This is a genomic window from Micromonospora lutea, assembly GCF_016863535.1.
GTDB lineage: Bacteria > Actinomycetota > Actinomycetes > Mycobacteriales > Micromonosporaceae > Micromonospora > Micromonospora lutea.
Map to the genome: position 1 here is coordinate 172,042 of NZ_BOPB01000009.1, position 56,289 is coordinate 228,330.

The 56,289-nt window shown below is 71.0% G+C and carries 51 protein-coding genes, 2 tRNA genes and 2 pseudogenes (2 of these 55 cut by a window edge); 34 read left to right on the forward strand and 21 right to left on the reverse strand.

Annotated features, from left to right (window positions below; all coding sequences use genetic code 11):
- The 17 genes from Vlu01_RS08555 to Vlu01_RS08635 all read left to right on the forward strand — a co-directional run.
- A protein-coding gene (locus Vlu01_RS08555) for a YihY/virulence factor BrkB family protein (RefSeq protein WP_203996350.1) crosses the window boundary here: on the forward strand, positions 1 to 914 show its 3' portion. 166 nt of this gene lie to the left of the window's left edge; the window shows 914 of its 1,080 coding nt (coding positions 167-1,080); its start codon lies off the left edge, out of view; the stop codon is at positions 912 to 914.
- A 181-nt stretch (positions 915 to 1,095) separates the two neighbouring features.
- Positions 1,096 to 2,274: an ROK family protein gene (locus tag Vlu01_RS08560; RefSeq protein WP_203996352.1), complete on the forward strand. Its 1,179-nt coding sequence runs from the start codon at positions 1,096 to 1,098 to the stop codon at positions 2,272 to 2,274.
- Positions 2,271 to 3,845, forward strand: a complete 1,575-nt coding sequence (locus Vlu01_RS08565) for a sugar ABC transporter ATP-binding protein (RefSeq protein ID WP_239095787.1) — start codon at positions 2,271 to 2,273, stop codon at positions 3,843 to 3,845. The genes Vlu01_RS08560 and Vlu01_RS08565 overlap by 4 nt, the downstream gene beginning before the upstream one ends.
- 76 nt (positions 3,846 to 3,921) lie before the next feature.
- Complete coding sequence (locus Vlu01_RS08570) at positions 3,922 to 5,046, forward strand: ABC transporter permease (protein WP_203996354.1); 1,125 nt, start codon at positions 3,922 to 3,924, stop codon at positions 5,044 to 5,046.
- A gap of 88 nt (positions 5,047 to 5,134) precedes the next feature.
- Positions 5,135 to 6,187 (forward strand): substrate-binding domain-containing protein, encoded by a 1,053-nt coding sequence (locus Vlu01_RS08575; protein ID WP_203996356.1) that lies wholly within the window; start codon positions 5,135 to 5,137, stop codon positions 6,185 to 6,187.
- A gap of 54 nt (positions 6,188 to 6,241) precedes the next feature.
- On the forward strand, positions 6,242 to 7,417 hold the full coding sequence (locus tag Vlu01_RS08580) for a Gfo/Idh/MocA family protein (protein ID WP_373307336.1): 1,176 nt from the start codon (positions 6,242 to 6,244) through the stop codon (positions 7,415 to 7,417).
- Between the two features lie 498 nt (positions 7,418 to 7,915).
- Positions 7,916 to 9,076, forward strand: coding sequence for an inositol-3-phosphate synthase (locus Vlu01_RS08585; protein ID WP_203996359.1), 1,161 nt, complete (start codon positions 7,916 to 7,918; stop codon positions 9,074 to 9,076).
- On the forward strand, positions 9,060 to 9,929 hold the full coding sequence (locus tag Vlu01_RS08590; protein WP_203996360.1) for an SCO3242 family prenyltransferase: 870 nt from the start codon (positions 9,060 to 9,062) through the stop codon (positions 9,927 to 9,929). The genes Vlu01_RS08585 and Vlu01_RS08590 overlap by 17 nt, the downstream gene beginning before the upstream one ends.
- On the forward strand, positions 9,926 to 11,005 hold the full coding sequence (locus tag Vlu01_RS08595) for a sugar phosphate isomerase/epimerase family protein (RefSeq protein WP_239095788.1): 1,080 nt from the start codon (positions 9,926 to 9,928) through the stop codon (positions 11,003 to 11,005). Before Vlu01_RS08590 ends, Vlu01_RS08595 begins: the two co-directional genes overlap by 4 nt.
- A gap of 70 nt (positions 11,006 to 11,075) precedes the next feature.
- Complete coding sequence (locus Vlu01_RS08600) at positions 11,076 to 11,693, forward strand: EboA domain-containing protein (RefSeq protein ID WP_203996364.1); 618 nt, start codon at positions 11,076 to 11,078, stop codon at positions 11,691 to 11,693.
- Complete coding sequence (locus Vlu01_RS08605) at positions 11,693 to 12,544, forward strand: TatD family hydrolase (RefSeq protein ID WP_203996366.1); 852 nt, start codon at positions 11,693 to 11,695, stop codon at positions 12,542 to 12,544. The genes Vlu01_RS08600 and Vlu01_RS08605 overlap by 1 nt, the downstream gene beginning before the upstream one ends.
- The gene (eboE, locus tag Vlu01_RS08610; protein WP_203996367.1) at positions 12,544 to 13,770 is read left to right on the forward strand and encodes a metabolite traffic protein EboE; all 1,227 of its coding nucleotides are present in this window, start codon (positions 12,544 to 12,546) and stop codon (positions 13,768 to 13,770) included. Before Vlu01_RS08605 ends, eboE begins: the two co-directional genes overlap by 1 nt.
- Positions 13,767 to 15,155 (forward strand): alkaline phosphatase family protein, encoded by a 1,389-nt coding sequence (locus Vlu01_RS08615; RefSeq protein ID WP_203996369.1) that lies wholly within the window; start codon positions 13,767 to 13,769, stop codon positions 15,153 to 15,155. Before eboE ends, Vlu01_RS08615 begins: the two co-directional genes overlap by 4 nt.
- A complete protein-coding gene (locus tag Vlu01_RS08620) occupies positions 15,152 to 16,219 on the forward strand; it encodes a polyprenyl synthetase family protein (protein WP_203996371.1) in 1,068 nt (355 codons plus the stop codon). Before Vlu01_RS08615 ends, Vlu01_RS08620 begins: the two co-directional genes overlap by 4 nt.
- Positions 16,220 to 16,459: 240 nt before the next feature.
- A complete protein-coding gene (locus tag Vlu01_RS08625) occupies positions 16,460 to 19,300 on the forward strand; it encodes a carbohydrate-binding protein (protein ID WP_203997060.1) in 2,841 nt (946 codons plus the stop codon).
- Positions 19,301 to 19,380: 80 nt separating this feature from the next.
- On the forward strand, positions 19,381 to 21,102 hold the full coding sequence (locus Vlu01_RS08630; RefSeq protein WP_203996373.1) for a ThuA domain-containing protein: 1,722 nt from the start codon (positions 19,381 to 19,383) through the stop codon (positions 21,100 to 21,102).
- Positions 21,103 to 21,350: 248 nt separating this feature from the next.
- Positions 21,351 to 22,358 (forward strand): sugar phosphate isomerase/epimerase family protein, encoded by a 1,008-nt coding sequence (locus Vlu01_RS08635; RefSeq protein WP_203996374.1) that lies wholly within the window; start codon positions 21,351 to 21,353, stop codon positions 22,356 to 22,358.
- A 120-nt stretch (positions 22,359 to 22,478) separates the two neighbouring features.
- Here Vlu01_RS08635 and Vlu01_RS08640 read toward each other — a convergent pair whose 3' ends face one another.
- Positions 22,479 to 23,657, reverse strand: a complete 1,179-nt coding sequence (locus Vlu01_RS08640) for an ROK family transcriptional regulator (protein WP_203996376.1) — start codon at positions 23,655 to 23,657, stop codon at positions 22,479 to 22,481.
- 160 nt (positions 23,658 to 23,817) lie between these two features.
- Positions 23,818 to 24,201 (reverse strand): hypothetical protein, encoded by a 384-nt coding sequence (locus Vlu01_RS08645; protein ID WP_203996377.1) that lies wholly within the window; start codon positions 24,199 to 24,201, stop codon positions 23,818 to 23,820.
- Positions 24,202 to 24,481: 280 nt separating this feature from the next.
- Here Vlu01_RS08645 and Vlu01_RS08650 point away from each other — a divergent pair.
- The 4 genes from Vlu01_RS08650 (at position 24,482) to Vlu01_RS08665 (ending at position 27,435) form a co-directional block, all read left to right on the forward strand.
- Positions 24,482 to 24,554, forward strand: a tRNA-Asn gene (locus Vlu01_RS08650).
- 118 nt (positions 24,555 to 24,672) lie between these two features.
- Positions 24,673 to 25,623: a hypothetical protein gene (locus Vlu01_RS08655; protein WP_203996378.1), complete on the forward strand. Its 951-nt coding sequence runs from the start codon at positions 24,673 to 24,675 to the stop codon at positions 25,621 to 25,623.
- Positions 25,620 to 27,326 (forward strand): M16 family metallopeptidase, encoded by a 1,707-nt coding sequence (locus Vlu01_RS08660; protein ID WP_203996380.1) that lies wholly within the window; start codon positions 25,620 to 25,622, stop codon positions 27,324 to 27,326. Before Vlu01_RS08655 ends, Vlu01_RS08660 begins: the two co-directional genes overlap by 4 nt.
- Before the next feature lie 35 nt (positions 27,327 to 27,361).
- A tRNA-Ile gene (locus Vlu01_RS08665) sits at positions 27,362 to 27,435 on the forward strand.
- Positions 27,436 to 27,596: 161 nt separating this feature from the next.
- On the opposite strand, the pseudogene Vlu01_RS08670 reads toward Vlu01_RS08665, so the two are convergent.
- Both Vlu01_RS08670 and Vlu01_RS08675 read right to left on the reverse strand, forming a co-directional pair.
- A pseudogene (locus tag Vlu01_RS08670) lies at positions 27,597 to 27,970 on the reverse strand (type II toxin-antitoxin system VapC family toxin).
- Positions 27,967 to 28,221 carry a type II toxin-antitoxin system Phd/YefM family antitoxin gene (locus tag Vlu01_RS08675; RefSeq protein ID WP_102659982.1) on the reverse strand — a complete coding sequence of 85 codons (255 nt, stop codon included), beginning with the start codon at positions 28,219 to 28,221 and terminating at the stop codon, positions 27,967 to 27,969. Before Vlu01_RS08675 ends, Vlu01_RS08670 begins: the two are co-directional and overlap by 4 nt.
- A gap of 296 nt (positions 28,222 to 28,517) precedes the next feature.
- On the opposite strand from Vlu01_RS08675, the gene Vlu01_RS08680 reads away from it, so the two are divergent.
- Positions 28,518 to 28,871 (forward strand): DUF1801 domain-containing protein, encoded by a 354-nt coding sequence (locus Vlu01_RS08680; RefSeq protein WP_203996381.1) that lies wholly within the window; start codon positions 28,518 to 28,520, stop codon positions 28,869 to 28,871.
- A 223-nt stretch (positions 28,872 to 29,094) separates the two neighbouring features.
- On the opposite strand, the gene Vlu01_RS08685 is transcribed toward Vlu01_RS08680, so the two are convergent.
- The 6 genes from Vlu01_RS08685 to Vlu01_RS08710 all read right to left on the reverse strand — a co-directional run bounded on the left by Vlu01_RS08685 (position 29,095) and on the right by Vlu01_RS08710 (position 33,570).
- The gene (locus Vlu01_RS08685; protein WP_203996382.1) at positions 29,095 to 29,448 is read right to left on the reverse strand and encodes a hypothetical protein; all 354 of its coding nucleotides are present in this window, start codon (positions 29,446 to 29,448) and stop codon (positions 29,095 to 29,097) included.
- Complete coding sequence (locus Vlu01_RS08690; RefSeq protein ID WP_239095789.1) at positions 29,445 to 29,912, reverse strand: hypothetical protein; 468 nt, start codon at positions 29,910 to 29,912, stop codon at positions 29,445 to 29,447. The genes Vlu01_RS08685 and Vlu01_RS08690 overlap by 4 nt, the downstream gene beginning before the upstream one ends.
- Positions 29,913 to 30,134: 222 nt before the next feature.
- Positions 30,135 to 30,917, reverse strand: coding sequence for an aminoglycoside phosphotransferase family protein (locus Vlu01_RS08695; RefSeq protein WP_203996383.1), 783 nt, complete (start codon positions 30,915 to 30,917; stop codon positions 30,135 to 30,137).
- A gap of 90 nt (positions 30,918 to 31,007) precedes the next feature.
- Positions 31,008 to 32,153 (reverse strand): RNA polymerase sigma factor, encoded by a 1,146-nt coding sequence (locus Vlu01_RS08700; RefSeq protein ID WP_203996386.1) that lies wholly within the window; start codon positions 32,151 to 32,153, stop codon positions 31,008 to 31,010.
- Positions 32,154 to 32,159: 6 nt separating this feature from the next.
- Positions 32,160 to 32,567 (reverse strand): YciI family protein, encoded by a 408-nt coding sequence (locus Vlu01_RS08705; protein WP_203996388.1) that lies wholly within the window; start codon positions 32,565 to 32,567, stop codon positions 32,160 to 32,162.
- Between the two features lie 124 nt (positions 32,568 to 32,691).
- On the reverse strand, positions 32,692 to 33,570 hold the full coding sequence (locus Vlu01_RS08710) for a dihydrodipicolinate synthase family protein (RefSeq protein WP_203996393.1): 879 nt from the start codon (positions 33,568 to 33,570) through the stop codon (positions 32,692 to 32,694).
- 70 nt (positions 33,571 to 33,640) lie between these two features.
- On the opposite strand from Vlu01_RS08710, the gene Vlu01_RS08715 reads away from it, so the two are divergent.
- Positions 33,641 to 34,549, forward strand: a complete 909-nt coding sequence (locus tag Vlu01_RS08715) for a LysR family transcriptional regulator (protein WP_203996394.1) — start codon at positions 33,641 to 33,643, stop codon at positions 34,547 to 34,549.
- 86 nt (positions 34,550 to 34,635) lie between these two features.
- Here the strand turns inward: Vlu01_RS08715 and Vlu01_RS08720 are convergent, their stop codons facing one another.
- The gene (locus Vlu01_RS08720) at positions 34,636 to 35,724 is read right to left on the reverse strand and encodes a hypothetical protein (RefSeq protein ID WP_203996395.1); all 1,089 of its coding nucleotides are present in this window, start codon (positions 35,722 to 35,724) and stop codon (positions 34,636 to 34,638) included.
- Between the two features lie 158 nt (positions 35,725 to 35,882).
- On the opposite strand from Vlu01_RS08720, the gene Vlu01_RS08725 reads away from it, so the two are divergent.
- Positions 35,883 to 36,791, forward strand: a complete 909-nt coding sequence (locus tag Vlu01_RS08725) for an aminoglycoside phosphotransferase family protein (protein WP_239095790.1) — start codon at positions 35,883 to 35,885, stop codon at positions 36,789 to 36,791.
- An 80-nt stretch (positions 36,792 to 36,871) separates the two neighbouring features.
- Positions 36,872 to 38,113 carry an acyl-CoA thioesterase/bile acid-CoA:amino acid N-acyltransferase family protein gene (locus Vlu01_RS08730; protein ID WP_203996403.1) on the forward strand — a complete coding sequence of 414 codons (1,242 nt, stop codon included), beginning with the start codon at positions 36,872 to 36,874 and terminating at the stop codon, positions 38,111 to 38,113.
- A 39-nt stretch (positions 38,114 to 38,152) separates the two neighbouring features.
- Here Vlu01_RS08730 and Vlu01_RS08735 read toward each other — a convergent pair whose 3' ends face one another.
- The 4 genes from Vlu01_RS08735 to Vlu01_RS27510 form a co-directional block, all read right to left on the reverse strand.
- Entirely contained in the window at positions 38,153 to 40,237 is a 2,085-nt protein-coding gene (locus Vlu01_RS08735) for a DUF4153 domain-containing protein (RefSeq protein ID WP_239095791.1), read from the reverse strand.
- Positions 40,238 to 40,312: 75 nt separating this feature from the next.
- Positions 40,313 to 41,002, reverse strand: coding sequence for a dihydrofolate reductase family protein (locus Vlu01_RS08740; protein WP_203996405.1), 690 nt, complete (start codon positions 41,000 to 41,002; stop codon positions 40,313 to 40,315).
- A 76-nt stretch (positions 41,003 to 41,078) separates the two neighbouring features.
- Positions 41,079 to 42,353, reverse strand: a complete 1,275-nt coding sequence (locus Vlu01_RS08745) for an RNA polymerase sigma factor (protein WP_203997064.1) — start codon at positions 42,351 to 42,353, stop codon at positions 41,079 to 41,081.
- On the reverse strand, positions 42,350 to 42,718 hold the full coding sequence (locus Vlu01_RS27510) for a YciI family protein (protein WP_239095793.1): 369 nt from the start codon (positions 42,716 to 42,718) through the stop codon (positions 42,350 to 42,352). The genes Vlu01_RS08745 and Vlu01_RS27510 overlap by 4 nt, the downstream gene beginning before the upstream one ends.
- A 277-nt stretch (positions 42,719 to 42,995) precedes the next feature.
- Here Vlu01_RS27510 and Vlu01_RS08755 point away from each other — a divergent pair, with 277 nt between their 5' ends.
- Both Vlu01_RS08755 and Vlu01_RS08760 read left to right on the forward strand, forming a co-directional pair.
- A complete protein-coding gene (locus Vlu01_RS08755; RefSeq protein ID WP_203996407.1) occupies positions 42,996 to 43,265 on the forward strand; it encodes a hypothetical protein in 270 nt (89 codons plus the stop codon).
- A complete protein-coding gene (locus Vlu01_RS08760) occupies positions 43,265 to 44,302 on the forward strand; it encodes a hypothetical protein (protein ID WP_203996408.1) in 1,038 nt (345 codons plus the stop codon). The genes Vlu01_RS08755 and Vlu01_RS08760 overlap by 1 nt, the downstream gene beginning before the upstream one ends.
- 95 nt (positions 44,303 to 44,397) lie before the next feature.
- On the opposite strand, the gene Vlu01_RS08765 is transcribed toward Vlu01_RS08760, so the two are convergent.
- Positions 44,398 to 45,552: a hypothetical protein gene (locus Vlu01_RS08765; protein WP_203996409.1), complete on the reverse strand. Its 1,155-nt coding sequence runs from the start codon at positions 45,550 to 45,552 to the stop codon at positions 44,398 to 44,400.
- Positions 45,549 to 46,076: a SigE family RNA polymerase sigma factor gene (locus Vlu01_RS08770; protein WP_203996410.1), complete on the reverse strand. Its 528-nt coding sequence runs from the start codon at positions 46,074 to 46,076 to the stop codon at positions 45,549 to 45,551. The genes Vlu01_RS08765 and Vlu01_RS08770 overlap by 4 nt, the downstream gene beginning before the upstream one ends.
- A 143-nt stretch (positions 46,077 to 46,219) precedes the next feature.
- Here Vlu01_RS08770 and Vlu01_RS08775 point away from each other — a divergent pair, with 143 nt between their 5' ends.
- Genes Vlu01_RS08775 through Vlu01_RS08785 form a run of 3 tightly spaced genes read left to right on the forward strand, consistent with a single transcriptional unit; the run spans position 46,220 to position 48,191 of the window.
- Entirely contained in the window at positions 46,220 to 46,579 is a 360-nt protein-coding gene (locus Vlu01_RS08775) for a GntR family transcriptional regulator (RefSeq protein WP_203996412.1), read from the forward strand.
- Positions 46,576 to 47,499 (forward strand): ABC transporter ATP-binding protein, encoded by a 924-nt coding sequence (locus Vlu01_RS08780; RefSeq protein WP_203996415.1) that lies wholly within the window; start codon positions 46,576 to 46,578, stop codon positions 47,497 to 47,499. The genes Vlu01_RS08775 and Vlu01_RS08780 overlap by 4 nt, the downstream gene beginning before the upstream one ends.
- Positions 47,496 to 48,191, forward strand: coding sequence for an ABC transporter permease (locus Vlu01_RS08785; RefSeq protein ID WP_203996417.1), 696 nt, complete (start codon positions 47,496 to 47,498; stop codon positions 48,189 to 48,191). Before Vlu01_RS08780 ends, Vlu01_RS08785 begins: the two co-directional genes overlap by 4 nt.
- A gap of 51 nt (positions 48,192 to 48,242) precedes the next feature.
- On the opposite strand, the gene Vlu01_RS08790 is transcribed toward Vlu01_RS08785, so the two are convergent.
- Complete coding sequence (locus Vlu01_RS08790) at positions 48,243 to 49,766, reverse strand: DUF6297 family protein (RefSeq protein ID WP_203996419.1); 1,524 nt, start codon at positions 49,764 to 49,766, stop codon at positions 48,243 to 48,245.
- Positions 49,763 to 50,440, reverse strand: coding sequence for an ABC transporter ATP-binding protein (locus tag Vlu01_RS08795; RefSeq protein WP_203996421.1), 678 nt, complete (start codon positions 50,438 to 50,440; stop codon positions 49,763 to 49,765). Before Vlu01_RS08795 ends, Vlu01_RS08790 begins: the two co-directional genes overlap by 4 nt.
- 61 nt (positions 50,441 to 50,501) lie before the next feature.
- On the opposite strand from Vlu01_RS08795, the gene Vlu01_RS08800 reads away from it, so the two are divergent.
- Positions 50,502 to 51,431, forward strand: a complete 930-nt coding sequence (locus tag Vlu01_RS08800) for an LLM class F420-dependent oxidoreductase (protein ID WP_203996423.1) — start codon at positions 50,502 to 50,504, stop codon at positions 51,429 to 51,431.
- Between the two features lie 14 nt (positions 51,432 to 51,445).
- Here the strand turns inward: Vlu01_RS08800 and Vlu01_RS08805 are convergent, their stop codons facing one another.
- Entirely contained in the window at positions 51,446 to 51,859 is a 414-nt protein-coding gene (locus tag Vlu01_RS08805; protein ID WP_203996425.1) for a hypothetical protein, read from the reverse strand.
- Positions 51,860 to 51,918: 59 nt separating this feature from the next.
- On the opposite strand from Vlu01_RS08805, the gene Vlu01_RS08810 reads away from it, so the two are divergent.
- Both Vlu01_RS08810 and Vlu01_RS08815 read left to right on the forward strand, forming a co-directional pair.
- Complete coding sequence (locus Vlu01_RS08810; RefSeq protein ID WP_203996435.1) at positions 51,919 to 53,154, forward strand: D-arabinono-1,4-lactone oxidase; 1,236 nt, start codon at positions 51,919 to 51,921, stop codon at positions 53,152 to 53,154.
- A 68-nt stretch (positions 53,155 to 53,222) separates the two neighbouring features.
- The gene (locus Vlu01_RS08815) at positions 53,223 to 53,777 is read left to right on the forward strand and encodes a Uma2 family endonuclease (RefSeq protein ID WP_203996437.1); all 555 of its coding nucleotides are present in this window, start codon (positions 53,223 to 53,225) and stop codon (positions 53,775 to 53,777) included.
- 18 nt (positions 53,778 to 53,795) lie between these two features.
- Here Vlu01_RS08815 and Vlu01_RS08820 read toward each other — a convergent pair whose 3' ends face one another.
- A complete protein-coding gene (locus Vlu01_RS08820; RefSeq protein WP_203996440.1) occupies positions 53,796 to 54,935 on the reverse strand; it encodes a site-2 protease family protein in 1,140 nt (379 codons plus the stop codon).
- A gap of 116 nt (positions 54,936 to 55,051) precedes the next feature.
- Between Vlu01_RS08820 and Vlu01_RS08825 the strand changes: the two are divergent.
- Positions 55,052 to 56,289, forward strand: a pseudogene (locus Vlu01_RS08825) (prolyl oligopeptidase family serine peptidase) (its annotated part continues 829 nt past the right edge of the window); the annotation flags it as partial.

The following is a 56,289-nucleotide window of genomic DNA, read 5'->3' on the forward strand; positions in this document are numbered from 1 at the left end:
TTGCGGCGATGCGCCGGACGACGCGCGAGTTCAGCGACGACAGCCTGACCGACTGGGCCGCGGCGCTCACCTACTACGGCGTGCTCTCCATCTTTCCGGGCCTGCTGGTGCTGGTCTCCCTGCTCGGTCTGCTCGGCCCGACGGCCACCCGGACGGTACGGGACACCGTGGCGGAATCGGTCCCCGAGCAGAACATCCGCCAGATCCTCGACGCCGCCATCGGGCAGGCCCAGCAGAACGGCGGGTTGGCCGGCATCGCCGCGATCGTCGGTCTGCTCGCCGCCTTCTGGTCGGCCTCCGGTTACGTCGCCGCCTTCATGCGCGCTTCCAACGCGATCTACGACGTGCCGGAGGGGCGGCCGATCTGGAAGACGTTGCCGATCCGGGTCGGAGTCACCGCGGTGATCGGGGTGATGCTGCTGGCCAGCGCGGTGATCGTGGTCTTCACCGGGCGCCTCGCCGAGGAGGTCGGCGACGCGTTGGGGGTGGGGCGTACGGCCGTGACGGTGTGGGACATCGCCAAGTGGCCGGTGCTGCTGGTCCTGGTCAGCCTGATGTTCGCCCTCCTCTACTGGGCGTCGCCGAACGCCCGGCAGGGCGGTTTCCGCTGGGTCAGCCCCGGTGGGGTCCTGGCGGTGCTGATCTGGTTGCTGGTCTCCGGCCTGTTCGCGTTCTACGTCGGGAACTTCGGCTCGTACAACAAGACCTACGGGGCGCTGGCCGGGGTGATCATCTTCCTGGTCTGGCTCTGGTTGAGCAACATCGCGATCCTGTTCGGCGCGGAACTCGATGCCGAGTTGGCGCGGGCGCGGGCGATCAGCGGTGGACTCCGGCCGGTGGACCGGGAGCCTTACGTCGAGTTGCGCGACGACCGCAAGCTGCGTTCGAAGGAAGGGGAATCCCCTTCTCAATGACCTTCCGGGTGCATCTACATCCAACTAGTGGCCGATTAGTGGCGAAACTTTTGCTGGACCTGGCGAAAGTTGTTGCTGAGACGCTCTAAGGTCTGGACAGCGCAGGTCGAAGACTCCTACTGTGTCGGGCACCACGCGTCGGCAGTTCGTCGATGTGAACCCCCAGTGGGAGAGGTGAGCCGTGCACAACGCCGACCCCCTGCACGTCCGGCTGTTGCGGTTGTTACGCGACGAGGGAGCGCTGTCGCGGGCCGAACTCGCTGACCGACTGGAGATGCCCCGGCCCCGACTGCTCGCCGAGTTGGAACGGCTGGTCGCCCTGGGCTACGTGGCAGAGGCGGGCAAGGCCGCCTCGCGGGGTGGACGCCGATCGACGTTGGTCGAGTTGCAGCCACAGTTGCGGTTCGCGGCCGTCGATCTCGGTGCCAGTTCGATCGACGTCGAGGTGGTCAACGGCAGGCTGGAGCCGGTAGCGGCGTACGCGGAGGCGGCCGACATCCGGTCCGGCCCGAAGGCGATCCTGCAGCGGGTCAACGAGTTGCTGCACAAGGCCCGGGTCGACGGCGTCTACGAGCGACTCGACGCGGTCGGCATCGGTGTGCCCGGCCCGGTCAGCTTCCGTGACGGAGTGCCGGTCTCGCCACCGATCATGCCGGGATGGGATCGCTTCCCCGTCCGTGAACTGCTCACCCGCGAGCACGGCTGCCCGGCGGTGGTCGACAACGACGTGAACATCATGGCCATCGGCGAGCGGCACGGCGGGGTGGCCCACTCGGTCGACGACTTCCTCTTCGTCAAGATCGGCACCGGTGTCGGGTGCGGGATCTACCTCAGCGGCGACGTCTACCGGGGCACCGACGGGTGTGCCGGCGACATCGGCCACATCCAGGTCGATCCACATGGGCCGGTCTGCTCCTGCGGCAACGCCGGATGTCTGGAGGCGCTCTTCAGCGGGGCGGCACTGGCCAAGGACGCCGCCTCCGCCGCGCGGGCCGGCACCTCGCCCGCCCTGGCCGAACGTCTGGAGATACACGGCGAGGTCAGCGCCATCGACGTCGCCGCCGGTGCCCTCGAAGGGGACCTGACCTGCATCCAGCTCATCCGGCAGGGGGGCCGACGGGTCGGCGGCGTGCTCGCCGGGCTGGTCAGCTTCACCAACCCCTCGATGATCGTGATCGGTGGTGGGCTCGCTCAACTGGGGCACGTGTTGCTCGCCGAGATCCGCAGCGTCGTGTACCGCCGCTCACTGCCGCTGGCCACCGGCAACCTGCCGGTGGTGCTCTCCGAACTCGGTCCGCGTGCCGGCGTCGCCGGCGCGGCCGTGCTCGCCAGCGACCTGGCCTTCGGGGAGGCGGCATGACCGGGCACGACGCGGTGAGCGGGACCGACGTGCCACCGGCCGAGGCGACCGCCGGGGACGTGGTTCTGCGCCTGACCGACGTGGTCAAGACCTTCCCGGGCGTACGCGCCCTGGACGGCGTGCAACTGGAGGTCCGCGCGGGCGAGGTGCACTGCCTGCTCGGGCAGAACGGTGCCGGCAAGTCCACTCTGATCAAGGTGCTCGCCGGAGTGCACCGGCCGGACTCAGGACACGTCGAGTGGTGCGGCGAGCCGGTCGGTTTCGCCAACCCGCAGGCCGCGATGCGCAGCGGGATCGCCACCATCTACCAGGAACTCGACCTCGTCGAGGACCTGTCCGTGGCGGAGAACGTCTTCCTCGGGCACGAGCCGCGCCGGCTCGGGTTCATTCGCCGGGGCCACATGGCCGGCCGGACCCGCCAGATCCTTGGCCGACTCGGCCACGCCGAGATCCCGCCCGGCCGGATGGTGCGGGCGTTGCCGGCGGCCGGCAAGCAGGTGGTCAGCATGGCGCGGGCGTTGTCCCACGAGGCCCGTCTGATCATCATGGACGAGCCGAGTGCGGTGCTCGCCCACGACGAGGTGGGCAACCTCTTCCGGATCATCCGCGAACTGACCGCTCAGGGCATCGCGGTCATCTACATCTCGCACCGGTTGGAGGAGATCCGCGAGATCGGCGACCGGGTGACCGTACTCAAGGACGGCCGGACCACCGCGGCGAACCTGCCGGCCCGCGAGACCCCGACCAGCGACCTGGTCTCCCGAATGACCGGCCGGACCATCGAGTACGTCTTCCCCGACCGCCCCGCCGAGACCGTGGTCGGCGACGAACTGCTCCAGGTCGACGGGTTGACCCGCGCCGGTGAGTTCGCCGACGTCTCGCTGAGCGTCCGGGCCGGAGAGATCGTCGGCATCGCGGGCCTGGTGGGCTCCGGCCGCTCCGAAGTGCTGGAAACGATCTACGGTGCGCGAACGGCCGGGGCCGGTTCGGTGCGGATGGCCGGTCGGACACTGCGGCCGGGCAGCGTCGGCGCGGCCGTGAAGGCCGGTATGGGCATGGCCCCCGAGGAGCGCAAGAGCCAGGCGTTGCTGCTCGGTGAGCCGATCTACCGCAACGTCACCCTCGCCACCTTCGGCCGCTACGCCCGCTTCGGCTTCACCGACGCGTCGCGGGAACGGGCGGAGGCCGACCGGATCGCCGAGGATCTGGAGATGCGCCCGCGTGACGTCCGACGGGCGGTACGCACACTCTCCGGCGGCAACCAGCAGAAGGTGGTGGTCGGCCGCTGGCTGCTCGGCGACACGAAGCTGCTGCTGCTCGACGAACCCACCCGAGGGGTGGACGTCGGCGCCCGGGCCGAGCTGTACCAGGTGATCCGGCAGCTCGCGGCCCAGGGGGTCGGTGTGCTCCTGGTCTCCAGCGAGGTGCCCGAGGTGCTCGGCCTGGCCGACCGGGTGCTGGTGATGCGGGAGGGGCGGGTCGTCCGTACGGCCCCGGCCGGCGAACTCGACGAGAACACCGTGCTCGACCTCGTCATGGCGGGGTCCCTGATGGAAGGCGCACCGGCATGAGCGAGCGTCAGCGAGCGAATCATCGACTCAGTGCGGTGGAGCCTCATGTCGGTGCCGAGCGAAGCGAGGTACCGGCATGAGCGAGCGGCCCCCCGCCACCACCACGCAGTTGCCGGCGCAGTCGCCGCCGGTGGACCCGGCCGAGACCGAGGAGGCCGGCCGCCGGACGCCGACCGCCACGGCGGGCGCCAGCGGCCGACTCTCCTGGTGGCACGGTGACGGTGGTGAGGGTGCCAAGCGGAACCTCGCCCTGATCGGAGTGCTGCTTGCTCTCTTCGTGATCGGCGCGGCGACCCGCTCGGACCTGTACTCCAATCCGGACTGGGTCTGGGCGAACATGCTCAGCATCCTCAAGCTCGCCTCGGTGGTCGGCGTGGTCACCGTCGGGATGACCTTCGTGATCATCGGGGGTGGTATCGACCTCTCGGTCGGCGCGATCGTGGCGCTGGCCGGGGTCTGGTGCACCACGGTGGCGACCCAGAGCTTCGGCGCCGGTGGGATGATCTTCACCGCGATCATCGTCGGGATGGCGGTCGGCCTGGTCAACGGAACGCTCATCGCGTACGGGCGGTTGGTGCCGTTCATCGCGACCCTGGCCATGCTGGTCGCCGCGCGGGGCCTGGCCGCCGAGATCTCCCAGAAGCAGACCCAGATCTCGCAGAACAGCACCATCAACGGCATCGCCAGCACCGATCTGCTCGGCATCCCCCTGCTGGTCTACATCCTGGCCGCGGTGGTCGCCGCGGGCTGGGTGCTGCTCAACCGCACGACGTTCGGACGGCGCACCGTCGCCGTCGGCGGCAACCCGGAGGCCGCCCGGCTGGCCGGGATCAACGTCAAGCTGCACACCCTGCTGCTGTACGTGCTCTCCGGCCTGTGCTGCGGCATCGCCGCCATCATGCTCACCGCGCAGGCCACCTCGGCCCAGGCGGCGATGGCGAACCTCTACGAGCTGGACGCGATCGCCGCCGTGATCATCGGAGGCACGCTGCTCAGCGGCGGGCGGGGCACCATCATCGGTTCCCTGCTCGGTGTGATCATCTTCGCCACCATCACCAACCTCTTCGCCATCAACGGCCTCTCCACGGAGGCGCAGAACATGGTCAAGGGCGGCATCATCGTCGCCGCCGTCCTGATCCAGCAGGTCCAGTTCGGCAGTCTCTCCCAGTTCTTCCGTCGCAACCGGCTCACCACGAGCTGAACACCACTGCACGTCACCCGAGCAATCGAGGGTGGCAGGGCTTCGCATACCCAAAAATCCCCACCACGTGAATAACCAGGAGGTCGTCATGACCCAGCACAGTCGCGACATGTCGCGGCGCCGGCTGCTCTTCGGCGGGGCGGCCGTCGGAGCCGGCGTACTGCTCGCCGGTTGCACCAGCAACGAGCAGACGCCGACCGAGGCGCAGACCAAGGCGGCCGACGGCAACGCCAACGCGGAGCCCGGCAAGCAGGTGACCATCGGGTTCTCCGCACCGGCCGCCGACCACGGCTGGATCGCCGCGATCACCAACAACGCCAAGGCGCAGGCCGCCGCGTACTCCGACGTGGAGTTCAAGACGGTCGAGGCGGGCGCGGACGCGGCGGCCCAGCGGGCCGCCCTGTCCACCCTGATCTCGCAGAAGCCCGACGTGATCGTGCTGCTGCCGCACGACGGCAAGGAGCTCAACTCGTTCGGGCTGGAGGCGATGGCGGCCGGCATCCCGGTGGTCAACCTGGACCGGGCCTTCCCGGACGCCAAGGCGTACCGGCTGCAGATCAAGGGCGACAACTACGGCATGGGTGTTTCCGCCGCCACCTTCATCGCCGAGCAGCTTAAGGCCAAGGGGATCAGCAATCCGGTGATCGCCGAGATCGCCGGGATGGACGAGTTGGAGCTGACCCAGGAGCGTACGAAGGGCTTCAACGACACTCTGGCCCAGCACGGTCTGAAGGTGCAGAACCGGCGGGCGGCGCGGTTCACCGCCGACTCCGGCCAGCAGGAGGCGAGCCAGCTGTTGCAGGCCCTGCCGAAGATCGACGCGATCTGGAACCACGATGACGACCAGGGCATCGGTGTGCTGGCCGCGATCAGCCAGGCCAACCGCAGCGAGTTCTTCATGGTCGGCGGCGCGGGCTCGAAGAAGGCGATGGAGGACATCCAGGCGGACAACACGGTGCTGAAGGCGACGGTCACCTACAGCCCGTCGATGGCGTCCTCGGCGATCTCCCTGGCCCGCCTGATCGGTCAGGACCGGGGCATGTCCGACCTGGTGGAACTCCAGGTACCGAAGGAGATCGTCCTCGCCTCCGAAACGATCACCAAGGAGAACGCGAGCAACTACCTCAAGCTCGGGTTCTGACACAACGGGGGGAGACCCACCTTGTCCACGACAAACAACGAACTGCGGGTCGGCATGGTCGGCTACGCGTTCATGGGCGCCGCGCACTCGCAGGCGTGGCGGACCGTGAACCGGGTGTACGACCTGCCGGCGCGGGCCCGGATGGTGCTCGTCTGCGGCCGGGACTCCGCAAAGGTGGCCGACGCCGCCGACCGGCTCGGCTGGGAGGAGCACACCACGGACTGGCGGGAACTGGTGAACCGCCCGGACATCGACGTGGTCGACATCTGCACACCGGGTGACAGCCACGCCGAGATCGCGCTGGCCGCGCTCGCCGCGGGCAAGCACGTGCTGTGTGAAAAGCCGTTGGCCAACACGGTCGCCGAGGCCCGGGAGATGGCTGCCGCGGCGGTCACCGCCCAGGCGGGCGGGGCACGCTCGATGTGTGGTTTCAACTACCGGCGGGTGCCCGCAGTGGCGCTGATGCGTCAGCTGATCGCCGACGGGCGGCTCGGCGAGATCCGGCACGTCCGGGCCACCTACCTGCAGGACTGGATCGTGGACCCGCAGTTCCCCCTGGTCTGGCGGCTCCGTAAGGAGGTGTCGGGCTCCGGCGCCCTGGGTGACATCGGTGCGCACATCATCGACCTCACCCAGTACGTCACCGGACAGCGGATCAGCGGTGTCAGCGCGGTGACCGAGACCTTCGTCAAGGAGCGGCCGTTGCCGGCCGAGTCGAGCGGGTTGGCGGCGCAGGCCGACGGGGCCGGTGCCGCCACCGGCCAGGTCACCGTCGACGATGCGGCGATCTTCGTGGCTCGTCTCGACGGCGGGGCGCTGGCCACGTACGAGGCGACCCGGTTCGCCACCGGCCGCAAGAACGCCCTCCGTGTGGAGATCAACGGCTCGTTGGGCAGCGTCGCCTTCGACCTGGAACGCCTCAACGAGCTGGAGTTCCTCGACGCGACCCGGCCCGCCGCCGAGCAGGGCTTCAACCGGATCCTGGTGACCGAGGCCGAGCACCCGTACCTGTCGGCCTGGTGGCCGCCGGGACACATCATCGGGTACGAGCACTCCTTCACCCACCAGATGCGCGACTTCATCGAGGCGGTGGCGACCGGTGGCGACCCGTCGCCGTCCTTCGCCGAGGCGTTGCAGGTGCAGTTGGTGCTGGAAGCGGTGCTCCGCTCGGCAGAACTGGGCTCCTCCTGGACCGAGGTGGAGCCGTCGCTGGCGACGGTTCCCGCCTGAATCACCTCCGGAGCCGACCGGCGAGGGCCGGCCACGGTTGCGCCCCGTGGCCGGTACGGGTCGGATTCGACAGGTCGTGTCCCCGGGCCACCCGGTCTGGCGGCACGAGCAATGCGGTTCCTCCGGTGCGGCCGGACCGGGATTCCCCGGCAGCACCGGAGGGCCGCCGCCCACCGACCATCCACCTGAGACTCCCGCCGCCAGGCGGACCGCGTCCGACGAGTCGTCCGATCGGGACACCGTCGTCCCGACCGGGCCGGATGCGGGGGAGGCAGGGACGTGACGCCGACTGTTCCCTGCCTGCCAGCCCCGTCCGTCCGACCCATCCGGTACGCCGAGCCGACGTCGTCGCCGCCGACCTCGGCGTCGGCCGGCGAAATTTGCACCGGAGCGGCCGGCGGACGGGGCGCATCGGCCCAACCCGTATCTTTTTCAGGTTTTTCCTGATATCAAGATTCAATCGATGCATGTCGGTTTCTGGGCACCGGAAGGAGCGCTATGCGTACAGGTGTCTGGCTGGTGGGGGTGCGTGGCTCGGTCGCGACCACCAGCATCGTCGGGGCGCTCGCGCTACGTGCCGGGCTGACCAGGCCGACCGGCTGCGTCACCGAACTGCCCGAGGTCAACAGCCCCGCCCTACCGAGCGTCGCCGACCTGGTCTTCGGCGGCCACGACGTGGTCGCCACGCCGATCGCCAAGCGCGCCGAGGCGCTCGCTGACGCCGGTGTGGTGCCGGCCCGCCTGGTGGCCGCGCTGACCGAGGAACTGGCCGCCGTGGAGCGGGAACTGCGCCCCGCGCCCACCGCCGGCACCCAGGCCGACCGCGCCGCCGAGATCGTCCGCGACCTCACCACCTTCCGGCAGCGACACGGACTGTCCCGGGTGGTGGTGGTCAATGTCGCGGCGACCGAACCGGCACCTCGCCCACACCCCGGGCACGCCGACCCGGACGCGCTGCGGACCGCCCTCGCCGGTCCCGATGAGGTGCTGCCGCCCAGCTCGCTGTACGCGTACGCGGCCGTCGTGGCGGACTGCCCGTACGTCGACTTCACCCCGTCGACCGGCCTGCGGCTGCCGGCGCTGACCGCGTTGGCCGACAGCCACGCCGTGCCGTACGCCGGCCACGACGGCAAGACCGGAGAGACCCTGCTCAAGTCGGTGCTCGCCCCGATGTTCGCGATGCGTCATCTCGCCGTGCGGTCCTGGTCCGGGCTCAACCTCCTCGGCGGCGGCGACGGAGCCACCCTGGCCGACCCCGACGCCAACGCCGCCAAGGTGCGCAGCAAGCAGCGGGTGCTCGGCGAAACGCTCGGCTACCTGCCGCAGGGCGACACCCGCATCGGGTACGTCGAGGACCTCGGTGACTTCAAGACCGCCTGGGATCTGATCACCTTCGCCGGGTTCCTGGGTACCGGGATGCGGCTGGAGTTCACCTGGCACGGCTGCGACTCGGCGCTGGCCGCCCCACTCGTGCTCGACCTGGCCCGGCTCACCGCCGCCGCGCACGCCGCCGGCCGCACCGGCCCGCTGACCGAGTTGGCTTTCTTCTTCAAGGATCCGCTCGGCACCGCGACGCACTCGCTGGCCGACCAGTGGACCCGGCTGTGCGGGTTCGCCCGCAGCCTGGATCCCGGAGGCACCGATGCCGCGAGTGGCTGATCTGGCCGAGCTGGTCCGCGCCCCGGCCGCGCTCTCCGTACCCGGGGACGTGATCGCCGGTGCCGCCGCCGCGGGCACGCTCGGCCCGCGTACTCCCGCCCTCGCGGCGGCGTCGGTGCTGCTGTACTGGGCCGGCATGGCCGCCAACGACTGGGCCGACCGCGAGTTGGACGCCGTGGAACGCCCGGAGCGGCCGATACCGAGTGGCCGGGTCAGCCCTGGTCTCGCGGTCGGCGTTGCCGCCGGTCTGACCGCCGCCGGTGTCGGGCTCGCCGCCGCCGCCGGAGGTCGGCGGGCCACCGCCGTGGCGTTGCCGCTGGCCGCCGCCGTGTGGGGGTACGACCTCGCGGCCAAGAACACCGCCGCCGGCCCTGCTGTGATGGCCGCCTGCCGGGGGCTGGACGTGCTGCTCGGTGCCGCCGGGGGCCGGCCGATCCGCGCGTTGCCGGCGGCGGTCACCGTCGCGGCGCACACCTGGACCGTCACCGCGCTGTCCCGGCGGGAGGTCAGCGGCGCCGATCGTGCCCTCCCGGTGAGCACCCTCGCCGGCACCGCCCTGGTCGCGGCGAGTGCCACGCTCCCGCCCACTCGACGTCCGGCACCCGCAGCAGATGCCACCCTGCCCACCATCCTCACGGCCTGGTACGCCACCCGTTACGGCACCGCGCAGGCGCGAGCGGTGGCCGAGCCGACCGCCGCGCGGGTCCGCTCGGCGGTCGGCGCCGGCATCACCGGCCTGCCCGCGTTGCAGGGAGCGCTGATCGCCCGGGCGGGATCCGGCCTGCTCGGACTGGCGGTGGCAGCGGCTGCGCCGCTGGGCCGGCGCCTGGCCCGGAAGGTCTCGCCGACATGACGGCCGCCGGCACCGGCACGCCCCCCGACGCACTCCGGTTCGGGTACGGGACCAACGGCTTCGCCAACCACCGCCTCGACGACGCGCTCGCGGTCATCGCCGATCTCGGCTATGCCGGGGTCGCGCTCACCCTGGACCACGACCATCTCGATCCGTTCGCACCCGGGTTGGCCCAGCGTGTCGACGCCGTCGGTCGCCGACTGGCCGAACTCGGCCTCGGCCTGGTGATCGAGACCGGCGCGAGGTTCCTGCTGGACCCCTGGCACAAGCACGCCCCGACGCTGCTGCACGACGATCCCGCGCTCCGGATCGATTTCCTGCGTCGCGCGGTGGCGATCGGCGCGGATCTCGGCGCCGAGGCGGTGTCGTTCTGGTCCGGTGTCCGACCGGACTCGGTGACCTCGGCAGTGGCCTGGGACCGGCTGGTCGCCGGTTGCGCCACGGTCGTCGAGGCGGCCGAGGCCGTCGGCGTGACGCTCGGGTTCGAACCGGAGCCGGGGATGCTGGTCGAGAACATCGCCGACTGGCGTCGGCTGCACGCCGCCCTCGGCTCGCCGGCCCGCCTGGGCATCACCCTCGACATCGGACACTGTCGTTGCCTGGAGCCGTGGCCGGTGCCGGACTGTGTCCGTGACGTCGCCGCGCACCTGGTCAACGTGCAGATCGACGACATGCGGCGGGGCGTGCACGAACATCTGGAATTCGGCACGGGCGAGATCGACTTTCCGCCGGTGCTGGCCGCGTTGCGCGAGATCGGCTACCGGGGTCTGGTCGCGGTCGAACTGCCCCGGCACTCGCACGCCGCTCCCACCATCGCCGCCCGCTCGCTGAGCTTCCTGCGCGCCGCGGAATCCGCCGCGCAGACCCGCGCGGACGTCTCGGCCAGTCGTGCGGACGCCTCAGCCAGTCGTGCGGACGCCTCGGCCGGTCGCGCGGACGCCTCGGCCGGTCGCGCGGACGCCTCGGCCGGTCGCGCGGACGCCCCGGCCGGCACCGCGTGGCACGCCCTTTGCTCTGCTTCACCGGACGCACAACCCGGCGTCCGACATCCGGACGGCGACCGACGCGTGGAGTGAAGCAGAGCAAAGGACGCAGGTGGCACCAACGCCAGGTCGTCAACGATCGGCGGACCAGGGAGAAGGCGCGATGACAGTGGAGAAGCTGCGGGCCGCCCTGCGGGGCGTACCCGATCCGGACTGGTTGGCGACGGCCCTGGACCGCATCGCGGCCGAACCCACCGCCATCGCGCGGTTCTTCCCGGCGGCCGGCCGTCGCTGCGGCCGCGAGAACCTGCCCGACCTGCCCGGTTGGAGTGTCGACGAGGCGGCCCGGGTACTGATGCTGGCCAGCCTCCGCACTGACCACGCCGGACAGGCCGAGGCGCTCTACCGCACCGGGGACGCCGCCGAGAAGCGGGCTGTGCTCAAGGCGCTGCCGTTGCTGCCGATCGGCGCGGCCGGGGTGCCGCTGCTGCACGACGCGATCCGCACCAACGACACCCGGCTGGTCGCCGCGGCCCTCGGCCCGTACGCCCGTCAGCTCGACCCGCCGGCCTGGCGGCAGGCGGTGCTCAAGTGTGTCTTCATCGGTGTGCCGCTGGCGGCGGTGGCCGACCTTGACGCCCGTGCGGACGAGGAACTGGGCGCGATGCTCGCCGCGCTGGCGGCTGAACGCCGGGCCGCCGGTCGGAGCATGCCCGCCGACGCCACCGAACTGCTGGACCGGCTCACCGCCGCCAGCCAGCCGCAGCCCAGGGAGGTGTGATGCGGATCTTCGACCCGCACATCCACATGACGTCACGCACCACCGACGACTACGAGCGGATGGCCGCCGCCGGCGTCCGGGCGGTGGTGGAACCGGCGTTCTGGCTGGGTCAGCCGCGCACCAACGTCGGCTCGTTCACCGACTACTTCGACTCGCTGGTCGGGTGGGAGCCCTTCCGGGCCGGGCAGTTCGGGATCCGACACCACGCCACGATCGCGCTCAACCCGAAGGAGGCCAACGACCCGCGCTGCCGGCCGGTGCTCGACGAACTGCCCCGCTACCTGGAGAAGGACGGCGTGGTGGCGGTCGGCGAGATCGGGTACGACTCGATGACGCCGGAGGAGGACGACGCCTTCGCCGCCCAACTCGCCCTGGCGGTGGCGCACGACCTGCCGGCAATGGTGCACACCCCGCACCGGGACAAGGCCCGGGGTGTCCAGCGCAGCCTGGCCGTGGTCGCCGAGTCGGGCATCGCGCCGGAGCGGGTGGTGCTCGACCACCTCAACGAGGTGACCGTGAAACTGGTCCGGGACAGCGGTTGCTGGCTCGGCTTCTCCATCTATCCGGACACGAAGATGTCGCCACCGCGGATGGTCGAGCTACTCAAGGCGTACGGGACCGAACGGGTGCTGGTCAACTCGGCCGCCGACTGGGGACGTTCCGACCCGCTGCTCACCCGGGCGACCGGCGAGGCGATGCTGCGCGCCGGGTTCAGCGACGACGATGTCGACCGGGTGCTCTGGCGCAACCCGGTCGAGTTCTACGGGCAGTCCGGCCGGCTCGACCTGACCGACGAGGACCTCGCGGAGCCGACCTTCGCCGGCAACTCGATCCTGCGCGGCGGCAGCTGATGCGGCTGCGGCACGCCGGTGGGCGCGCCGTCCATCTGGGCTACTGCACGAACGTGCATCCCGCCGAGGACCTCGCCGGCATCGTCGCCCAACTGGACACCTTCGCGGTGCCGGTCCGGGAGACGCTCGACGTCGAGCCGCTCGGGCTGGGCCTGTGGCTGGCCGCCCCGGTCGCCGCCGCACTGGCCGCCGACCCGGCCGCTCGCCGCCAGTTACGCACCGAACTGACCGTACGCGGGCTGGAAGTGGTCACCCTCAACGGTTTCCCGTACGCGGCCTTCCAGGCGCCCGTGGTCAAGGGGGCGGTGTACCGGCCGGACTGGACCACCGACGACCGGCTCCGCTACACCCTCGATCTGGCTCGGGTCCTGGCTGACCTGCTACCCGACGACGCCGCCCGTGGCTCGGTCTCCACCCTGCCACTGGCCTGGCGCACGCCCTGGGACAGCGCCCGAGCGGACGCCGCCCGCCGCCGCCTCGACCAGCTCGCCACCGGACTCGCCACCGTCGAGCGGGACACCGGCCGGCCGGTGCGGGTCGGTTTCGAACCAGAGCCCGGTTGTGTGGTGGAGAGCACCCCGCAGGCCGTCGCCGCGCTGTCCGGAATGGATACCGATCGCCTCGGGATCTGTCTGGACCTGGCCCACCTCGCCTGCGCCTGGGAGGAGCCCGCCGCCGCCCTGGAGCGGCTGGCCGCCGCCGACCTGCCGGTGGTGAAGGTGCAGGTGTCCGCCGCGCTGGAGGCAGCCGACCCGGCCGGGGACGCCGCCGCGCTGCGCCGCTGGGTCGAGCCGCGCTTCCTGCACCAGACCCGTACCGCCGGCTGCGCCGCCGCGACCGACGCGGTACCGGCCGGCGCGGCGCAGGACACCGACCCGGCGGATCCGAGCTGGGCGGCCGACGACCTCGACGCCGCCCTCGACGCCGCGCTGCCCGGGCCGTGGCGGGTGCACTACCACGTACCACTGCACGCCCCGCCCGAACCACCGTTGGGCTCGACCCTGCCGGTGCTGCGCGCCGCGTTGGCCGCGCTCTTCGCCGGTGCCGACGCCGGCTGCGACCACCTCGACGTCGAGACGTACACCTGGGGGGTGCTGCCGGTGGCACGACGTCCGCGCACGGACGCTGAGCTGGCCGCCGGGATCGCCGCCGAACTGGCCTTCACCCGGGATGAACTGGTCGCCCTCGGGCTGACGCAGTCGCTGACAAAGGCGGTGAGAGCATGAGCAGACAGCTGGTGGTGCTCGACGTGGTGGGGCTGACCCCCCGGTTGCTGGCGCACATGCCACGGCTGCGGGCGGTCGCCGACGCGGGGTTCCGCGCCGAACTGGGCACCGTGCTGCCGGCGGTGACCTGCTCGGTGCAGTCCACCTTTCTCACCGGTGCCCTCCCGGCCGAGCACGGGATCGTCGGCAACGGATGGTACTTCCGGGACCTCGGCGAGGTGCTGCTCTGGCGGCAGCACAACGCGCTGGTCGGCGGGGAGAAACTGTGGCACGCGGCGCGCCGCGTCCGGCCCGACTACACGGTGGCGAACGTCTGCTGGTGGTACGCGATGGGCGCGGACGTGAACTGGACGGTCACCCCGCGACCGATCTATCACGCCGACGGTCGCAAGGAGCCGGACTGCTACACCGACCCGCCGCAGCTGCACGACGCGCTCACCGACCGACTCGGCACCTTCCCCCTCTTCACCTACTGGGGACCGGGTGCGGGGCTGCCGTCCTCGCGATGGATCTGCCAGGCGGCGGAGCAGATCCTCGCCGAACAGTCGCCCGACCTGACCCTGGTCTACGTTCCGCACCTGGACTACGACCTGCAACGCTTCGGCCCGTCCTCCCCCCGAGCCGCCGCTGCGGCGGCCGAGCTGGATGGCGTGCTCGCTCCGCTGCTGCACGCCGCGCAGGCCCGCGACGCGACGGTCGTGGTGCTGTCGGAGTACGGCATCACCGAGGTGTCCCGGCCGGTGGACGTCAACCGGCTGCTGCGCGCCGAAGGGCTGCTGCGGGTGCACACCCAGGCGGGCATGGAGTACCTCGACCCGTGGACCTCCCGGGCCTTCGCGGTCGCCGACCACCAGGTCGCCCACGTGTACGTGCGTGACCCGGCCGACGTGCCGGCGGTGGCGAAGCTCTGCGCCAGCCTGCCCGGGGTGGCGGAGGTGCTCGACGCCGACGGCCGGGCGGCGCACGGGCTGGACCATCCGCGCGCCGGTGAGCTGGTGCTGGTGGCCGAGCCGGACTCCTGGTTCACGTACTACTACTGGCTCGACGACGCGCGCGCACCGGACTTCGCCCGGCTGGTGGAGATCCATCGCAAGCCCGGGTACGACCCGGCGGAGCTCTTCTTCGACCCGGCCGCGCCGGGGGCGGCGAAGCGTCGCGCCGCGGTCGCGTTGGCCCGCAAGAAGCTCGGGATGCGGTACCTGATGAACGTCGTCGGGTTGGATGCCGGCGCGCGGGCGGTCCGGGGTTCACACGGGCGGCTGCCCACCGATCCGGCCGACGGGCCGGTGCTGCTCTGCTCCGACGCGTCGGTGGCTCGGGACCGGATCACGGCCACGGAGGTGAAGGGGCTGCTGCTGGAATTGGCTGGGATGGAGGGGCGGTGACGATCGCCGAGGCACCTGTCGATTCCGCCGGACTGCGGGCCCGCTTCGACGCCGAGCTGACCGCGTTCCTCGACCGGCAGGATCCGGACTGGCCGGACGGCGCGCCGCGAGGCGTCTTCACCACGCTGCACCGGTTCGTGCTGGCCGGCGGCAAGCGCCTGCGACCGCTCTTCTGCTACTGGGGCTGGCGGGGCGCCGGCGGCCAGGACTGCACCCCGATCGTGGTCGCCGCTGCCGCGTTGGAGCTGTTCCACGCCTTCGCGCTGATCCACGACGACATCCTGGACGGCAGCGACCGCCGCCGGGGGGAGCCCTCGGTGCACCGGATCTTCGCCGACCTGCACGCCCGATCGTCCTGGCGGGGCGACCCGGAGGCGTACGGGCGCAACACCGCCCTGCTCTGTGGTGACCTCTGCGCCGCCTGGTCGGACCAGATGTTCCACGAGTGCGGACTGAGCCCGGAACAGGTGCACCAGGGGTACGCCGTGTTCGCGCTGATGCGTACCGAGGTGATCGCGGGGGAGTATCTCGACCTGGTGTCCGGGGTGGGCGACGGCTCGGTGGCCAGCGCGCTCACGGTGATCCGGATGAAGGCGGCCCGCTACACGGTCACCCGACCGTTGCAGATCGGTGCGGCGCTGGCGGGCGCACCCGCCGAGCTGCGGGACGCGCTGGCCGAGTTCGGTGACCCGCTCGGCGACGCCTTCCAGCTCCGCGACGACGTGTTGGGGGTCTTCGGTGACCCGGCGGTCACCGGCAAGTCCGTTCTGGACGATCTGCGCGAGGGCAAGCCGACGGTGATGATGGCGCTGGCCCGCGACGCCGCCGACCGGGCGCAGGGTGCCCGGCTGCGTGAGCTGTTCGGCAATCCCGATCTGGATGCCGAGGGCGCCGCCGAGTTGCGCGAGATCATCGAGGGCACCGGCGCGCGCCGGAAGATCGAGCAGATGATCCAGGTCCGTGCCGAGGCCGGGCTGGCGGCGCTGGAGCACACCGAGGTGACCGCGGCGAGCCGGAGCGCCCTGACGGAGCTGGCCGCCCTGGCCATCGACCGGCAGAGCTGAGCGGAGCCCCTCCGGGCGGCTTTTGATCGAATTGACGAAAGTCCACATCCGACGGGCAAAAGATATAGACACATCGACGTATGACGTTTAGTGTCATCGCCAGGACCAACATGTTTCGTCGAGGTGAACCGGCGGCGCGGCACCCCCCTCGGCACCCCTCCGCTACGGCATCCGGCGCGACGGCGCGCGCCCCGCCCTGGCAGTACCCCGTCAGGAAGGGACAGCACAGCGATGTCCACCATGCGCACCACCCACCACCCCGCACGGTGGTCCACCAGCGCCTCGGCGCTGCTCCTGGTCGTCACAGCCGGCACCATGGCCACCGTCAACCCGACTCCGGTCAGCGCCCACCCCATCGTCGCCAGCGACTTCCAGCAGGTCACCCTCGCCAAGGGGGTGGCCGAGGTCGGTGAGCCGATGAGCATCGCGGTGCTGCCGGACCGTTCGGTCCTGCACACCGCTCGCAACGGCACACTGCGCCGCACCGACGCGGCCGGCAACACCTCGGTGATCGCCAACATCCCGGTCTACACCCACGACGAGGACGGGTTGCAGGGCGTCGGGGTCGACCCGAACTTCGCCACCAACCGGCACATCTTCCTCTACTACGCCCCGCCGCTCTCCACCCCCGGCGGCGACGCCCCGGCCACCGGCACCAACTGGTCCGCCTGGCAGGGTGTCAACCGGCTGTCCCGGTTCACCCTCAACGCCGATTTCACCCTCAACCAGTCCAGCAAGGTCGACATCCTCGACGTCGCCGCCGACCGGGGCATGTGCTGCCATGCCGGTGGGGACATCGACTTCGACGCCGCAGGCAACCTGTACCTGTCCACCGGCGACGACACGAACCCCTTCGACTCCGGCGGATACTCCCCGATCGACGAGCGGACCAACCGCAACCCGGCGTACGACGCACAGCGCAGCGCAGCCAACACCAACGACCTGCGCGGCAAGATCCTGCGGATCAAGGTCAACGCCAACGGTTCGTACTCGATCCCGGCCGGCAACATGTTCGCCCCGGGCACGGCCCGCACCCGACCCGAGATCTACGCGATGGGGCTGCGCAACCCGTTCCGGATGAGCGTCGACAAGGCCACGGGTGTGGTCTACGTCGGCGACTACGGGCCGGACTCGGGCGCCAGCTCCGCGCGCGGTCCCAGCGGGCAGGTGGAGTTCAACCGGATCACCGGCCCCGGCTTCTACGGCTGGCCGTACTGCACCGGCACCAACACCAGCAACGAGACGTACGCCGAATGGAACTTCGCCAACAACACCGCCGGAGCGAAGTACAACTGCACCGGCGGCGCGACCAACAACTCGTTCCGCAACACCGGTCTGACCACCCTGCCGGCCGCCAAGCCCGCCTGGATCCGCTACGCCGGAGACGCCGGCAGCCCGCCGGAGTTCGGCGGTGGCTCCGAGTCGCCGATGGCCGGCCCGGTCTACCGGTACGACGCCGCGCTGAACTCGGCCACCAAGTGGCCGCAGAGCTACGACGGGCTGTTCTTCGCCGGTGAGTTCGGGCGAGGCTGGATCAAGCCGATCCACGTCAACTCGAACGGCTCGATAGCCAGCATCGACGCCTCCTTCCCGTGGAACGGCAAGCAGGTCATGGACATGGCGTTTGGCCCGGACGGCGCGCTCTACGTGCTGGACTACGGCACCGGTTTCTACAACGGTGACGCCAACTCCGCCCTGTACCGCTACGACTACGTCGGCGGCGGCAACCGGGCACCGACGGCGGTGGCCTCGGCGAACCGGACCTCGGGCGTCGCCCCGTTGACGGTGAGCTTCTCCTCGGCGGGGTCGTCGGACCCGGAGGGTGGGGCGTTGAGCTACTCGTGGGCGTTCGGCGACGGCACCACCTCGACGGCGGCGAACCCGACCAAGACCTACAACACCAACGGCACCTACACCGCGACCCTGACCGTACGCGACCCGCAGGGCGCCACCGGCACGGCGAGCGTGCGGATCGGGGTCGGCAACACCGCACCGACCGTCACCATCACCAGCCCCGGCAACGGCCAACTGTTCAGCTTCGGCGACACCGTGCCGTTCAGCATCACGGTGACCGACCCGGAGGACGGCGTCATCGACTGCAGCAAGGTCAAGATGACCTACGTGCTGGGCCACGACAACCACGGTCACCAGATCACCTCGCAGAACGGCTGCTCCGGCTCGATCGCCGTGCCGGTCGACGGTGAGCACGACGACGCCGCCAACATCTTCGGCATCTTCGACGCCGAGTACACCGATGCCGGCGGCCTGACCACGCACACCCAGCACACCCTCCAGCCGCGTAAGCGGCAGGCGGAGCACTACAAGACCGCCTCCGGCGTCGACCCCTTCGACAAGACGACCGCCGAGGGCGGCAAGACCGTCGGCAACATCAACAACGGCGACTGGATCGCGTTCGAGCCGTACCGGATCGGCAACGCCACCTCGTTCAGTGCCCGGGTCTCCTCGGCCGGCGCCGGCGGCACCCTCCAGGTGCGGGCCGGCTCCGCCACTGGCACGGTGCTCGGCTCGGCGACCGTCCCGGTCACCGGCGGTTGGGACACCTTCACCACCGTCACCGGCAGCATCACCAACCCGCCCACCGGCACCACCACCCTGTACCTCACCTTCGCCGGCTCGGGCACGGGCCACCTCTACGACCTGGACTCGTTCTCCTTCACCACCGGCAGCGGCGGTACGAGCAGGACCGGTCCGATCACCGGGCTGGCCGGCAAGTGTCTGGATGTGCGCGACGCTTCGTCAGCGGATGGGGCGCAGATCCAGATCTGGACCTGTAACGGCACCGCGGCGCAGACCTGGGCGGTGACGCCGAACTCGACGATCCGGGCGTTGGGCAAGTGTCTGGACGTCAACGAGGCCGCCTCGGCCGACGGTACGAAGATCCAGCTCTGGACGTGCAACGGCAGCGGCGCGCAGAACTGGTCGGCGCAGTCCAACGGCACGTTGCGTAACCCGAACTCGGGAAAGTGCCTGGACGTGGCGAACAACAGCTCCACCGACGGGCAGGTCGTGCACCTCTGGACCTGCCACACCAACGCCAACCAGCGCTGGATCCTTCCGTAGCTGCAAGGAAGGGCACCTTATTAACGCCTAGCGTTGTACAAGGGGCCCTTCCTAACACGACGATCGTTTGGGAGAGCGAGATGCGCAGACTTCTCCGTTCCGTCCTCGGCGTGGCCACCGCCGCCTTCGCCGTACTCGCCTGCACCACCCCGGCCACCCCCGCCAGCGCCGCCGACGCCCCGTACGACGTGCTGGTCTTCTCCAAGACCGCCGGCTTCCGGCACGACTCCATCGCGGTGGGCACCCAGACCATCCGTGAACTGGGCACGGCCAACAGCTTCACCGTCACCGCCACCGAGGACGCCACCGCATTCACCACCGGCAACCTCGCCCAGTACGAAGCGGTGATCTTCCTCAACACCACCGGCGACGTGCTCAACACCAGCCAGCAGGCGGCCTTCGAGTCCTACATCGGCTCCGGCGGCGGCTACGTCGGCGTGCACTCCGCCGCCGACACCGAGTACGGCTGGTCCTTCTACGGCAACCTGGTCGGGGCGTACTTCCGCTCCCACCCGGCCATCCAGCAGGCCACCGTCCGGGTGGAGAACCGCGCCCACGCGGCCACCGCCCACCTGCCGCAGAACTGGGTACGCACCGACGAGTGGTACGACTTCCAGAGCAACCCCCGGGCCAACGCGCGGGTGCTGGCGAACCTCAACGAGTCGACGTACTCGGGCGGCGTGATGGGCGCCGACCACCCGATCGCCTGGTGCAAGACGTACAACGGCGGCCGGTCCTTCTACACCGGCGGCGGCCACACCCAGGCGTCGTACTCCGATGCGGCCTTCCGGGCGCACCTGCTCGGCGGCATCCGGTACGCGGCCGGCCGGACCAAGGCCGACTGCCGGCCGGAGACCGGCTACACCACCCTCTACAACGGCTCCACCAACGGTTGGTCCCAGGCCGGGCCGGGCAGCTTCACCAACTCCGACGCCACGCTGACCTCGGTCGGCGGGATGGGGCTGTTCTGGCACAGCGCCAAGCAGTTCACCAACTACTCGCTGAAGCTGGACTGGCGGGTGGCCGGGGATGACAACTCGGGTGTCTTCATCGGTTTCCCACCGTCGAGTGACCCGAACTCGGCGATCAACAACGGCTACGAGGTGCAGATAGACCTCACCGACACCGCCGACAAGACCACCGGCGCGGTCTACGGCTTCAAGTCCGCCGACCTCGCCGCCCGGGACGCCGCGTTGAACCCGGCGGGGGAGTGGAACACCTACGAGCTGCTGGTGGAGGGGGAACGTCTCCAGGTCTTCCTGAACGGCTCGAAGATCAACGACTTCACCAACACCGACCCGGTCCGGTCGCTCGCCGGGCACATCGGCATCCAGAACCACGGCACCGGCGACGACGTGTCGTTCCGCAACATCCGGATCAAGGAACTCGGCGGCACGAACCCGCCGCCGGGCGGTGACGTCCGCACCGGTCGGATCACCGGTCTGGCCGGCAAGTGTCTGGACGTGCGTAACGGCTCCTCGGCCGACGGCACGCAGATCCAGATCTGGTCCTGCAACGGTGGCGCGGCGCAGACCTGGACGGTGACGCCGAACTCGACGATCCGGGCCCTGGGCAAGTGTCTGGACGTCAACGGCGCCGGCACGGCCGACGGTACGAAGATCCAGCTCTGGACGTGCAACGGCAGCGGCGCGCAGAACTGGTCGGTGCAGTCCAACGGCACGTTGCGTAACCCGAACTCGGGCAAGTGTCTGGACGTGTCGAACAACAGTTCCGTCGACGGGCAGGTCGTGCACCTGTGGAGCTGCCACAACAACGCCAACCAGCGCTGGGTGCTGCCGTAACCGAACAGGTTGAACGCCCCGGTGCGACGGTCACCCCGTCGCACCGGGGCTCTTTCCTACCGCGTGCCGTCCGCCTAGAGTGAGGGGCGGCGACCGCGAGGTGGCCGGTGAGTCGACGGGAGGCGCAACCCGTCGGCCCCAGGCGCGACCGCGCCCACCGGCACACCGTCGGGCCGTCCACATCCGGTCATCCCTCGCCCCGGTCCCGCAGGTAACGGAATCCCCAACACGACAGGGGAACAGGACACATGGCGCGACCGATCACGCTGTTCACCGGCCAGTGGGCCGACCTTCCGTTCGAGGAGGTGTGCCGGCTCGCCGCCGAGTGGGGCTACGACGGCCTGGAGATCGCCTGCTGGGGCGACCACTTCGAGGTCGACAAGGCCCTCGCCGACGATTCGTACATCGACCGCAAGCGGGAGACTCTCGCCAAGCACAACCTCAAGGTCTTCACCATCTCCAACCACCTGGTTGGTCAGGCGGTCTGCGACCACCCGATCGATGAGCGGCACCAGGGCATCCTGCCCGCCCGGATCTGGGGCGACGGCGAGCCGGAAGGGGTACGCCAGCGGGCTGCCGAGGAGATCAAGGACACCGCCCGCGCGGCGGCGAAGCTGGGCGTGGACACCGTCGTCGGCTTCACCGGCTCGTCGATCTGGCACACCCTGGCGATGTTCCCGCCGGTGCCGCCAGCCATGATCGAGCGCGGGTACCAGGACTTCGCCGACCGGTGGAACCCGATCCTCGACGTCTTCGACGAGGTCGGGGTGCGTTTCGCCCACGAGGTGCACCCCAGCGAGATCGCGTACGACTACTGGACGACGAAGCGGACCCTGGAGGCGATCGGGCACCGGCCCGCGTTCGGGCTGAACTGGGACCCGTCGCACTTCGTCTGGCAGGAACTCGACCCGGTCAACTTCATCTTCGACTTCGCCGACCGGATCTACCACGTCGACTGCAAGGACGCCAAGGTGCGTACCGGCGACGGCCGCCGTGGCCGGCTGGCCTCGCACCTGCCCTGGGCCGACCTGCGTCGGGGCTGGGACTTCGTCTCGACCGGCCACGGCGACGTGCCCTGGGAGGACTGCTTCCGCGCGCTGAACGCCATCGGCTACTCCGGACCGATTTCCATCGAGTGGGAAGACGCCGGGATGGACCGCTTGGTCGGCGCGCCGGAGGCGCTCCAGTTCGTCCGCCGACTCGCCTTCGACGCACCGTCCGCCGCCTTCGACGCGGCGTTCAGCAGCAAGGACTGACCCTGACGGCCTCCGGGGGTCGGCCGACTGCCGGCCCCCGGGTCACCGTCACGTCACCACCCGGCCCGCCGCCGGCCCGGTGCGTCGGACGTCCGGGTGCGGTCCGGCGGACCCAGCCGCTCAGCCGGCGTCGAAGACGTGGTCGCTGGCCAGGTGGGCCGCACCCACCAGAGCGGCCCGCTCGCCCAGGTCGGAAAGAACAATCGGCATGGTGCCGGTGGCCAGCGGCGCGGATCGCCGGTAGACCACGCCCCGGATCTCGGAGAGCAGGATGTGCCCGAGACCGTCCGGTGCCCCGCCGATCACCACGATCCCGGGGTTGAAGAAACTGACCAGACCGACCAGCACCCGACCGAGGCGACGGGCGGCGTCGCGGACCAGCACCTGGGTGGCCGGGTCGCCGACGGTGGCTGCCGCGACCACGTCCGCGAGGGTCAGGCTGCCCGCCTCGGCCAGCCGCGCGGCCAGGACCGGGGAGCGGTCCGACCGGGCGACCGTCAGCGCCGCCCGGACCAACCCGGTGTCCCCGCAGTACGCCTCAAGACATCCGGCCTCCCCGCAGGCACAGGGCGGCCCATCCTCGCCGAGCGGTAGGTGCGCGATGTCACCGGCGCTGCTGGTCGCACCCCGGTAGAGCGATCCGCCGAGCACCAGCCCGCAGCCGATCGCCGTGCCGAGCTTCAGGTAGAGGAAGTCCTCGACGGTCCGGCCGATGCCGGCGTGCCGCTCACCCAGGGCGAGCACGTTCGCGTCGTTGTCGACCAACACCGGACAACCCAGCTCAGCGGCGAACGCGTCCCGCACCGGGAAGCGTTGCCAACGGGGCAGGGCGGCCGGTGCGGTGGAGGTGCCACCGTCGACCGGCCCGGGAAGGGCGACCCCGACCCCGGTGAGCTCAGTGACGCCCAGCTCAGCGCGGAGCTTGTCGATCAGCTCCACGGCCCGGCCGATCACCGGTTCCGGTCCGTCGCGTACGTCCGCCGCCTCGCTCGTCTCGGCCAGCACGTTCAGTTCGCCGTCGGCGACCGCGACGGTGAACCGGTCGGTGGTGACGACCACGCTGGCGAAGCGCACCCCGCCGGAGAGGCGGAGCAGCGACGAGCGGCGCCCGCCCCGGGAGGCCGCCGGACCGGCGGCCTCGACGAGTCCTCGGTCGATGAGCCGGTTGAGTTCGGTGGTCAGGGCCGTCCGGGACAGACCCAGCAGGTCACCCAACTCCACCCGGGAGCGGGTGCCTTCGTCCCGCAGCAACCGGACCAGCCGTGCCTGCTGCGAATTCTCCGGCCGGACCAGGGCCATTGCCACCACCTCCGTGCGGAGTCTTCCACGGCGGTGTTTCAGGCCGGTGGCCGACCGGAGCCGGATCTGTCAACACCTGTGGATGTTGCCGCCCGTCCGGCTTGACCGCAGCCGGACGGGCCCGGCCACCGATGTCGCTGGCCGGGCCCGTCCGGGATACTCAGAGCGTGCTGCCGTTGGCCCCAGAGCCGGACGGCTTGCTGCGGGGGGTGGCGGACGTCGAACCGGAGCTCGACGAGCCGGAACCCGACTTGGTGCCGGCGGTGGCCGGCGTGCCGGCGAACGTGTCGTCGGCGGGGGTGAGCCCCTCCTTACCGTTGGAGCTCAGCTTCTCACCCAGCTTGGAGTTGCCGAGCTTGTCCTTGCCCTCGTGGTAGAGACGGTTCGCCTGGGCCTGTGCGACCCCGGCCGCCTCCTGGACGGTCGGGTGGTCGAGCACCTTGCGGCCCCGGACCACCAGCTCCTCGTACTTCTCCCGGCCGGCACGGGCGCCCAGGACGAACCCTGCAGCCAGCCCGCCAAGGAACATGATCTTTCCGCGCATGGCGGCTCCTTTCGTACCTGACGCGCCGTCGGTCCCGCTCCCGGAGGCCCGGGTGGCGGGACTGACCGATTCGCGCCTGCGTCCTGTCGTCGGCAGCTAACTACCCATCCTGCTCTCCGCTCATACCTCCTTGTGCCAGGATGACGATTTGTCCGGTGAACTGTGCCTCCGGGCTGCCCCGGTGGTGACCGAGCAACCCTCTGGACCAACACCCCCCGCCGTCCTGTACTCTTGTGCCCGACGCGCGGTGCGGAGCGATCCGCTCGGGCGTTTGTTGCGGTCCCCCGTAGCTCAATTGGCAGAGCAGCCGGCTGTTAACCGGCAGGTTTTTGGTTCGAGTCCAAACGGGGGAGCTTCCTTCCTCACCATGACGCCCACCGGTCGGACCCGGTGGGCGTCAGCCGTTTCCCCGCCAGATCGTGCCGAATTTGGGGGTCACCGGCCCAAAGATGATCACTTATGATCCTCGCCATGCCCGCACCCCTCGCGCCACCGGTCCTCGACGCCGCCGCGGCGTATCCACAGGTGGCCGCCGCCCGTGGCGCGCTGGCCGCCGGTGACTGGCCGGAGTTGTGCGCCCTCGTCGACGCCCAGGACGCCCACGGTCGGACGGTCCTGGTCAGCGAGGTCGGCGGCGCATCGGACGCCGAGGCGCTCCTGCGGAAGGCGCTCGCCGAGCAACCCGACGACCCGGTTGCCGCTGCCATGCTGGGAGCGCACCTGATCCGCGCGGGGTGGCGGATCCGGACGGCCAGCCGGGCGCAGGACGTCAGCCGGCACCAGTTCGTCCAGTTCTTCGATCATCTGCGCCGTGCCGAGCAGATCCTCATCGAGGCCACCGCCCGCCACCCGGAGGACGCGGCAGCCTGGACCGAGCGCGTCACCAGCGCCCGGGGCCTGCAACTCGGCCAGGCCGAGGCCCGCCGCCGCTACGACCGGCTTACCGCCCGGCACCCGCACCACCTACCGGCACAGAGATCCCTGTTGCAGCAGCTCTGCCCCAAGTGGAGCGGCACCTGGGAGAAGGCGTACGACTTCGCTCGGGAGTGCGCCGACGCCGCACCGGCCGGCGCGCCCAACGCCGTCCTCGTCGTCGAGGTGCACCTGGAGCAGGCCTTCGACCACGGCACCCTGTCCGCTGCGCGTGTCTTCCTGCGCGGCCAGCAGGTGCGCGCCGCGATCCACGACGCGGCCCAGCGCTCCATCTGGCACCAGGAGTTCCGGCACGGCTGGGACTGGGTCCAGGTACGCAGCACCTTCGCCCTCGCCTTCTGCCTCATGCAGGAGTGGCCGTCGGCGGCACAGCAGTTCGCTGCCCTCGGCGACCTCGGTGACGAGTCGATGTTCGGTTACTTCGGCGACGCGGTGGAGCAGTTCCAGCGGTTCCGCGAGAAGGCGTACGCGAAGGGCGGCCGGCCGTGATCCAACACCTGGAAACCGACGGGGTGCCGACCCTGCTCGCCGCCACCGGCGGGCCGATGCGCGCCGGGCTGACCTTCCGGGTCGGCACGGCCGACGAGACGTTGGCCCGCCACGGCATCACCCACCTGCTCGAACACCTCGTCCTCGCGCCCTTGGGCACCGCCGACTACCACTTCAACGGTGCCACCGGGTCCACCTTCACGACCTTCCACATGCAAGGTTCCGCACCGGACATCGCCACCTTCCTCACCTCCGTCTGCGCCAATCTGACCGACCTGCCGACCGGCCGGTTGGAGGTGGAGAAGGACATCCTGCGCACCGAGTGGAGCAGCCGGGGAAGCGCCGCCCTCGACGACATCCCGTTGTGGCGCCACGGCGCCCGCGACCACGGCCTCAGCAGCTACCCCGAATGGGGGCTGGGCAGGCTCACCGCCGAGGAACTGCGCCAGTGGGCCGCCCGCTGGTTCACCCGGGAGAACGCGGTGCTCTGGATCGCCGGTGACCGGGTGCCCGAAGGGCTGCGCCTGGAGTTGCCCACCGGCACCCGTCAACCGGTACCGACCGCCTCGTCGGCGCTGCCGACCACCCCGGCGTACTTCGTGCACGGCGCCCGGGCGGTGGTGCTCGACGCGGTCGTGCGGCGCCGCAGCGCCGCGAGCGTCTTCGCCGAGGTGCTGGAACGCGAGCTGTTCCGGGCGCTGCGCCAGGACGCCGGGCTCTCCTACACCATCAGCAGCGGCTACGAACCACGTGGCGATGGCCAGGCCCACCTGCGGGCCCTCGCCGACGCGCTGGCCGAGAAGCAGGACGCCGTACTCGGCGGATTCATCGACGTGCTGGCCAAGCTGCGGGTGGGGCGCATCGAGCAGAGCGACCTCGACGCCGCGCTGGCCAAGCGGATCGACATGTACGCCACCGCGGAGGCCGACGCCGCCCGGCTGCCCGCGTACGCGTTCAACCTGCTCACCGGCGAACCGAACCACACCATCGACGAGCACCTCGCGCAACTGAAGACGGTCACCCTCACCGACCTGCATGAGGTCGCCCAGGAGGCGTACGCCTCGGCGCTGCTGATGGTGCCGGACGGCACCAGCGCCGACTGGGCCGGCTTCACCGCCGCACCGATCTGGTCGGAGTCGACCGTGTCGGGCAGCACCTATCACGCCCGTGACGACAACTGTCGCCTGCTCGTCGGTGCCGAGGGGGTCAGCCTTATCAGCGCCAGCGGCCCGCTCACCGTCGCCTACGCCGACTGCGCCGCCATGCTCGCCTGGCCGGACGGTGCTCGGCAGCTCATCGGTCACGACGCGATCGTGCTCCACATCGAACCGACCCTGTTCGACATGCGCCCGGCGGCGATGAACGTCATCGACAGCGGGGTACCGCTGGACCGGCAGATCACCATGCCGCCCCGCGATCCGGACAGCCTGCCGCAGCCGGGTGCGCGCCGAGAGGCCCGTCCGGGCCGTGACAGTCGGACCCGGCCGAAGCGGGCCGGGTGGGAAACCCTGCTGATGGTGCTCAGCGGCCTCGCCGCCCTGGTGGTGGGCGGGTTCACCCTGCTGCTCACCATCGGCATGTTGATCGAACCCACCGCCGAGGAGGACGTCGCCGTGCTGTGGGGTGCGGTCGTGGTCGGCTGGCTGCTCACTGTTATCCTCGCGTTGCCCATCGTGCTGCTGACACGGGGGCGACGCCGGTGAGAAGAGGCCGTCGGGATAAGATCCGGCCCGGTGCCGGGGCGGTAGCTCAGCCGGTTAGAGCAGTCGACTCATAATCGATCGGTCACGGGTTCGAGTCCCGTCCGCCCCACCCAGACGGATACCCAGACGGAGGGGGTCCAAGACCCGCGAGGCTGCAGACCACGGCTGGTGCGCCGGAGCTCAATCAACCGACGCGTTGGGAATGGGATGGGCTGGGCGGCCCGTGGGCGAGTTGGGGCCGGGCCTCGGGCGTGGACCGAGCCTGTCGGATCACACCTTGAGGACGTCCACGTCGTACAGCGCTATCGACGCGTCGCGGGAGGCGAGGGTCAGCCCCTCGGTGATTGCCTGTGCCACCAGCATGCGGTCGAAGGGATCGCGATGATGTGATGGCAGCCGGCTGGCGGCGATGGCGTGGGCGTGGGTCACCGGAAGCTCCCGGAAACCCATGTCTCTTACCCGCTCTGCAAGGTCAGGGGGTCCGGCGAGTTTCTCCGCACTCTGTTTGATGGTGATCTCCCAAGGCTGACCGGAGAGAGGAAGATGTCCGGCTCGTGGCGTAGCCGGTCGAGGAACTCGGTGCCGAGGGTCGGGTCACCGGTGATGGCCCAGAGCACGACGTGGGTGTCCAGCAGCAGGGTCATGCGCCGATGCCGAAGTCGTCGGCGATCTCGGCGTTGGTCTGTGGCGAGTCCCAGTCGCCGGAGAGGTCTAGTTGGCCGGCGAGGGAACCGACTGCGGTGCGGTTGGCCCGCCGGACCAGCGGTACGACTTTTGCCACCGGTGTGCCCGCCCGGTCGATGATGATCTCCTCGCCGCGTTCCACCCGTTCGATGATGCGCGACAGGTGAGTCTTGGCATCATGCATGTTGTAGTGCACAGCCTCAGCCGACATGGCGTGACCTCTCCGCTTAGCTAAGCAATTAGTTTCGCCTGCTTGGCCGCATGCGCCAGCGGTTTGGCTGCCCGCGCAGCGCGCACTTGACGCGGGAGATCCGGACGACCCCACCGCGGCGGATCCGTTAGCCTGACTGCGGTGGTCCGCCACCGACTGCGCTTCCACGTGACAGACCACGTGAATCATCGCGGAGAGACCTGAGCAGCTCAGGACATGTCCGGGTGGGGTGCGGCGCACTGTTGCGCCGACTTCATACCGCCGGTGCCCGACATCGGCAGACGAAAGGACATGACATGTCGTCGAAGGACGAGAAGAACCTGGCGCAGGTGGCCGACAGGATTTCGAAGATGGACGAGCCGACCCGTTCGACGATGCAGCGGGTGCACGACATCATCATGGCCGCGGCCCCCACCCTGAAGCCGCGCATCTGGTACGGCATGCCCGCCTACGCGAAGTCGGCGAGCACGCCCGCGCTCGTCACGCTGCGCATGGACGAACGATTGAACCTCGCGATCACCGAGAAGGCTCCCTTCCGCGCGGCAGGCGGCGCGGACGGGGGGCTGATGCCGGCCGCGTGGTACTTCGAAACGGTGGATGCCGTCACTGAGAGGCGCATCGCCGAGATCGTCCGCTCCGTGATCGACTGATCGTCTGCGCCCCCGTCCCGGGATGAGGTGGACCGCACCTCGACCGGGGCGGGCCGCAGCATGATCATCTTGTCTAGCGATAGCTCAACGACGTTGAGTAGTCGTTCGGTGTCGGCGTCGGGCTTCGTGTCGATGCGAAGCCCGGTGGCGAGTTGGCGTGGGCCCCCTCTGGTGGAACGGGTCTCGGTCCTGCCGCATGTTGAAGCATGGGGGCGTCCTGACGCTAATCGGTGGCCTTGGGGTGTTCGGTGCCGGCGTGCCTGATCCAGCAGGTACGGGTGTCGGGGTCGGGCAGGTACCAGATGCGCCCGCCTGAAGTGACCTCATATTGCCACTGCGGCAACGTCTTCCCGCTGTGTGCGGCGGTGGCGAGCGAGCCCTTGAGTGGGTGCTGGCGGTTGGTCGGTGGGGAGGGGCAGGGGTTGGACTCGATGGCGTCGAAGGCCGCGCGGGTGTTGGCTGCAGCCTGGCGGCACAGTTCCTCCCAGCCTTTGGCCGCGTCGTTGGTGGCGAATCGCAGGGTGTAGCCGCCGGGGCGTGCTGGTGGCGCGGCTCGGTCGCCTCGCTTGGCGCTCACTCGCCGGCGGGGGGCGCGACCGGCCCGAAGTCGTCGGAGCTAGGCGCGGCGAGGATCCGGTGCAGGTCGGGGTCCGCGTGGATCTCGGCGGTGTGCCGCCATTCGCTGAGTAGCTGCGACACCGCCACGGTGTTGCCTACTGCCGCAGCTGCCTCGGCCGTGGCGACGAACTCGTCGGCCATCTGGTCGACGTCCTCTGGCGGCAGGAACCGCACCCAGGGCAGAACGGTGGGCAGGACCTCACGCACCGCGGTCGGATCTCGGCGCACGACGCTGGCCAGCAGCCGGGCGGTCAGGTCCACCACCTCGCCCTCGGCCGCTGCCCGGTCAGCGGACATCAGGACCAGGTCGGCGGCGTCACGGCGGCGCAGCCGCACCGCGCGAGCGCGGGTCAGTCGCTCAGCCGTCTCCGCTGGCTGACGTAGCAGCTCCGAGAACGGCACCGACTCCAACGGCATCGACATGACATCAACACTACTTCAGAAGTGGCTGACCTGTCTCGATAGCCCTGGTTTGGTCAATCGAGGTTTGGAAGGAGGTCCCGGCTGCCGCAGGTACCGCCCGGCCGACGTGGCGACGACCAGGTCGGATCCGTCCGCGATGCCGCCGCGGCCGGTGCTGTCGACGGCCGATAGCAGCGTCGGCATCGTATCGCCAGAACGATGGCAGCCGCGGCGGCCGGCGGCTCAGCAACCCAGAGCTCGTTCGAAGATCCGACGTTGCGCGGATACGTACCGCGCGTCGTCGAGGTACTGGATGTGGTGTCCGTCCGCGAGGTGGCCGGCGAAGGCGGCGTTGCCGGCGGCCGCCTGGGCCCGCATGAAGTCGACGAGTGCGCGGAGCCGGGCAATGGTGACGTCGACCAGCTTGGCGCGCGCGGTGTCGTCCAGCCCGTAGCGGTCGCAGAACGTCCGGAGCCGGGCGGCCTGCTCCTCGGTGGTGCCGAAGCCGTCCGTGTTCTGCGGTGCGGTCATCGGCACCCACCGGTAGGCCGCGTAGGCGACGTCCCAGATCCGGGGTCCGGGCTGGGCATGGTCGAAGTCGATGATGCCCACCACGCGGTTGCCGTCGAGTACGCAGTTGTGCGGCGCGTAGTCGCCGTGGCAGATGACCTCGACCGGCTCGGTCGCCGCCACCTGCCAGCCGTCGCGTGGTGCCCGCCGCGCGTACTCGGCCGTCGCGTCGTGGTACGCCCTCAGCAGCATGGCCGCGCTCTCCAACGCCTCGATCGAGGCCGCCGCTGCGGTCGGTGGGTAGTTGGACACCTCGCCCGGCAGAAAATCGAGGATCTCGAAGCCGGGCTCGCTCGTGTCGCGTACCCCGGGTGCCGCCGTGAAGCCTTCGGCGGCGAGGTGCCGCAGCAGTTGATGGACCCGCGTGGACCAGGGGCCGGTGGGCCGGCGCACCGTGTCGCCGAGCCGAACCACCTCGTTGACGCCGCCGCCCGTCAGGATCTCCCGCTCGACCATCCCGCTCCACTCCGCTGCGCCGTCGTCCGAGCAGCCGAGTCTGCTCCGAAACGATGCGGCCCCGCCAGCGATTACCGGCTGATCGACTGGTCAGGTGCGCAGGTCCGCGTTGAGTCGGGCGGCCTGGCGGGTGAGGTGGTCGCGTTCGGGGAGGCTGGCCGCCGATCGGGCGGCTTCGGCGTAGAGCCGGGCTGCCCGCGCCAGGTCACCGTCACGCTCGTGCAGGTAGGCGGCGACAGCGCGGTACCGGGGCAGGGCGGAGTCGAGTCCCGCCAGGGCGGCCAGGCCGGCTCTTGGTCCGTCCGCCTCACCGACCGCCACGGCCCGGTTGAGGCGGGCCACCGGGCTGTCGGTGAGCCGCACCAACTCGTCGTACCAGCCGACGATCTGCACCCAGTCGGTCTCCTCGGCCGTGCGGGCGTCGGCGTGCAGCGCGGCGATGGCGGCCTGCGCCTGATATTCGCCCAGGCGGTCGCGGGCCAGGGCGGTCTGGAGCACGTGCACCCCCTCGGCGATGAGGCGGGTGTCCCACCGGCTGCGGTCCTGCTCGGCCAGCGGAACCAGCCGGCCGCGGGAGTCGGTGCGGGCCGCGCGTCGGGCGTGGTGCAGCAGCATGAGCGCGAGCAACCCCGCCACCTCCGCGTGCCGGATCCTCGCCGCCAGTTGACGGGTGAGTCGGATCGCCTCCGCGGCGAGGTCGACGTCGCCGGAGTAGCCCTCGTTGAAGACCAGGTAGAGCACGCGCAGCACGGTGGCCACGTCACCCGGCTGGTTGAACCGCACCCCCGAGACGGTCCGCTTGGCGCGGCTGATCCGCTGAGCCATGGTCGGCTCCGGCACCAGGTACGCCTGGGCGATCTGCCGCGTGGTCAGACCGCCCACCGCGCGCAGCGTCAGCGCGACCGCCGAGGCCGAGGTCAGCGACGGATGCGCGCAGAGGAAGTACAGCGCGAGGGTGTCGTCCACCTCCTCGCCCGGGTCGGGCGGCGGCTCGGCCTGCACCAGCACCTCGCGTCGCCGTCGGGAGGTGTCGGCGCGGGTCGCGTCGACGAACTTCCGCCAGGACACGGCTACCAGCCAGCCCTTGGGGTCCCGTGGCGGGTCGGTCGGCCACACCCGTACCGCCTCGACCAACGCGTCCTGCACGGCATCCTCGGTCGCCGCGAAGTCGACCCCACGACGAACGAGGATGCCGATCACGGCGGGAGTGAGGGTCCGTAGCACGGCCTCCTCCACCCTGCGTTACTCCGCGATGGTCGGCGGTGCGGCCAGGAACGGCCTCACCTCGATCCACTCGTGCAGCGGCTCGCCGCCGACACCGGGTGCCGCGGACAACTCGGCGGCCAGTTCCAGCGCACGCTCGTAGGTGTCGACGTCGAGCACCATCCAGCCGGCGATCAGGTCCTTGGTCTCCGCGAACGGGCCATCGGTGACCGGTGGCCGCCCCTCGCCGTCGTAGCGGACGAACGTTCCCTCCGGGGAGAGCGCCTGACCGTCGACGAACTCGCCGGTGCCCTCCAGCCGTTCGGCGAAGTCCTGCATGTACTGCACGTGAGCCGAGATCTCCTCGGGTGTCCACTTGTCCATCGGCACGTCGGTCAGCGGGGTCGGGCCGCCACGGTAGTGCTTGAGCAGTAGGTACCTGGCCATCGGGTGCTCCTTGTCGGGTACGGCCATTATGGCCGCGTTCGCAGTGGGGACGAAGCTCGACTCGGCTTCTCGACATGCCCCGAGAAAAATCTTGGCGGAGTTTCGGACGACCTGTCCGCGCCGGTCACGCCGGCACTGCCGTCACCCCGCTCAGACAGGACAACGCTCGGGCGGTGGCCATCTGTGTGGCGGGCAGCAACGGAGGGCGGACCAGTGGCGTCGGGATGCGTCCCTGGGCGTGCAGCACCGCCTTGACGACGGCGGGATTGGGTTCGGCGAAGAGCGCGGCCGAGAGGGCGGCGAGTCGGTGGCCGAGCGGCCGGGCCCGCCGGACGTCGCCGGACCGCCAGGCCGCGACCAGGTCGGCGTAGGCGGCGGTGGCGAGGTGCGCGGAGGCCAGGATGCCGCCGTGTGCGCCGAGGGCGAGCAACGGCGAGATGTACGCGTCCTCGCCGCCGAGCACGGCGAAGCCGGGTGGCGGGTCGGCGAGGAGGGCGATGGTGTCGGCGTCGATGCCACCGACCGCGTGCTTGATGCCCACCAGCCCGGGCAGGCCGGCGAGGCGGCGCAGCGTGTCGGCGTGGAGCTGCTGCCCGGTGCGGTACGGGACGTGGTAAGCGACCAGCGGCACGGGGGAGTCCGCGGCCAGCCGGGCGTAGTGCGCGAGCACCGCCTCCTCGCCGGGGCGTAGGAAGGGCGGCACCAGGCAGAGTGCCGCCGTGACCTCGGGTCGCTCGGCGAGGGACCGCAGTTCCTGGTCGGTGTGCGCGCCGACCAGGAGACCGGCCCGGTGCTCCCGGCAGGCTGCGGCGATCGCGTCGACCACCGTGTGCTGTTCGACGGCGCTGAGGGCATGCGCCTCGGCGGTGGTGCCGAGGGCGACCAGACCGGCCGCGCCGGCCGTCAGCATCTCGTGGGCGAGCGTGCTCAGCGCGTCGAGGGCGACGCCCCCGCGCTCGTCGAACGGCGTGATCATGGGAACGTAGAGCCCGACAGGTGTCATGCTGCCAGCCTCCGACAGCAGAAGGTGAAGCACCAGTTCCGATTGCTCACCGAATACGTAAGCTGAACTGATGCTTGACGTCCGCCGCCTACGGCTGCTGCGGGATCTGTCCCGCCTCGGCACCATCGCCGCCGTGGCCGAGGCGCACACCTACACGCCGTCCGCCGTCTCCCAGCAACTCGCCGCGCTGCAGCGGGAAGCCGGCGTCGCGCTCCTGGCACGGGTCGGCCGGCGGGTCACCCTGACACCCACCGGGGAGGCGTTGGTCCGGCATGCCGAGGTGGTCCTCGCCGCACTGGAGGCGGCCGACGCGACCCTGGCCGCCGCGCGGGGCGGGCTCTCCGGCACGGTACGCATCGGCGCGTACCCCAGTGCCGTGCGTACGCTGCTGCTGCCCGCCCTGGTCGCGCTCGGCCGCGACCACCCCGGGCTCGACCTGATGGTCAGCGAACTGGACCCGGTCGCCGTACCCGACGCGTTGCGCGACCGGCGTCTCGACGTGGCCCTCGTGCACGACTACGACATCGTGCCCGTCGAGCCGGACCCCGCCCTGGACTCGGTGCCGTTGCTGGACGAGACCGTGTACCTGGCCGTCGGGGCGGCCCGGAGCCTCACCGGCGACCCGATGCGTTCGGTACGCGACGCGGACTGGATCGTGGGCAGCCCGGGCACGCTCTGCCACTCGGTGACCCTGCACGCGTGTGAGCTGGCCGGCTTCCGTCCGACCGTGCGGCACCACGCGGACGACTTCACCGCGGTGCTCGCCCTGGTCTCCGCCGGTCAGGGTGTCGGGCTGGTGCCCCAACTGGCTGTCGAGCGCCCGATCACCGGGGTGGTCCTCGTTCCCCTCACCATCCGACGGCGTACCCGGATCGCCTACCGGCAGGGTGCGGGTGAGCATCCGGCGGTGGCCGCGAGCGTCGTCGCGCTGCGGACCGCCGCCCAGGACCTGCCCGTCGAGCAGATGGTCGGGTGCTGAACGGACACCGAACTGCTGAACCCGCCGTCGGTCCCGCCCGGAGAGCCTGGGCGGGACCGACGGGCTCATGGGCGGGACCGACGGGCTCAGGCGCTCGACGAGAAGGTCGAGCTGTACTGGTTGTCCTGCAGACGGCCGTTGTTGGCGAAGCAGGCGACCGGCAGCACCGCATCGCTGCCGATCTGCGCCCACAGTTCCTGGATGGTGCAGTACGAGGGGCCGTCACCGATCGCGGTCACCTGCGCGGTGGTGTGCCTCTCGTGCAGGGCCGGGAACTTGACGATGGAGGTGCCGATACCCGTGGGACCGAAGCCGTTGGCGCCGACGCCGAGCGGGTACGAGTAGTTCGTCGGACCGGCGAACGGCGTCGCGAGGTACCCGAAGTACCTCGGCGGGCCGAACGACGCGTAGACCGAGCGCTCCCGGTGGAACGACACGGTGAAGTCGCTGTTCATCGCCGCGCCGGTGCCCGGGTCGTGGCAGGCGACGTAGACCACCACCTCCGCGTTGGACGCGCCCCAGCGGAGGATCTTGCATCGGCGCGGTTGTGCGTTCGGCTGCTGGGCGGTCACCTGCACGTTCCCGGACAGCTCACCGGTTGGTGCGCCGACCCCCGAGAGGCGCACGGCGTAGATGCCCACCCCGACGGTCGCGACGGTGACGGGCGCTCCGGTCGAGTTGTACGCCTGGACGAGGAGGTTGGACGTCACCTGCGCTGAGGCGTACGCGCCGACGCCCGCCGGCAGGACGCCGGAGCTGAACGTCCACAACACGGTGAACGGGGTGTCGGCCGGTGTGCCCCCGGGTCGGAAGCACTGCACGTCGACGACCTCGTCGGTGCCCGAGCCGTACCAGCGTACGAGTTCGCAGAACCGGCCGTCCCGTGCCACGGCGGTGACGTGCGCGTTGCCTCGGGCTCCCAGGCCGATGTTCGGGAATCGCACCAGGAACCGGCCGAGTGCCACCTTGCCGCCGGTGGCCGTCAGCCCTGGCGTCCAACTTCCGTACTGGTAGGCGGCGGGCAGTGGCGTCCAGGTCGGTGCCGTCGGATCTTTCACGTAAGCGAACCCGAAGCGGTCGGCGGTTGCGGCTGTGGCCGGGGTGACCGGACTCAACAGCGCCGCGGCCAGGATGACGGCCACGGCGGCGCAGAGATGGCGCAGGCGGAGATGCATCGTCGACTCCAATCGGCATGAATCGATGCTTGCTGCCACTCTGTCGGGCATCCGCCAAGAACACAGTCGGCTTGCCTACAGTCCGAGGTGGTCCTGTTACAGCCCGTGTGTCGAGGAATAGGGTGGCCCTACCGCGCGCTCGACGCAATGATCTCGACGTGACGCTGCATGAGGGTGAGATTCCGGTCGACGAGGGTGTCGTCAGGTCATTGTTGACGGATCAGTGTCCCCAGTGGGCACACCTACCGCTGTCCCGGGCGGGCGCGGGCACCGACAACACCATGTACCGGCTCGGCGACGACCTGCTCGTGCGACTTCCGCGCACCGCAGCCAAGGCATCGTCGTTGCGCAAGGAACTGCGCTGGCTTCCCCGATTCGCGCCCCTGCTCGCCTGCCGGATCCCGGAGCCGCGGCACACCGGCGTACCCACCGATGTCTTTCCGACTTCCTGGTCGGTCTACCGGTGGATCGACGGCGACGAGGTCGGGCCGGAGACCGTCTCGGACTGGGCGACCTTCGGCACCGACCTGGCGGCAGTGGTACGGGACCTGCACGCCGTGGACCTCATGGGGGCGACCCGGACGGGCGACCTCAGCTGGTACCGCGGGGGAGAACTGCGGGCCTGCGCCGACTGGGTCGGCGCTGCCCTCGCCGACTGCCGTGGCATCGTCGGCACGGAGATCGACGTCGACACGTTGGAACGGCTGTGGCAGATGGCGCTCGACCTGCCCGAGCCGTCCGGGCCCCAGGTGTGGCTGCACGGCGACCTCCGGCCCACCAACCTCCTGGTACGGCACGGCAGGCTGCACGCGGTGATCGACTTCGGTGGCCTGTCGATCGGGTTGCCCGACGCCGAGCACGCTCCCGTGTGGGACCTGCCGCCCGAGGCCCGCCGCGCCTACCGGAACGCCGTCGCCGTCGCCGACTCGACCTGGCTACGTGCCCGCGCCTGGGCGATCGCCGTGGCCGCCAGCGGCATTCCGTACTACCAGCACAGCTATCCGGCGTTCGTCGCCGAGTGCCGGGCCCGCCTCGAGGCCATCCTCACCGACGCGAGCGCGTCATGACGCTCCGGTGCCGAGCGTACGAGCGGCCACGACCGCTGAGCGGACAGGCGGAATGAACAGTCAACGATACGCTGTCGTCGATGTCGAGTCGGTCGAAGACGTACCGGATCCTGTCCGCCGTCGTGGCGGGGCTGCTGCTGGCGACCCTTCTCGTCGGTGACCGAGGTCGGGGCGGCTCGCCGCGCCTGCGCCTGGACGTGGCGCCGGCCGTCGCGCTCGCCGACCAGCCGCTGCGCGTACGGGTGACTGGCCTGGCCGCAGGGGAGCCGGTGGTGGTCGCCGCCGAGGCCCACGATCACTCGGGGCATCGGTGGCGTGCGGCGGCGACGTTCGTGGCCGACGCCAACGGTGTCGTCGACGTGTCGCGGGATGCCCCGGTGAAGGGTTCCTACTCGGGGGTGGACCCGATGGGTCTGTTCTGGTCGATGGATCCGCCCGACGGCGACGTCTCCTACTTCGCGCCGTTCTGGCCGCACGTACGGCGTGACTTCGCGGTCCGGCTGTCGGCCGAGGGTGGTGGGCGTGAGCCGGCCGTCGTCACCGTGCGGCGGGACTGGACGGCGGGCGAGGTCTCCTTCACCGAGCTGACGCCGACGACCCACGGGGTACGCGGGATGCTGGTGCTCCCGCCACCGGAGGTGCCTCGACGGAGCGGGGTGCTGTGGGTCGGCGGCTCGGAGGGCGGCGTCGGCGGGCTGTACGACGCGCCTTTGCTCGCCTCCCGAGGGCACCCGGTGTTGTGCCTGGCCTACTTCGGCGCTCCGGGCCTACCGGACAGCCTGCATGACATTCCGCTGGAGTACTTCGCCACCGCCGCCGAGCTGGTTGCCCCGTACTCCGATGGCGAGGTGGCGGTGATGAGCTACTCACGCGGCACCGAAGCCGCGTTGCTGCTGGCGCAACAGCGCCCGGACCTGGTGCGTGCCGTCGTCGTGTACGCGCCGAGCAGCGTCGTCCATCTCGATTACCCGTACACGGGAGCGCCCGCCTGGACCTACCGTGGCCGACCCGTCCCGACCGGCCGGATACCGGTCGACCGGATCGACGGACCGGTGCTGGCTGTCGCCGGCGAGGACGACCAACTCTGGGACGCGCCCACCTACGCCGCCGAACTGCTGCTGGCCCTGGGCGGCGGCCCGCCGCACCGGGCGTTGTTCTACCCGGATGCCGGTCACGGCGTCGGCACCTTTCCGTATCTGCCGTCGAAGACGGTGCACCGGGCACGTACCGGCGTGTACGCCCACGGCGGCACCCGGGCGGGTGACGCGGCCGCCCGTCGGGACGGGTGGTCCGAGGTGCTCGCCTTCCTCGGCGCCCTGTGACCGGCGGGAGCCGACCCGGTGGGGTCGGCTCCCGGGTGCTCAGCGGGGGGTCCGGTTCTTCGGCAGGTCGAACTGGTCGACGCGGCGGCAGTCACGCTGATTGCCGATCGCGTCGGGCCCCAGCCGGTCGAGCACCTCCCGGGCCCGCTGACGCCCCAGGTTCCAGGCGGGCCACGGGTCCGGCTCGGCCAGATCGTCGGCGATCCAGCTGAGCGTGCATCGGCGGACCGGATCGGGCAGGGTCGACAGGGCGGGAGTGGCGTCCGCGGAGAGCGCCCGCAGATACCAGGCGTCGATCCGGCCGGTCTGCTCGTACCGGGCGATGTTGCGGCGGGCCGCGTAGTCCTCCGGGTTCAGCGCCGCCAGGCTCAACAGCATCACCACCGCGAGGGCGGCGGTCAGCCGCGGAATCCACCCGCCGCGCCAACGGAGGCCGGCCACCAGGACCATCAGGAACACCGCACCGAGCAGCAGTTCGAACGCCATCACGAAGATCCGCTCGCCGGTGAAGCTGTAGACCTTCTGGTAGGTGTACATCCGTGACAGCGCCGACACCACGATGACCACGCTCAGCGCGCTGAGCAGGCCCAGCAGGATCCTCAACAGCAGACGGTCCAGCGGCCGGTCCCGACGTGCCCACCTGGTGACGCCGCCGAGCACCGCCAGGGCCAGTACGGTCACCACGATCAGTTGCCAGAATCCGCTGCGGGCGTACTCGGCGTAGCTGAGCCCGGTGTTCTCCAGCACGTGTCGTTGTCCGCCGAAGAGCACGGTGAACTGCACGGCGACGAAGCCGCCGAACAGCGTGGTCAGGGTGGCGATCGGCGGCGCCCACTCGACGAGCCCGATACTGCGTGCGGTGGGGCGGTCCACCGAGGACAGCTCCGGCGGGGCGGCGATCGTGTAGACGGCGGCCACCGCGATCAGGGCGCCGACGGCGGCCAGGAACAGCCACCGGAACACCCCGCCCACACTGATCTCCGGGATGAGGGCACCGAGCACCCGCGAGAAGGCGGCGTCGGCGGAGGAGAGCAGCGCCCCGAAGACGACCAGAACCACCACGGTGGTGACGACCGAACCGACGACTCGTCGGGTGGCCCCGGAGCCGCCGGGTGCCCGGACATGGGTACGCACCCACGGCAGTCCCCGGACCGCCGCGATCGGGGCGGCCACCAGGCTGAACAGGATCGATCGGAGGCGCACCCCACCGACGATCGCCAATGCGGTGCAGGCCAGCGCGCCCAGGACGCAGAACGTGACCAGCCACCAGGCGTTGCGGAAGGCCAGGACGGCGAGCAGCGCAAGGGCAGCGACGGCCCAACCGGTCCGCAGCCACCGTTCGGGCCGGGGGAGTTCGGCGATGTGGTGCCGCACCGCGACCGCGACGCCGACGGTGAGGACCAGGTAGCCGAGGAACCAGCCGAGGCCGGTGCGCCCCAACGGAACGAACGTGGCGACGCCGAGCGCCCCGGCCAGGACGGCCAGTGGGGTGGCCAGGTTCCGAGCCGGTGCCGGCCCGGGCCACACCCGGTCGAAGAAGGACGGCTGCCGCGGCATCGGCCGGAACGCGTACGGACCGGACGGTGGGTAGCCGAGTGCCACCGCCGGCGGAACCCGTGGCCCGGCCGGAGCCACCGGAGCGGTCCGGTCACCCGTCGCCGGATGACCCGCCGCCGTGCTGCCGACCGTCGACGCGGCCGGGGGCCTCGGTGCGGTCGCCGGGCCGTCGGTCGTGGGCGCGGCACCGGGTTCCGGGGTGGTCGCCGCAGTGCTGGCGACAGGTGGGTCCGCCGTCGCCGGGTCCGTGTCGGTGAGCGCCACCGGGCGCGCTGCCGTGCGCTGCGTCGGTGCCACGGGACTGGCCGGGCTCACGCCCTCCGGTACCAGGGGCAGGAAGATGGCGTAGCCCTGCGTGCCGGGCGGGACGGTGACCGGAATCGCCCAGGCGGGCTGGTCGGTCGGTCCGGGCCAGACGATGGGCGTCAGCCCGTCCGTGGGTGGCATGACCAGCAGCCGGGGCGCCGTCGCAGCCGGCGGCGCGGCGGCCTCGGCGTCGGCTTCGACGGGAAGTTCGTCCGATTCCCCGGGACTCGGGGAGCGGTCGACGGGTGGCGGCTCGGACACCGCGCCTCCTAGATCGACATGTGTGTCGTCACTGTAGGCCCCGTCACGCCGTCCCGTCGTCCCGCCGCGCACGACCTACGGGGTGCCGGTACCCCTGCCACGGTCGTCGAGGACCAGCGGGGCGCGCCCGCGCACCGTGTACCGGGCGTGGGTGACCTGCGGGCTGGCCACCACCCGGTCGGCGGTGAGCTCGATCGCCTCGAATTCGTCGAGACCCAGGTCGTCGAAGAGCCGGAGCCCGGCACCGAGGACGACCGGCACCACGTGCAACTCCAACTCGTCGAGCAACCCCGCCCGCAACACCTGTCGGACCAGGCTGCCGCCGCCGGCCACCGCGACGTTCCGGTCACCGGCTGCCGCGCGTGCCTGGGTCACCGCGCTGGTCAGTCCGTCGGTGACGTAGGTGAAGCTGGTGCCGCCCTGACGATGCAGTGTCGGGCGGGGCCGGTGGGTCACCACGAAAACCGGAGCGCGGAACGGCGGGTCGTCGCCCCACGGCACCTCGCCGCCGTCGGCCATCCGCCGTCCCATCACGTACGCGCCGGCCGCGGCGAACGACTCGGCGATGATCTCGGAGTCGGCGTCGTGTCGACCGCCGGCGAAGCCCTGCCGTTCGCGCCACGCCGTCGCTTCGGTGGCCCACCGGGTCACCCGGAAGAACCCGTGGCTCTCCGCCGACCGCAGCCAGTCGCCGTCGCCGTCGTGCCGTGGGCCGGCGTAGTAGCCGTCCAGCGACACCGACAGTTGGGCGGTCACCTTCGTCATGTCCGTTCCTCCCGGATCTGGCGGCATCCACCGTGGGTGCCGACCTACCGATGAATCGGAGCCGGATCAGTGGCTTCTACCGGATGGGCAGGTGACCTGGGTCACATCGGCCGGGGCTCGGGTCGCTCATGGCGGCGGCTCGGCGCAGCAGGTACCGCCGTTCGGGTTCGCTGCCGGCGTGCCGCGCCGCTTTCCGCCATTCGGCTGCGGCGGTCCGGTCGTCGGCGAGTTCCAGCAGGTGGGCGCGGACAGCGTGTAATCGGTGGTGTCCGGCCAGCAGCCCCGATTCCACCTCGGACAGCAGGGCCAGCCCGGCGGCGGGCCCGTGGACCATGCCCACCGCCACCGCCCGGTTCAGCGTGACGACCGGGTTGGGTGCGAGGTGTTCCAGCAACTCGTAGAGGGCGAGCACCTGCGGCCAGTCGGTGGCCTCGGTGCTGGGTGCCTCGGTGTGCACCGCCGCGATGGCGGCCTGGAGCCGGTACGGCCCCGGCGGCGAGCCGGTCAGGCTCCGCTCGACAAGTGCGCGTCCCTCGTCGATCGCTGTTCGGTCCCACCGGGTGCGGTCCTGCTCGGCCAGCGGCACCAGTTCGCCGTCCGGGCCGACCCGGGCCGCTGCTCGGGCCTCGGTGAGCAGCATCAGCGCGAGCAGGCCGGCGGTCTCCCCGTCGCCGGGCAGTTGCTCATGGAGCCGGCGGGTCAACCGTAGGGCCTGGCCGGTCAGGTCGGCGCGACGCAACTGGGGGCCGCTGCTGGCGCTGTATCCCTCGTTGAACATCAGGTACAACACCTGGCGTACGACGGCCAGCCGCGCCTTGCGTTCCGCCTCCGCCGGCGGGGTGAACCGGGCACCCGCCTCCCGGAGTCGCAGTTTGGCCCGCGATATGCGTTGCCCCATGGTCCGCTCCGACACCAGGAAGGCGGCGGCGACCTCGGCGGTGGTGAGTCCACCCACCGCGCGCAGGGTCAGCGCCAACTGCGCGGGCGCGGGCAGGGCCGGATGGCAGCAGAGCAGGAACAACTCCAGCAGGTCGTCGCGGGGTGCCGGGACATCGGGCGGTGCGGCGAACAGCGTGTCGCGCGGCGTGAGGTCCAGCGCCGTGCGCTCGCGGCGGGTACGGGCGGCCTCGGCGCGTACCAGGTCGACGTAGCGGCGGGCGGCAACGGTGTGCAGCCAGCCCGACGGGCGTTCGGGTACGCCGTCGAGCGGCCATCTCTCGACTGCGGCGACGAGTGCCTCCTGCACGGCGTCCTCGGCCCGGCCGAAGTCGCCGTACCGGTGGGCGAGCGTGGCCAGCACCTGCGGCGCGAGCCGGCGCAGCAGGTCGGTGGTGGCGTGGTCGAGGCTCAGTGGTCCGCTCCGTCGCCGGACATCAGAGGCCAGATCTCGATGCCGCCGCTGGTGGTGCCGAAGCGCGTACCCGGGTAGTCGCGGGCGATTTCCAGCGCCCGCTGCTCGTTGTCGACGTCGACCACGAAGTACGAGCCGACGTACTCCTTGGCCTCCAGGTAGGGCCCGTCGGTGACCACCGGGGTGTCGTCGACGATCCGCACCGAGCGGGGCCGTGACACCAGCCCCTGGACGTCGACCAACTCCCCGGAAGCGCGCAGCGCCTCGTTGAAGGCGTCGACCTGATTGATCAGAGTGGTCAGGTCGCCGTCCGGGAGGCTGCCCCAGATCTCCTCGTTGCCGTAGATCAACATCAGATACTTCACGGGCCAAGCCTCCACAAAGGTCGATATGTCCGGAAACGGACAAGACGTCAGTGCTTTCCCTGACGCACTGTTGTAGCAGGTAGAGAGGCTGCGGATGGCGGGCCACATCCGATCCTCCGGCCGGAATCGGGACTGTGACGTCCCGCCGGCCGCCAGCACGGATTCCGCCGGGCCACGCCGCCGCGCGGTCCGGCTCCGGCCCGTCGTCGCGGACCAGCCTGCACCGACGGTGTTGCGCCGCTGGTCACGACGACGACCAAGCCAGGAAGGAGCCGCCATGGCCGCTCCCACCGCCAACGCCTCGATGAACTCCACCACCTACTCACCGGGTGAGCAGATGCTGCTGACCGTCAACTACGGCGACCCGGACAACCAGCGGCTCACCGTGACGGTCACCGTGGCCGACGCGCAGGGCAATCGCAGCGCCCCCGTCTCGGTGACCGCCGTGCTCGACCCACTCACCATCACCGTCGCCGACGACTCGGGACGCACCTGGTCCCGGGTCTCCGACAGTGGCTCGGTGGCTGTCTTCCGGGCGGTGGCGTGATGCCGAGGGTGACCGTCACCGTGCGGGACTCCACCAGCCGGACCGCCACCACCACCGTCGCCTACACCGTGCTGCCGCCCGTACTGGGTGGTTACTACCTCTCCGGCGGCGCGGACCCGACGGCCGACATGGCCGGTGGCAACTTCCGGTCGCTGACGCAGTACCGCAGCTTCGCCGACGCGTACATCTTCCCCGGCTACAACCGGTCCTGGCTGGTCACCCTGGGCCAGGCCGGGGTGCAGCTCAACATGGTGCTCGAACTGAAGCACTACGGCGCGCCCGACACCGGGCCACAGACCTTCAGCGTCGACGGGGTGACGTACACCGTGCCGGCTCCGGCGATGACCATCCAGCAACGGCCCGGCGCGGTCTGGCCGAAGGCGTACGGCTACGGTCAGGTCCTCGCCGGACAGTGCGACGGGCTGTTCGCCCGGGCGTTGTCGCAGTACCGGACGATGGGCTTCGGGGTGAACATCCAGCTCGCCTCCGAACTGGACACCGACCACGAGTTCGGCACCACGGAGGCGGGCAAGGCGTACACCTGGGCCGAGTCGGACGCTCGGGCGGTGCAGGCGGTGACCTACATCGTCAACTGGTTCCGGGCCAAGGGGTTGCCCCAGGGCACCACCTTCTCGGTCGGGCTCGGCGGCTTCGACCGGGACTGCTTCCGGCGCACCCACCCCGAGGCGCTGATGACACGGCTGGACTACCTTCAGTGGAACGTCTACGCGACCAGTCCCAGCCACACGGCGCTGGAGCGGTTCCGGCGCACCAAGGACTGGGCGGTGGCCGATCTCGGCCCGGTCGCGTTGTCCCGTCCGGTGTTGATCGCCGAGTGGGGCGTCCGGGTCATCGAGATCCCGGACCAGGCAGCCTGGATCGCCACCGTGCCGCCGGCCATCGCCCGGCTCAACGCCGAGCGCGGCCCGATCATCGCCCGGACGAACTACTTCAACTCCGGCTGGGGCACCCTCAGCCCGAAGGCGACCGGGCTGGCCGCGCTGCGGGCCGCGTACGCCCGGCCGCCGTACGGCTGATCCCGGTACGCCGGTCCGGTCCGGCGTGACAACCGATCGGACCGGCGTGCCCGGCCGCGCCGACCCCCGTCAGGTCCGACCCGCGTGGCACCGGCTCAGCGCGACGGCGGCCGGCCGAGCAGGTCGGTCATGACGTCCAGCAGCTCCGGGGTGAGCGCCTCGAGACCGTTGACGCTGCGGCACGGCTCGTGCCGGATCCAGAACTCGGCCGTCTCGCCGGTGGCGTCGGCCACGGTCAACGTGTCGAACAGGGTCGGTTCCTCGTAGTCCGGCCAGTCACCGCAGCGGCTGCTCTTGGCCGGCCGGTCGAGGGCCTGGTTGAGCACGGCCCGCACCTCGTCCGCGCCCGCGCGCCGCCGCTGCTGCCCGACCAACTCGCCGGTCTGGCCGCGCACCTCGTACCGGCAGGCGGTGACCTCGATCAGCGGCGTCGGCAGGGCGAGGTACGGGTCGCTGTTGTTGAGCCTGATCCGGCTCAGTGGGCCGTCCTCGGAGTTCTTCCGCATTCGCTTGACGGGGAACGTGTCCGCGCAGGCCGGGGTGGTGACGGTGGCCGGGTCGGTCGTCGCGGCGAGTTGCGCCCGGTACCGGTCGAGGAACGCCGCGATCACCCCGAAGTCCACCCCCCGACCGTGGGTGGCAGTGACCGCCACCCGGCAGTTCTCGTCCGTCCAGACCGTGACCGGCTCCCGGTCGGGGTAGCGCAGCACCAGAGCCGTCTCCTCGTAGGTGGCCTTGGCCGTGCACATCATCTGCTCGCCGGCCGGCAGCGGTCGACCTCGACCGTCCTGCTGGGTCGGGGGCTGGGCGTTGAGCAGCCGGACGATCTCGTCGACCCCGGTGGTGAGGGTCCGGGGGCCGATCCGGCTCGCCGGATGGGGCCCACTGCCGACCGGCACCTGGCAGCTGGTGACCTCCACCGCCCCGGTGGGTACCAGCGGCTCGTCGTCGCCGTAGCGTACGGAGGTCAGGTCGGGTCGGGTGTCGAAGCCGGTCGGACAGGCCGCCGCACCCTGCGGGCTCGGCGTGGTTGCCGGTGCGCCCCGGTCGCGGTCGGGAGCGGCCACCAGCGTCGGCAGGCCGACGCCCAGGCCGACGGTCAGCGCGACCGCCGCCGCCGCGCCGCCGGCCATCCGGCGACGGTGCCGGCGTACCCGGACGCCGACCTCGGCGACCCGGTCCGGCGGTGCGGCCAGCGGTGGTACGGCCCCGGCGAGCAGCCCTCGGATGTCCTCGTCGTCGCGGGTCACGGCACGACCTCCCGGTTGGTGAACAGGCTCAGGTCCGGATCCGTACGCAGGCTGCGCAGCGCGCGCGACGACTGCACCTTCACCGTGTTCGGCGAGCAGCCCAGCACCTGGGCGGTCCGTTCCACGGAGAGGTCCTCGGCGTAACGCAGCACCACGATCGCCCGCTGCTGGCGGCTGAGCCGGGCCAGCGCCCGGCGCACCGCGTCCCGGTCGGCCGACTCCCGGGCCAGGTCACCGGGACCGGTGTTGTCCGGCGGGGTGGCGGCCGGGAACTCGGTCCGCCACCGGCGACGCCACCAGGAGACGTAGGTGGTGAACAGCGCCCGACGCAGGTACGCCTCGGGGTGCCCGGCCGCGACCACGGTCGGCCAGCGCCGCCACGCCGTGGTCAGCACGGTCTGGAGCAGGTCCTCGGCGCGGCCGGCGTCGCCGGTGAGCAGCCAGGCTGAGCGCAGCAGCGCACCGGACCGGGCCGCCACGAAGTCGGCGAAGCCCTCCGGTGGCGCCGGGTACCTGTCGGTCATGCGTACCTCCCGACAGGTAGACGCGTCGATCGGGTCGGAAGGTTAACGCCGTCACCTGTCCCTTGACAGTGACGCCACTCTGGTTGCATGGTTAGTTACATGAGTAATGAACCAGCTAACCATGAACGGCGTTGGTGGACGTGATGGAGGACGGCCGACCGATCTTTCTCCAGATCGCGGAGCTGCTGGAGAACTCGATCCTGGACGGGACCCTCGCCGAGGAGAGCCAGGTGCCCTCGACGAACGAACTGGCCGCCTTCCACCGGATCAACCCCGCGACCGCCGCCAAGGGGGTCAACAAGCTGGTCGACGACGGAACTCTCTACAAGAAGCGAGGAATCGGCATGTTCGTCTCTCCCGGCGCCCGAGCCAAGCTCCGCAGCCGGCGCCGCGACGAGTTCGCCCGGCAGTACGTCCGGCCGCTGCTGACCGAGGCGCGCAAGCTCGGCATCGAACCAGCCGAACTCAAGAAGATGATCGACACCTGGGAGGAGGGCCGATGAGCGCGGTGGCCACCGTCACGAATCTGACCAAGCGGTACCGGGGGGTCACCGCTCTGGACGGGGTGAGCTTCGCGCTCACCGAGAACCGGATCCACGGCCTGTTGGGGCGTAACGGGGCCGGCAAGACCACTCTGATGCAGATCCTCACCGCACAGAACTTCGCCACCAGCGGGGAGGTCTCCGTCTTCGGAGAGCACCCGTACGAGAACGAACAGGTGCTCTCCCGGATCTCCTTCATCAAGGAGAGCCAGACCTACCCGTCGAGCCTTCGGGTCACCCACGTCCTGCGGGCGGCCCGCCTGGTCTATCCGAACTGGGACGAGGAGTACGCCCAACGACTGGTCGACGTGTTCCAGTTGCCGGGTGGGCGCAACGTCCGCAAGCTCTCCCGCGGCATGCTCTCCGCACTCGGTATCGTCGTCGGTCTCGCCTCGCGGGCCCCACTGACCTTCTTCGACGAGCCCTACCTGGGCCTGGACGCCGTGGCCCGGCAGCTCTTCTACGATCATCTGCTGGCCGACTACACCGAACATCCCCGCACCATCGTGCTGTCGACCCACCTCATCGACGAGGTCAGCGACCTGATCGAGCACGTGCTGCTGATCGACCAGGGGCGGCTCCTGCTGGACATCGAAGCGGAAGCCCTGCGCGGCCAGGTGGTCACCGTCTCCGGCCCGGTCGCGGCGGTGGACGAGTTCACCCGTACCGGCACCGAACTGCACCGGGCGTCGCTCGGCGGGACAGCACGCGCCACCGTACGCGGCGACTTCGGCCCGGCCGCCCACGATCGCGCCCGGTCCCTGGGTCTCGGCCTCGAACCGTCCTCGCTCCAGGACATCGTCGTTCGCCTGACCACGTCGAACAACGGGCACGCGGCAGGTGCCGGCAGTGCCACCGCCAACAAGGAGGCTGCCCGATGAATCGCGCCCTGACCGTGGCCCGGCTGCAGTTCGTCGTCTGGCGCGCCGTGATCGGTTGGCCCTGGGGCATCCTCGCGCTGAGTTTCCTCATCAACCTGGCCCTGTTCAGCGCGATGCAGGAGAACGAGGACTTCGAGCCGACCACCGGTGGGCTGATGAGCATCTACATCGTGATGCTCATCGCCAGCATCAGCGCGATCCTCCAGGATTTCCCGTTCGCCCTCGGGCTGGGCGTGTCACGCCGCAGCTTCTACCTCGGCAACGTGCTCCAGTTCACCGTGCAGGCGCTCGTCTACGCGGCGGTTCTCTATCTGCTGGCCGGCGTTGAGGAGGCCACCGACGGGTGGGGAGCCAACCTGCGCTTCTTCGGCCTGCCCTTCCTCGTCGTGGAGAACCCGGTGCTGCGGTTCCTCGGCTTCGCGATCCCGTTCCTGCTGCTCGGCTTCATCGGCATCGCGATCGCCCTGGTCGCCAAGCGTTGGGGAGCCAACGGCCTGCTGACGTTGAGCGCCGTCGTGTTGGCGGGAATCGGTGGGCTCGCCGTGCTGGCCACCTGGCGAGGCTGGTGGTCGGCGATCGGCGACTGGTTCGCCGATCAACCTGGCTGGGCTCTGCTGGTGGGGTGGCCGGCGCTGGTGACCCTGGTCCTCGCCGCCGTCAGCTACCTGGTCATTCGACGGGCGACGCCCTGAGCGCCGACGCACACGTGCTGCCCGATGGTCGTGGCCCGGCTGCCTGCCGGGTCACACCTGCGGACGACGCCGATCGACCCCGAAGTACAGATAGGCCAGGACAGCGGCGGCGGAAAGCGCGGCCTGGACACCGACCCACCCCCAGCCGGGGCTCGTCGGTCCCAGCAGGGCGAGCAACGTGGGCGCCGCGAACATGAGCACGTCGGAGCCGTTGAGCAGCCACAGCACCGGGCCGGGCGGGAACGCGCCCATCGGCGTCTCCAGCAACGGCAGCGCGTTGTCGATCCGGCCGGCCTGCGCCCGCCGTACCGCGATCATCGCGGCCGTCGGACCGAACGCCACACCCAGCGCCCACCAGGGCCCAGGCGGCAGGCCGCCCAGCATCCCCAGCGTCAGCATCGCCAGCCCGGACCAGGCGGTGGCCAGCACCGCCGGCACGACCAGCCGGATCGCCACCGCCCGCTGCCCGGTCAGCCCGAGCAGTCGCAGCAGCGCCGGCTGGGCCGCGTCGCGGCGCAAGCCGCCGAGGGTGACCCCGGCCGCGGTCACCGCCCCCACCACCAGGGTCGCCACCGGCAGCCAGTCGGAACCGGTGCTGAGCAGGGCGGGCAGCGCCGCCGTCGCGAACAACCAGCCGGACCGCCACCCGCGCCGGCGAAGCACCAGCAGATCGTGTTGCAGCGGCACGAGACGACCGCGTCGAGGGCGCAACGGCAGGGACCGCAGCGCCCGGCGCCGCCAGTACCGCCGCTCGCGCAGATCGGCGACGAACGACGGTTCGACGGCGTACGCGGCGTCCAGGTAGGTGCCGACGGTCAGCGACGGCTCGTGCAGCCGTACGTCCGGGAAACGCTCCAGATCACGCACGGTCAGCACGGTGAGCGCCACCGCTGCGGCCAGCGCGGCGAGGGCGAACGGCAGCGGCACCGTCACCACGGGCAGCGACGGCAACGCTCGTACCCGAGCGAACAGCACCGTCGCGCCCGCCACCACCAACAGCGCCGGCAACACCGCGTCCGCCACCCGGGCGTACGTCGTGCGCCGCTGGGCGGCCACCGCGAACAGCGCGAGGAGCACCCCGACCGCCGTACCCAGCACGAGCCAACCGGCCAACGCGGGGCCGGTGACCGGGCGGGTGGCCAGCCGGGCGGACCCGGTCGACGCCAACACCGCGCCGGCGACCACCCCGACGGCCAGCACCCGGACCAACGCCGGCAGCAGCAGGCCACGGCGGCCGACGGGTGTCGGCAGCAGCCAGGTCAGCTCACCCCGCCCGAGGACCAGCGGCCCCATCTGGCGCAGCAGCAGCACCAGGCCGGCCGCGCCCGCGCCCAGCAGCACCACCACCACGAACCGGTCCGACGCCGGTGCGGCGTCCGCCGGCCAGAGAGCGGACCCGAGCCGGGGACCGATCATCGCCACCGTGACGGCCACCGTCAGCAGCAGGACGTACGCGGATTCCAGGGAGAGCGCGGGCCCCCGCTCGGCCCGCCGCCGCCGGACCCAGCGGCGCACCCGTCGGGCGCTGGACAGCTGCGTGGCCACCCGGGTCGGCGGTTCGACGGTCCGCGTCATGCGCTGACATCGGGCCGGGGCCGGCCCGGATCGTCCGGCATCGGCGCACCGCTGTGCAGCCGGATGACCGGGCAGTCGAGCGCCGCCACGAAGACCGGATCATGGCTGGCCAGCAGCACACTGCCGCCGATCGCCCGGTGCTCATCGAGCAGGCCGGCCACCACCGGGCGGATCGCCGAGTCGAGTCGCTGCTCCGGCTCGTCGAGCACCAGCAGCTCGGCCGGTCGGGCCAGGGCGGTGGCCAGCAGCAGGCGCTGTCGCTCACCGGAGGAGAGCCGATCCGGGGTGCTGTCACCGAGATCGTTGAGGCCCAGCACGTCGAGCAGTTCGTCCACCCGGCCGTCGGTCGGGTCGTCCCCACCGGCGAGCCGGACCAGCTCGACGTGCTCGCGGACGGTGAGGCCGGCGTACCAGCTGGGCTGCTCCACGGTGGTCACCACCCGCCGCCAGAACGAGGCCGTGCCATCCGGTGCGGCGCCGAACACCCGCACCCGGCCCGCGCTCGGCTCGACCAGCCCGGTCACGCAGCGCAGCACTGTCGACTTTCCCGCGCCGTTCTCCCCGACCAGGCAGAGCGCACCGCCGGGCGGCAGGTCGAAGCCGACGTCGCGCACCACGGTCACGCTGCCGTACGCGACGCGCAGCCCCACCACTGTCACGACCGGCTCGTCCACCGGCCCACCCTAGATCGACGGGGCAAGCCGCACGGACCCGGCGGGTTCCTATGCTCGACCCATGGAACTGCGCATCTTCACCGAACCTCAGCAGGGCGCCAGCTACGACGACCTGCTGGCCGTGGCCAGACGTGCCGAGGAGACCGGCTTCGGCGCCTTCTTCCGCTCGGACCACTACCTGAGGATGGGGTCGGTCAGCGGCGAACCCGGCCCCACCGATGCCTGGACCACCCTGGCCGGCCTGGCTCGGGACACCCGCAGCATCCGGCTCGGCACGCTGATGAGCGCCGCCACGTTCCGGCTGCCCGGACCGCTGGCCATCACCGTCGCCCAGGTCGACCAGATGAGCGGCGGAAGGGTCGAGCTGGGCATCGGCACCGGCTGGTACGACGCCGAACACCACGCGTACGGGATCCCGTTCCCGCCGCTGGGGGAGCGGTTCGACCGGCTGGACGAGCAGCTCGCGGTGATCACCGGCCTGTGGCGCACCCCGTCGGGCGAGACGTTCGACTTCAGCGGCCGGCACTACCAGGTCAGCGACTCACCCGCGTTGCCCAAGCCGGTGCAGCGCCCGCATCCGCCGATCCTGCTCGGTGGCAAGGGCGCGAAGCGTACCCCGCAGCTCGCCGCCCGCTACGCCGACGAGTTCAACCTGCCGTTCGTCTCGATCGACGAGACGGTCGCCCAGTTCGAGCGGGTCCGCGCCGCCTGCGCCGACATCGGTCGCGCCCCGGAAGAGCTGACCTGGTCCAACGCGCTGGTGCTCTGCTGTGGCCGGGACGACGCCGAGGTGACCCGGCGAGCCGCCGCGATCGGCCGGGAACCGGACGAACTGCGCGCCAACGGCCTGGCCGGCACCCCCGCCGAAGTGGTCGACAAGATCGGCCAGTTCGCGGCGGTCGGCAGCCAACGGATCTACCTCCAGGTGCTGGATCTGGCCGACCTGGACCACCTGGACCTGGTCGCCGCCGAGGTGATGCGGCAGCTCTGACGGGTCGACAGCGTTCAGACCGGGTGCTGCTCACGCAGCACCGTGTCCAGTTGGCCGTCCCGATCGCGGTCCAGGTAGGTGACGTCCGGCAGCCCGTCGCCGTCCAGGTCGAACTGCACCACGTCGGCCACGCCGTCGCCGTCGAGGTCGGTGACCACCTGGACGGAGCCGTCCATGTGCCGGGTCACGATCGACCGGGCGCCGGCCTCGACCCGCGGCGGCGGGCCGGGGGTGGGTGGCGGCGTCGGCACCGGTTCCGGGGTGGGGCTGGGCTGCGGATCCGGCTGGCTCGCCCACTGCCGCCCGGCACCGGTGACCGGGGCGTCGCCGACGACGGTGGCGGGCTCCACGCCGCTGCCGGCCGGGTCGATCTCCTCCTCGGAGGGGTACACGTCGCCGCGAGGGGCGGGATCACGGTAGCTGCTCATCGGCGTAGGGTTCCCCGACGAAGCCGGCGGTAACCGCTGGCGTGGAGAGGGGGTCGGGAGTGTCGACGCACCGCAACTGGGCCGGCAACGTCGAGTACGCAGCCCGGGCACACCACCGGCCGTCGTCGGTCGACGAACTGCGTGAGTTGGTCGCCGGCAGCGACCGGATCCGGGCGGTGGGCAGCGGACACTCGTTCAACCGACTCGGTGACACCACCGGCGACCTGGTCACGCTCGCCGGGTTGCCGGCCACGGTGCGGCTCGACGAACAGCGGCGGGTGGTGGAGGTGCCGGCCGCGATGCGCTACGGCGATCTGGCCACCTGGCTGCACGAGCGGGGGTACGCGCTGGCCAACCTCGCCTCGCTGCCGCACATCTCGGTGGCCGGCGCGGTCGCCACCGGCACCCACGGCTCCGGCGAGACCGTCGGGAACCTGGCCACCGCCGTCGCCGGCCTGGAACTGGTCACCGCCGCCGGTGAGCTGCTCACCGTGGACCGCACCGACGCCGAGTACGCCGGCATGGTGGTCTCCCTCGGCGCGCTGGGCATCGTCACCCGGCTCAGCCTGGACGTGGTGCCCAGCTACGAGGTACGCCAGTACGTGCGCCTCGACCTGCCACGCGATGCGCTGGACGAGGCGCTCGCCTCGGCGTACAGCGTCAGTGTCTTCACCGACTGGCGCTCCACGCGCGGCACCCAGGTCTGGCGCAAGCAGCTCGCGGACCAGCCCGCGCCCCCGGCGGACTGGCTCGGCACCACGGCGGCCGACCGCCCCTGGCATCCGGTGCCCGGCATGCCGGTGGTCAACTGCACCGAGCAGCTCGGCGTGCCCGGCCCCTGGCACGAGCGGCTGCCGCACTTCCGGCTCGGCTTCACCCCGAGCAACGGCGAAGAACTGCAGTCCGAGTACCACCTGCCGCGCGCGGTGGCCGCCGACGCGCTCGCCGCATTGGACGAGGTGGCGCACCTGATCGCCCCGGTCACGCAGATCAGTGAGCTGCGTACCGTCGCCGCCGACGATCTCTGGCTCAGCCCGCAGTACGGCCGGGACAGCCTTGCGGTGCACTTCACCTGGATCGCCGACTCGGCGGCGGTGCTCCCGGTCGTCGCCGAGGTCGAGCGGGCACTCGCGCCCTTCGCTCCCCGGCCGCACTGGGGCAAGGTCTTCACGATGCCGACCGAGACGATCGCCGCCACCTACCCCCGCTGGGCCGACTTCGCCGCGCTGGTGACCCGGCTCGACCCGGAGGGCAGATTCCGCACGGAGGAGTTCGACCGCCTGTTTCCCCGCTGACGAGGACCCGGCGAACCGACGCGGCGCGGCCAGGTCAACGTGCTCGGACACCGCTCTAAGATGGGCCCATGAGCGCTGAGGCCGTCGGCATGCACATGCCCGCCGTCGTGACGCTCGACGACGTGGCGGCGATGAACGCCGCCGATGCGAACGGTCATCGCTACGAGACCAGCCCCGAGGGGGTCCTGTCGGTCATGCCGCCACCCGACTCGGAGCACGCGACGATCGCGAGTCGCCTCTTCGCCTGGTTGATCATGGCAGGCTGGCCCGCGGAACAGGTGCTCCAGGCCGTTGGCGTACGCATTCCCGGCCCGGACGGAAGCGGCGGCAGGATTCCGGACCTCAGCGTCTGGCGTAAGCCTCCCCGCCGTGGGGTCTGGTCCGCTGTCGCGGACATCGCACTCGTGGTCGAGATCGTGTCACCCGGCTCCGAGGCGATGGACTCGGTGACGAAGGTCCGCGAGTACGCCTCGGCGGGCATCCCCCGGTACTGGGTTGTGGACCGGGACGGCGCGCAGACAGTGACGCTGCACGAACTCGGCGGCGAGGGGCGCTACGTCGAGCAGGCGCGCATGCCGTTGGCCTGGTTGTTGCAGACCGCGCCAGCCGACCACCTCGGCTGAGACGGCGGCGTCCGACGGTCAGCGGCCGGCGTTGAGCTGGTCGCGCATGCTGCTGCGCTGGACGGCGCGGCTGATGTCACTGGGGGAGACGATGCCGATGAGGCGGCCCTCCGTGACCACCAACGCCCGGCCGTCGGCACATTCGTTGAGCCGGGGCAGCAGGTCGGTCAGCGGCTCGTCGGGGGAGGCGAGCACCAGGTCCTCGGCGCGGCAGGCCACCGCCGCCAGGGTGGTGCTGCCCCGTTCGTCCGACGGCACGCCGCGTACCCGGTCGAGGGTGACCAGCCCGACCGGTCGACCGTCCTCGATCAACGGCAGTGCGGTGTGCCGGTACGCGAAGAGGTAGTTGTCCACGAAGTCGGCCACGGTCAGCTCACCCGAGGCGGTCTGCGGCTGCGGGGTCATCACCTCGGCGACCCGGACGCCGCGCAGGGCGTCGCCCACCCTGGCCTGTCGCTCCTCCATGGTGGCCGCGCCGATCAGGAACCAGCCGATCAGCGCCAGCCACAGTCCGCCGACGCCGGTCCCGCTGAGGAACCGCCACAGCCCGAACCCGATCAGCGCCAGCCCGAGGACCCAGCCGGCCCGGGCCGCCACCACCGTGGCGCGGGTCCGGTCACCGGTGGCCTTCCACACCGCCGCCCGCAGCAGCCGCCCACCGTCCAGCGGTGCCGCCGGCAGGATGTTGAACACGGCCAGCAGCAGGTTGATGCCGGCGAGCCAGGCCATCACGCCCAGCAGCAGCCCCTCGACCCCGGCCACGGCGAGCAGCGTCGCGACCGCCCCGAAGAAGACGCCGATGATCAAGCTGACCAGTGGTCCCACCCCGGAGATGCGCAGCTCGGCACCGGGGGAGCGGGCCTCGCCGCGCAGTTCGGCGACCCCGCCGAAGAGCCACAGCGTGATGCCCTGCACGCCCAGGCCGTTGCGCTTGGCCACCACCGCGTGGGACACCTCGTGGGCGAGCAGGCCGAGGAAGAAGACCACCGCCGCCGCCAACCCGGCCAGCAGGTACGCCACCGTCGACCGGTCCGGGTACGACTGCGGGAACAGGTTGGCCGACAGCCCCCACCAGATCAGCGCGAAGATGACCAGGACACTCCAGTTGACTCCGACTGGCACGCCCACGATCCGACCGAGTCGGAAACTCGCCCTCATGTCTTGGTCATACCCCGACAGCCCGTTTCCATGCCAGGGCCGAACGTCACCTCCCACCTGGGTGGGAACACGACAGCCGTCCCGCTGACGTAGCGTGCCGGCGCGTGCCAGTCGCCATGCCGACAGCCGCCGGGTCGAGTGACACGCCGAGGTTCAGCGATAGTTCCAGGGTGGCGATCTCGACCGATGACAGCGATGACCCGTACCTCTGGCTGGAGGACCTGGACGGCCCGGAGGCCACGACGTGGGTTCGTGACCGCAACGCCGAGACCGTCGCGGCGCTGACCGGCGGCCCGACGTTCGCCGCCCGTCAGGCCGGGATCCGGCAGGTGCTCGACGCGGAGGACCGCATCCCGTACCCGGGCTGGCGCGGCGACGGCTTCTACTACGACCTCTGGCGGGACGCCGCCCATCCCCGCGGACTGTGGCGGCGTACGACGCTTGATCAGTACCGCCGACCCGAGCCGGAGTGGGATGTCCTGCTCGACCTGGACGCGCTGGCCCGAACCGAGGGCGAGAACTGGGTCTGGGGCGGTGTGACGACGCTACCGCCGCAGCATCGGCGCTGCCTGATCAGCCTGTCCCGCGGCGGTGCCGACGCGGTGGTGGTACGCGAGTACGACCTGGCCGACCGGACCTTCGTCGACGGCGGGTTCACTGTTCCCGAGGCCAAGACCGACGTGTGCTGGATCGACGCCGACCACATCTGGATCGGCACCGACCTCGGACCCGGGTCGCTGACCGACTCCGGCTACCCACGCGTCGTGCTGCGCTGGCGGCGGGGCACCTCGCTGACCGACGCCGAGGTCGTCTACGAGGCGTCCACCGTGGACGTCGGGGCGTACGGCTGGCGGGACCCGACGCCCGGCTTCGAGCGTGACTTCGTCAGCCGCAGCCTCGACTTCTACCGCTCCGAGAGCTTCCTGCTGACCGGGGCGGGGCAGCGGGTACGCATCCCGGTGCCCGAGGACGCGGAGTGGGGGGTACGCCGGGAGTGGCTGCTGGTCCAGCCGCGTACGCCCTGGCCGGTCGGTGACCTGACTCATCCGGCGGGGGCGCTGCTGGCGATCCGGTTCGACGATTTCCTCACCGGCGCGCGAGATTTCGACGTGCTGTTCCGACCCGACGAGCACACGTCGCTCGGTGGCTCCGCGTGGACCCGCAACCACCTGATCCTGACCACCCTCACCGACGTACGCAGCCGGCTGGAACTGCTCACCCCCGGCGAGCACGGCTGGCGACGCGAACCCCTGCCCGGGGTGCCGGTGGACGAGGAAAGCTGCCTGGTGGAGACCGATCCGGATCGGGACGACTCCTATCTGGTCGCCTCGGAGGGTTTCCTCCAGCCGGCCAC

Excerpts from the sequence above, each read along its gene's own strand:
- Vlu01_RS08590 (WP_203996360.1), top strand. The coding sequence starts at position 9,060 with ATGCCGCGAGTGGCTGATCTGGCCGAGCTGGTCCGCGCCCCGGCCGCG.
- Vlu01_RS08630 (WP_203996373.1), top strand. The coding sequence starts at position 19,381 with ATGCGCAGACTTCTCCGTTCCGTCCTCGGCGTGGCCACCGCCGCCTTC.
- Vlu01_RS08790 (WP_203996419.1), bottom strand. The coding sequence starts at position 49,766 with ATGACGCGGACCGTCGAACCGCCGACCCGGGTGGCCACGCAGCTGTCC.
- Vlu01_RS08680 (WP_203996381.1), top strand. The coding sequence starts at position 28,518 with ATGTCGTCGAAGGACGAGAAGAACCTGGCGCAGGTGGCCGACAGGATT.
- Vlu01_RS08720 (WP_203996395.1), bottom strand. The coding sequence starts at position 35,724 with ATGCATCTCCGCCTGCGCCATCTCTGCGCCGCCGTGGCCGTCATCCTG.
- Vlu01_RS08585 (WP_203996359.1), top strand. The coding sequence starts at position 7,916 with ATGCGTACAGGTGTCTGGCTGGTGGGGGTGCGTGGCTCGGTCGCGACC.
- Vlu01_RS08570 (WP_203996354.1), top strand. The coding sequence starts at position 3,922 with ATGAGCGAGCGGCCCCCCGCCACCACCACGCAGTTGCCGGCGCAGTCG.
- Vlu01_RS08770 (WP_203996410.1), bottom strand. The coding sequence starts at position 46,076 with ATGACCGACAGGTACCCGGCGCCACCGGAGGGCTTCGCCGACTTCGTG.
- Vlu01_RS08755 (WP_203996407.1), top strand. The coding sequence starts at position 42,996 with ATGGCCGCTCCCACCGCCAACGCCTCGATGAACTCCACCACCTACTCA.
- Vlu01_RS08625 (WP_203997060.1), top strand. The coding sequence starts at position 16,460 with ATGCGCACCACCCACCACCCCGCACGGTGGTCCACCAGCGCCTCGGCG.
- Vlu01_RS08815 (WP_203996437.1), top strand. The coding sequence starts at position 53,223 with ATGAGCGCTGAGGCCGTCGGCATGCACATGCCCGCCGTCGTGACGCTC.
- Vlu01_RS08695 (WP_203996383.1), bottom strand. The coding sequence starts at position 30,917 with ATGGTCGAGCGGGAGATCCTGACGGGCGGCGGCGTCAACGAGGTGGTT.
- Vlu01_RS08760 (WP_203996408.1), top strand. The coding sequence starts at position 43,265 with ATGCCGAGGGTGACCGTCACCGTGCGGGACTCCACCAGCCGGACCGCC.
- Vlu01_RS08655 (WP_203996378.1), top strand. The coding sequence starts at position 24,673 with ATGCCCGCACCCCTCGCGCCACCGGTCCTCGACGCCGCCGCGGCGTAT.
- Vlu01_RS08640 (WP_203996376.1), bottom strand. The coding sequence starts at position 23,657 with ATGGCCCTGGTCCGGCCGGAGAATTCGCAGCAGGCACGGCTGGTCCGG.
- Vlu01_RS08580 (WP_373307336.1), top strand. The coding sequence starts at position 6,242 with ATGGTCGGCTACGCGTTCATGGGCGCCGCGCACTCGCAGGCGTGGCGG.
- Vlu01_RS08705 (WP_203996388.1), bottom strand. The coding sequence starts at position 32,567 with ATGGCCAGGTACCTACTGCTCAAGCACTACCGTGGCGGCCCGACCCCG.
- Vlu01_RS08635 (WP_203996374.1), top strand. The coding sequence starts at position 21,351 with ATGGCGCGACCGATCACGCTGTTCACCGGCCAGTGGGCCGACCTTCCG.
- Vlu01_RS08740 (WP_203996405.1), bottom strand. The coding sequence starts at position 41,002 with ATGACGAAGGTGACCGCCCAACTGTCGGTGTCGCTGGACGGCTACTAC.
- Vlu01_RS08600 (WP_203996364.1), top strand. The coding sequence starts at position 11,076 with ATGACAGTGGAGAAGCTGCGGGCCGCCCTGCGGGGCGTACCCGATCCG.
- Vlu01_RS08595 (WP_239095788.1), top strand. The coding sequence starts at position 9,926 with ATGACGGCCGCCGGCACCGGCACGCCCCCCGACGCACTCCGGTTCGGG.
- Vlu01_RS08780 (WP_203996415.1), top strand. The coding sequence starts at position 46,576 with ATGAGCGCGGTGGCCACCGTCACGAATCTGACCAAGCGGTACCGGGGG.
- Vlu01_RS08800 (WP_203996423.1), top strand. The coding sequence starts at position 50,502 with ATGGAACTGCGCATCTTCACCGAACCTCAGCAGGGCGCCAGCTACGAC.
- Vlu01_RS08690 (WP_239095789.1), bottom strand. The coding sequence starts at position 29,912 with ATGTCGATGCCGTTGGAGTCGGTGCCGTTCTCGGAGCTGCTACGTCAG.
- Vlu01_RS08675 (WP_102659982.1), bottom strand. The coding sequence starts at position 28,221 with ATGTCGGCTGAGGCTGTGCACTACAACATGCATGATGCCAAGACTCAC.
- Vlu01_RS08575 (WP_203996356.1), top strand. The coding sequence starts at position 5,135 with ATGACCCAGCACAGTCGCGACATGTCGCGGCGCCGGCTGCTCTTCGGC.
- Vlu01_RS08775 (WP_203996412.1), top strand. The coding sequence starts at position 46,220 with ATGGAGGACGGCCGACCGATCTTTCTCCAGATCGCGGAGCTGCTGGAG.
- Vlu01_RS08820 (WP_203996440.1), bottom strand. The coding sequence starts at position 54,935 with ATGAGGGCGAGTTTCCGACTCGGTCGGATCGTGGGCGTGCCAGTCGGA.
- eboE (WP_203996367.1), top strand. The coding sequence starts at position 12,544 with ATGCGGCTGCGGCACGCCGGTGGGCGCGCCGTCCATCTGGGCTACTGC.
- Vlu01_RS08785 (WP_203996417.1), top strand. The coding sequence starts at position 47,496 with ATGAATCGCGCCCTGACCGTGGCCCGGCTGCAGTTCGTCGTCTGGCGC.
- Vlu01_RS08730 (WP_203996403.1), top strand. The coding sequence starts at position 36,872 with ATGTCGAGTCGGTCGAAGACGTACCGGATCCTGTCCGCCGTCGTGGCG.
- Vlu01_RS08565 (WP_239095787.1), top strand. The coding sequence starts at position 2,271 with ATGACCGGGCACGACGCGGTGAGCGGGACCGACGTGCCACCGGCCGAG.
- Vlu01_RS08605 (WP_203996366.1), top strand. The coding sequence starts at position 11,693 with ATGCGGATCTTCGACCCGCACATCCACATGACGTCACGCACCACCGAC.
- Vlu01_RS08710 (WP_203996393.1), bottom strand. The coding sequence starts at position 33,570 with ATGACACCTGTCGGGCTCTACGTTCCCATGATCACGCCGTTCGACGAG.
- Vlu01_RS08805 (WP_203996425.1), bottom strand. The coding sequence starts at position 51,859 with ATGAGCAGCTACCGTGATCCCGCCCCTCGCGGCGACGTGTACCCCTCC.
- Vlu01_RS08615 (WP_203996369.1), top strand. The coding sequence starts at position 13,767 with ATGAGCAGACAGCTGGTGGTGCTCGACGTGGTGGGGCTGACCCCCCGG.
- Vlu01_RS08645 (WP_203996377.1), bottom strand. The coding sequence starts at position 24,201 with ATGCGCGGAAAGATCATGTTCCTTGGCGGGCTGGCTGCAGGGTTCGTC.
- Vlu01_RS08715 (WP_203996394.1), top strand. The coding sequence starts at position 33,641 with ATGCTTGACGTCCGCCGCCTACGGCTGCTGCGGGATCTGTCCCGCCTC.